Source organism: Nonomuraea sp. NPDC050451 (genome assembly GCF_044458585.1).
The window spans coordinates 111,777-167,670 of record NZ_JBITHZ010000024.1 but is presented as its reverse complement, the minus strand read 5'-3'; the positions used below and the strand labels follow the sequence as shown (position 1 = coordinate 167,670).

51 protein-coding genes and 1 pseudogene (2 of these 52 only partly in view) are annotated in these 55,894 nt (G+C 70.1%); 30 read left to right on the top strand and 22 right to left on the bottom strand.

The features are described 5' to 3' along the window. Both ACIBI9_RS45950 and ACIBI9_RS45945 read right to left on the bottom strand, forming a co-directional pair. Window positions 1-1,164, bottom strand: partial view of a TIGR04013 family B12-binding domain/radical SAM domain-containing protein gene (locus tag ACIBI9_RS45950; RefSeq protein WP_397232504.1) — the 5' portion only. Its footprint begins 117 nt before the window's first position; 1,164 of the gene's 1,281 nt are visible here — the first part of the coding sequence; its start codon is at window positions 1,162-1,164; the stop codon falls past the left edge of the window. A 15-nt stretch (window positions 1,165-1,179) separates the two neighbouring features. Then, on the bottom strand, window positions 1,180-1,752 hold the full coding sequence (locus tag ACIBI9_RS45945) for an NADPH-dependent FMN reductase (RefSeq protein ID WP_397232502.1): 573 nt from the start codon (window positions 1,750-1,752) through the stop codon (window positions 1,180-1,182). 87 nt (window positions 1,753-1,839) lie between these two features. Here ACIBI9_RS45945 and ACIBI9_RS45940 point away from each other — a divergent pair, with 87 nt between their 5' ends. Continuing rightward, window positions 1,840-2,172: a winged helix-turn-helix transcriptional regulator gene (locus tag ACIBI9_RS45940; protein ID WP_394494884.1), complete on the top strand. Its 333-nt coding sequence runs from the start codon at window positions 1,840-1,842 to the stop codon at window positions 2,170-2,172. Between the two features lie 12 nt (window positions 2,173-2,184). On the opposite strand, the gene ACIBI9_RS45935 is transcribed toward ACIBI9_RS45940, so the two are convergent. Continuing rightward, window positions 2,185-2,673, bottom strand: a complete 489-nt coding sequence (locus tag ACIBI9_RS45935) for a hypothetical protein (RefSeq protein WP_397232500.1) — start codon at window positions 2,671-2,673, stop codon at window positions 2,185-2,187. 181 nt (window positions 2,674-2,854) lie between these two features. Between ACIBI9_RS45935 and ACIBI9_RS45930 the strand changes: the two genes are divergently transcribed. From ACIBI9_RS45930 to ACIBI9_RS45905, 6 genes are all read left to right on the top strand, one after another. Further along, window positions 2,855-3,979, top strand: coding sequence for a S1 family peptidase (locus ACIBI9_RS45930; protein WP_397232498.1), 1,125 nt, complete (start codon window positions 2,855-2,857; stop codon window positions 3,977-3,979). 138 nt (window positions 3,980-4,117) lie between these two features. Then, on the top strand, window positions 4,118-4,495 hold the full coding sequence (locus tag ACIBI9_RS45925; protein WP_397232496.1) for a VOC family protein: 378 nt from the start codon (window positions 4,118-4,120) through the stop codon (window positions 4,493-4,495). 16 nt (window positions 4,496-4,511) lie between these two features. Continuing rightward, entirely contained in the window at window positions 4,512-4,883 is a 372-nt protein-coding gene (locus ACIBI9_RS45920; protein ID WP_397232494.1) for a VOC family protein, read from the top strand. A gap of 82 nt (window positions 4,884-4,965) precedes the next feature. Beyond that, window positions 4,966-5,652 (top strand): DUF998 domain-containing protein, encoded by a 687-nt coding sequence (locus tag ACIBI9_RS45915; protein ID WP_397232492.1) that lies wholly within the window; start codon window positions 4,966-4,968, stop codon window positions 5,650-5,652. A gap of 56 nt (window positions 5,653-5,708) precedes the next feature. Further along, window positions 5,709-8,057: a nitrate- and nitrite sensing domain-containing protein gene (locus ACIBI9_RS45910; protein WP_397232490.1), complete on the top strand. Its 2,349-nt coding sequence runs from the start codon at window positions 5,709-5,711 to the stop codon at window positions 8,055-8,057. Beyond that, window positions 8,054-8,431, top strand: a complete 378-nt coding sequence (locus tag ACIBI9_RS45905; RefSeq protein ID WP_363977211.1) for a DUF742 domain-containing protein — start codon at window positions 8,054-8,056, stop codon at window positions 8,429-8,431. The genes ACIBI9_RS45910 and ACIBI9_RS45905 overlap by 4 nt, the downstream gene beginning before the upstream one ends. Here the strand turns inward: ACIBI9_RS45905 and ACIBI9_RS45900 are convergent. From ACIBI9_RS45900 to ACIBI9_RS45880, 5 genes are all read right to left on the bottom strand, one after another. Next, window positions 8,428-9,000: an ATP/GTP-binding protein gene (locus ACIBI9_RS45900; protein WP_185069805.1), complete on the bottom strand. Its 573-nt coding sequence runs from the start codon at window positions 8,998-9,000 to the stop codon at window positions 8,428-8,430. The genes ACIBI9_RS45905 and ACIBI9_RS45900 overlap by 4 nt on opposite strands. Next, window positions 8,981-9,343, bottom strand: a complete 363-nt coding sequence (locus ACIBI9_RS45895) for a DUF742 domain-containing protein (protein ID WP_394494897.1) — start codon at window positions 9,341-9,343, stop codon at window positions 8,981-8,983. The genes ACIBI9_RS45900 and ACIBI9_RS45895 overlap by 20 nt, the downstream gene beginning before the upstream one ends. After that, complete coding sequence (locus tag ACIBI9_RS45890; RefSeq protein WP_397232487.1) at window positions 9,340-9,747, bottom strand: roadblock/LC7 domain-containing protein; 408 nt, start codon at window positions 9,745-9,747, stop codon at window positions 9,340-9,342. Before ACIBI9_RS45890 ends, ACIBI9_RS45895 begins: the two co-directional genes overlap by 4 nt. A 13-nt stretch (window positions 9,748-9,760) precedes the next feature. Beyond that, a complete protein-coding gene (locus ACIBI9_RS45885; RefSeq protein WP_397232485.1) occupies window positions 9,761-11,887 on the bottom strand; it encodes a nitrate- and nitrite sensing domain-containing protein in 2,127 nt (708 codons plus the stop codon). Window positions 11,888-12,054: 167 nt separating this feature from the next. Next, a complete protein-coding gene (locus ACIBI9_RS45880) occupies window positions 12,055-12,912 on the bottom strand; it encodes a PrsW family intramembrane metalloprotease (protein WP_397232483.1) in 858 nt (285 codons plus the stop codon). A gap of 238 nt (window positions 12,913-13,150) precedes the next feature. Here ACIBI9_RS45880 and ACIBI9_RS45875 point away from each other — a divergent pair, with 238 nt between their 5' ends. From ACIBI9_RS45875 to ACIBI9_RS45860, 4 genes are all read left to right on the top strand, one after another. Continuing rightward, the gene (locus tag ACIBI9_RS45875; protein WP_397232481.1) at window positions 13,151-13,351 is read left to right on the top strand and encodes a hypothetical protein; all 201 of its coding nucleotides are present in this window, start codon (window positions 13,151-13,153) and stop codon (window positions 13,349-13,351) included. A 14-nt stretch (window positions 13,352-13,365) separates the two neighbouring features. Beyond that, complete coding sequence (locus ACIBI9_RS45870; RefSeq protein ID WP_397232479.1) at window positions 13,366-14,838, top strand: SPFH domain-containing protein; 1,473 nt, start codon at window positions 13,366-13,368, stop codon at window positions 14,836-14,838. 79 nt (window positions 14,839-14,917) lie between these two features. Continuing rightward, a complete protein-coding gene (locus tag ACIBI9_RS45865; RefSeq protein WP_397232477.1) occupies window positions 14,918-16,249 on the top strand; it encodes a flotillin family protein in 1,332 nt (443 codons plus the stop codon). Between the two features lie 107 nt (window positions 16,250-16,356). Next, window positions 16,357-17,004, top strand: a complete 648-nt coding sequence (locus ACIBI9_RS45860) for a hypothetical protein (RefSeq protein ID WP_397232475.1) — start codon at window positions 16,357-16,359, stop codon at window positions 17,002-17,004. Between the two features lie 185 nt (window positions 17,005-17,189). Here the strand turns inward: ACIBI9_RS45860 and ACIBI9_RS45855 are convergent, their stop codons facing one another. Together ACIBI9_RS45855 and wecB are read right to left on the bottom strand one after the other, a co-directional pair. Next, the gene (locus ACIBI9_RS45855; protein ID WP_397232473.1) at window positions 17,190-19,226 is read right to left on the bottom strand and encodes a glycosyltransferase; all 2,037 of its coding nucleotides are present in this window, start codon (window positions 19,224-19,226) and stop codon (window positions 17,190-17,192) included. 54 nt (window positions 19,227-19,280) lie between these two features. Then, complete coding sequence (wecB, locus tag ACIBI9_RS45850) at window positions 19,281-20,411, bottom strand: non-hydrolyzing UDP-N-acetylglucosamine 2-epimerase (protein ID WP_397232471.1); 1,131 nt, start codon at window positions 20,409-20,411, stop codon at window positions 19,281-19,283. Between the two features lie 176 nt (window positions 20,412-20,587). Here wecB and ACIBI9_RS45845 point away from each other — a divergent pair, with 176 nt between their 5' ends. The 5 genes from ACIBI9_RS45845 (at window position 20,588) to ACIBI9_RS45825 (ending at window position 27,137) form a co-directional block, all read left to right on the top strand. Beyond that, window positions 20,588-22,135: a glycosyltransferase family 4 protein gene (locus ACIBI9_RS45845; RefSeq protein ID WP_397232469.1), complete on the top strand. Its 1,548-nt coding sequence runs from the start codon at window positions 20,588-20,590 to the stop codon at window positions 22,133-22,135. A gap of 121 nt (window positions 22,136-22,256) precedes the next feature. Then, window positions 22,257-23,519: a nucleotide sugar dehydrogenase gene (locus ACIBI9_RS45840; protein ID WP_397232467.1), complete on the top strand. Its 1,263-nt coding sequence runs from the start codon at window positions 22,257-22,259 to the stop codon at window positions 23,517-23,519. A gap of 19 nt (window positions 23,520-23,538) precedes the next feature. Further along, the gene (locus tag ACIBI9_RS45835) at window positions 23,539-24,630 is read left to right on the top strand and encodes a glycosyltransferase (RefSeq protein ID WP_397232465.1); all 1,092 of its coding nucleotides are present in this window, start codon (window positions 23,539-23,541) and stop codon (window positions 24,628-24,630) included. 10 nt (window positions 24,631-24,640) lie between these two features. Beyond that, a complete protein-coding gene (locus ACIBI9_RS45830) occupies window positions 24,641-26,428 on the top strand; it encodes a DUF4434 domain-containing protein (protein WP_397232464.1) in 1,788 nt (595 codons plus the stop codon). A 43-nt stretch (window positions 26,429-26,471) separates the two neighbouring features. Then, window positions 26,472-27,137, top strand: a complete 666-nt coding sequence (locus ACIBI9_RS45825; RefSeq protein WP_397232462.1) for an NUDIX hydrolase — start codon at window positions 26,472-26,474, stop codon at window positions 27,135-27,137. On the opposite strand, the gene ACIBI9_RS45820 is transcribed toward ACIBI9_RS45825, so the two are convergent. Beyond that, entirely contained in the window at window positions 27,127-27,783 is a 657-nt protein-coding gene (locus tag ACIBI9_RS45820) for a GNAT family N-acetyltransferase (RefSeq protein ID WP_397232460.1), read from the bottom strand. The genes ACIBI9_RS45825 and ACIBI9_RS45820 overlap by 11 nt on opposite strands. Before the next feature lie 109 nt (window positions 27,784-27,892). Here ACIBI9_RS45820 and ACIBI9_RS45815 point away from each other — a divergent pair, with 109 nt between their 5' ends. After that, complete coding sequence (locus ACIBI9_RS45815; RefSeq protein ID WP_397232459.1) at window positions 27,893-28,798, top strand: glycerophosphodiester phosphodiesterase family protein; 906 nt, start codon at window positions 27,893-27,895, stop codon at window positions 28,796-28,798. Here ACIBI9_RS45815 and corA read toward each other — a convergent pair. Beyond that, window positions 28,795-29,817, bottom strand: a complete 1,023-nt coding sequence (corA, locus tag ACIBI9_RS45810; RefSeq protein WP_397232457.1) for a magnesium/cobalt transporter CorA — start codon at window positions 29,815-29,817, stop codon at window positions 28,795-28,797. The two genes, ACIBI9_RS45815 and corA, sit on opposite strands and share 4 nt — an antisense overlap. 440 nt (window positions 29,818-30,257) lie before the next feature. Between corA and purD the strand changes: the two genes are divergently transcribed. From purD to ACIBI9_RS45790, 4 genes are all read left to right on the top strand, one after another. Beyond that, window positions 30,258-31,472: a phosphoribosylamine--glycine ligase gene (purD, locus tag ACIBI9_RS45805; RefSeq protein WP_397232455.1), complete on the top strand. Its 1,215-nt coding sequence runs from the start codon at window positions 30,258-30,260 to the stop codon at window positions 31,470-31,472. After that, window positions 31,469-32,305, top strand: a complete 837-nt coding sequence (locus ACIBI9_RS45800) for a phosphoribosylaminoimidazolesuccinocarboxamide synthase (protein WP_397232453.1) — start codon at window positions 31,469-31,471, stop codon at window positions 32,303-32,305. Before purD ends, ACIBI9_RS45800 begins: the two co-directional genes overlap by 4 nt. A gap of 77 nt (window positions 32,306-32,382) precedes the next feature. Then, window positions 32,383-33,648 carry a UDP-N-acetylglucosamine 1-carboxyvinyltransferase gene (gene murA / locus ACIBI9_RS45795; RefSeq protein ID WP_397232451.1) on the top strand — a complete coding sequence of 422 codons (1,266 nt, stop codon included), beginning with the start codon at window positions 32,383-32,385 and terminating at the stop codon, window positions 33,646-33,648. Window positions 33,649-33,849: 201 nt separating this feature from the next. Beyond that, on the top strand, window positions 33,850-35,139 hold the full coding sequence (locus ACIBI9_RS45790) for a GTP cyclohydrolase IIa (protein WP_397232449.1): 1,290 nt from the start codon (window positions 33,850-33,852) through the stop codon (window positions 35,137-35,139). A 549-nt stretch (window positions 35,140-35,688) separates the two neighbouring features. On the opposite strand, the gene ACIBI9_RS45785 is transcribed toward ACIBI9_RS45790, so the two are convergent. Further along, window positions 35,689-36,144 carry a rhodanese-like domain-containing protein gene (locus ACIBI9_RS45785; RefSeq protein WP_397232447.1) on the bottom strand — a complete coding sequence of 152 codons (456 nt, stop codon included), beginning with the start codon at window positions 36,142-36,144 and terminating at the stop codon, window positions 35,689-35,691. Between the two features lie 167 nt (window positions 36,145-36,311). Here ACIBI9_RS45785 and ACIBI9_RS45780 point away from each other — a divergent pair, with 167 nt between their 5' ends. Continuing rightward, window positions 36,312-37,331, top strand: a complete 1,020-nt coding sequence (locus ACIBI9_RS45780) for an EamA family transporter (RefSeq protein WP_397232445.1) — start codon at window positions 36,312-36,314, stop codon at window positions 37,329-37,331. Here ACIBI9_RS45780 and ACIBI9_RS45775 read toward each other — a convergent pair. Then, window positions 37,266-38,495, bottom strand: a pseudogene (locus tag ACIBI9_RS45775) (aspartate aminotransferase family protein); the annotation flags it as partial. The gene ACIBI9_RS45780 and the pseudogene ACIBI9_RS45775 overlap by 66 nt on opposite strands. Window positions 38,496-38,609: 114 nt before the next feature. Between ACIBI9_RS45775 and ACIBI9_RS45770 the strand changes: the two are divergent. Genes ACIBI9_RS45770 through ACIBI9_RS45750 form a run of 5 tightly spaced genes read left to right on the top strand, consistent with a single transcriptional unit; the run spans window position 38,610 to window position 43,427 of the window. After that, window positions 38,610-39,455, top strand: coding sequence for a fumarylacetoacetate hydrolase family protein (locus ACIBI9_RS45770; protein ID WP_397232443.1), 846 nt, complete (start codon window positions 38,610-38,612; stop codon window positions 39,453-39,455). Between the two features lie 9 nt (window positions 39,456-39,464). After that, window positions 39,465-40,541, top strand: coding sequence for a helix-turn-helix domain-containing protein (locus ACIBI9_RS45765; RefSeq protein WP_397232441.1), 1,077 nt, complete (start codon window positions 39,465-39,467; stop codon window positions 40,539-40,541). A 14-nt stretch (window positions 40,542-40,555) separates the two neighbouring features. Next, window positions 40,556-41,488 (top strand): BadF/BadG/BcrA/BcrD ATPase family protein, encoded by a 933-nt coding sequence (locus ACIBI9_RS45760; protein ID WP_397232439.1) that lies wholly within the window; start codon window positions 40,556-40,558, stop codon window positions 41,486-41,488. Then, window positions 41,485-42,690, top strand: a complete 1,206-nt coding sequence (locus ACIBI9_RS45755; protein ID WP_397232437.1) for a hypothetical protein — start codon at window positions 41,485-41,487, stop codon at window positions 42,688-42,690. The genes ACIBI9_RS45760 and ACIBI9_RS45755 overlap by 4 nt, the downstream gene beginning before the upstream one ends. Beyond that, the gene (locus ACIBI9_RS45750) at window positions 42,687-43,427 is read left to right on the top strand and encodes a sugar isomerase domain-containing protein (RefSeq protein ID WP_397232435.1); all 741 of its coding nucleotides are present in this window, start codon (window positions 42,687-42,689) and stop codon (window positions 43,425-43,427) included. Before ACIBI9_RS45755 ends, ACIBI9_RS45750 begins: the two co-directional genes overlap by 4 nt. Here ACIBI9_RS45750 and ACIBI9_RS45745 read toward each other — a convergent pair. From ACIBI9_RS45745 to ACIBI9_RS45720, 6 genes are read right to left on the bottom strand one after another with little or no spacing between them, the layout of a single operon-like run. Continuing rightward, window positions 43,424-44,767 carry a GTP cyclohydrolase IIa gene (locus ACIBI9_RS45745; protein WP_397232433.1) on the bottom strand — a complete coding sequence of 448 codons (1,344 nt, stop codon included), beginning with the start codon at window positions 44,765-44,767 and terminating at the stop codon, window positions 43,424-43,426. The two genes, ACIBI9_RS45750 and ACIBI9_RS45745, sit on opposite strands and share 4 nt — an antisense overlap. Beyond that, window positions 44,746-45,552: an amidohydrolase family protein gene (locus ACIBI9_RS45740; protein ID WP_397232431.1), complete on the bottom strand. Its 807-nt coding sequence runs from the start codon at window positions 45,550-45,552 to the stop codon at window positions 44,746-44,748. Before ACIBI9_RS45740 ends, ACIBI9_RS45745 begins: the two co-directional genes overlap by 22 nt. Continuing rightward, window positions 45,549-46,286, bottom strand: coding sequence for an amidohydrolase family protein (locus ACIBI9_RS45735; RefSeq protein WP_397232429.1), 738 nt, complete (start codon window positions 46,284-46,286; stop codon window positions 45,549-45,551). The genes ACIBI9_RS45740 and ACIBI9_RS45735 overlap by 4 nt, the downstream gene beginning before the upstream one ends. Continuing rightward, the gene (locus tag ACIBI9_RS45730) at window positions 46,270-47,835 is read right to left on the bottom strand and encodes a heparinase II/III family protein (protein WP_397232427.1); all 1,566 of its coding nucleotides are present in this window, start codon (window positions 47,833-47,835) and stop codon (window positions 46,270-46,272) included. The genes ACIBI9_RS45735 and ACIBI9_RS45730 overlap by 17 nt, the downstream gene beginning before the upstream one ends. 29 nt (window positions 47,836-47,864) lie before the next feature. Beyond that, entirely contained in the window at window positions 47,865-48,866 is a 1,002-nt protein-coding gene (locus tag ACIBI9_RS45725) for a Gfo/Idh/MocA family protein (protein WP_397232425.1), read from the bottom strand. Next, window positions 48,850-50,145: an ABC transporter substrate-binding protein gene (locus ACIBI9_RS45720; protein WP_397232423.1), complete on the bottom strand. Its 1,296-nt coding sequence runs from the start codon at window positions 50,143-50,145 to the stop codon at window positions 48,850-48,852. Before ACIBI9_RS45720 ends, ACIBI9_RS45725 begins: the two co-directional genes overlap by 17 nt. A gap of 200 nt (window positions 50,146-50,345) precedes the next feature. On the opposite strand from ACIBI9_RS45720, the gene ACIBI9_RS45715 reads away from it, so the two are divergent. From ACIBI9_RS45715 to ACIBI9_RS45705, 3 genes are read left to right on the top strand one after another with little or no spacing between them, the layout of a single operon-like run. Further along, on the top strand, window positions 50,346-51,233 hold the full coding sequence (locus ACIBI9_RS45715) for a carbohydrate ABC transporter permease (protein WP_397232421.1): 888 nt from the start codon (window positions 50,346-50,348) through the stop codon (window positions 51,231-51,233). Further along, on the top strand, window positions 51,230-52,051 hold the full coding sequence (locus ACIBI9_RS45710) for a carbohydrate ABC transporter permease (RefSeq protein WP_397232419.1): 822 nt from the start codon (window positions 51,230-51,232) through the stop codon (window positions 52,049-52,051). The genes ACIBI9_RS45715 and ACIBI9_RS45710 overlap by 4 nt, the downstream gene beginning before the upstream one ends. 28 nt (window positions 52,052-52,079) lie before the next feature. Beyond that, complete coding sequence (locus ACIBI9_RS45705; protein ID WP_397232417.1) at window positions 52,080-53,603, top strand: hypothetical protein; 1,524 nt, start codon at window positions 52,080-52,082, stop codon at window positions 53,601-53,603. Here ACIBI9_RS45705 and hisC read toward each other — a convergent pair whose 3' ends face one another. Next, the gene (gene hisC / locus ACIBI9_RS45700; RefSeq protein WP_397232415.1) at window positions 53,604-54,662 is read right to left on the bottom strand and encodes a histidinol-phosphate transaminase; all 1,059 of its coding nucleotides are present in this window, start codon (window positions 54,660-54,662) and stop codon (window positions 53,604-53,606) included. It lies immediately after the preceding gene. 80 nt (window positions 54,663-54,742) lie between these two features. Further along, window positions 54,743-55,894, bottom strand: the 3' portion of a protein-coding gene (locus tag ACIBI9_RS45695; RefSeq protein ID WP_397232413.1) for an adenylosuccinate synthase. 132 nt of this gene lie beyond the right edge of the window; 1,152 of the gene's 1,284 nt are visible here — the last part of the coding sequence; its start codon lies off the right edge, out of view — the gene reads right to left on this strand; it ends in the stop codon at window positions 54,743-54,745.

Sequence of the window (55,894 nt, the reverse complement as noted above, 5' to 3'; positions counted from 1 at the left end):
CCGGTCCAGCTCGCTCATGGTCGCCAGCGGGATGAACGCGGGCTCGGCGTCCCGCCACGGCGTGCCCGGCAGCGGCATGAACGTGTGGGTGTGGATGCGCGCCCCCAGCTCGGCCAGGTCGGAGGCGAGCTTCAGCGACTGCTCCTGGTCCTCCTCGGTCTCGCCCGGCATGCCGAAGATGAAGTCGACGTTGGGCCGGAAGCCGTGCTCGACCGCGATCCTGACGGCGTCGCGCACAGGTGAGGTGTCGTGGCCGCGCCCCGAGGCGGCCAGCACCTTGTCAGAGCCGGACTGGGCGCCGATGATCAGGTTGTCGTTGGCCACGTAGCGCTTGAGCATGCGCATGGCCTCGGGGGTGACGTGCTCGGGCCGTACCTCCGAAGGGAAGCTCCCGAAGAACACCCTGCCGCGCGGTGGCAGCTCCTCCTTGACCCCGGCCAGCAGCTCCTCCACCTTGTCCAGGTCGGGATCGGGCCCGGGGGAGCCGTACGAGAGCGAGGTCGGCGTGATGAAGCGGATGTCGCGCAGGCCCCTGTCGACCATCCCGCGCACGTGCTCGCGCACGCTGGCGACCGAGCGGTGGCGGAACTGCCCGCCGAACATGAACGGCGTCTGGCAGAAGCGGCAGGTGTAGCGGCAGCCGCGGGTGATCTCGATCGGCCCGTTCCTGCCCACGAAGGAGGGGTACGCGTCGAGCGGCAGCTGCGGCGCCGGCCTGGTGCGCAGGGCGACGCCGTCGGCGTCCTTGATCGCCAGCCCCGGCACCGAGCTGAGCGGCTCGTCCTGCTGGAGCGCCCGGACGAGGGAGATGATCGTGGACTCGCCCTCGCCGATGCCCGCCAGGTCCCAGCCCGCGTCGATGACCTGCTGCGGCTCGGCCGTGGCGTGCACGCCGCCCGCGATGTGCAGCCCCCGGCCGCCGCTCAGCGATCTGACCGTGGCCAGCTCGGCCGCCATGGCCTCGGCGTCGGGCGAGTAGAACGACCAGAGCACGAGCACGCGGTCGGCCCGGCTGGCCGTGATGTGCTCGGCGGTCTCCTCAGGGGTGGTGCCGAGTCTCAGCTCGTGCTCCACCCCGGCGGTCTCCAGCGCGGCGAGCAGCGCGTGCACGCCGTACGTCACCGCCTTGCGGTAACGGACCACCACACATACAGCCAGTGCCACGTCCGGCAGCGTAGCTCAGGCGGCGCGCATCGAGCGCAGCGCGCCGGTCAGCCTGGCCAGCTCGGCGAGCATGGCGTCGGCGGCGGAGTCCATGACGTCGTTGGCGTGCACCTTGCCGTCCTCGCCGAGGAACTGCGTGTGGAACGGGATGTTCACCGCCTCGAGCACCGGGATCATCCTCAGCGTGCTGGTGACCTGGCGCAGGCTGTTGGCGGCGCGGGTGCCGCCGGAGACGCCGCCGTAGCTGACGAACCCGGCCGCCTTGTGCTGCCACTCGTGGTGCAGGTAGTCGAGGGCGTTCTTCAGCACGGCGTTGAAGCTGTGGTTGTACTCGGGGGTCACGAACACGTACGCGTCGCCCCGCTCGACGGTGGCGCTCCACTCCTTGGTGTGCGCGTTCACGTACTGCTTGAGCCGGGGGTGGTTGGGCTCGTCCAGGAACGGCAGCGCGACCTCCGCCAGGTCGATCAGCTCGACCTCGAACAGTCCCGACTCCACGGCCTTGCCGTGGAACCACTCGGCGATGGGACGCCCTGCGCGGCCGGGACGGGTGCTGGCGACGACGATCTGCAGGACCGGCTTGCCCATGACGTGCTCCTTCACTCAGACGGTGTAGCTACTCAACATTATTGAGCTACTACATGTTTCTGAGCAAACGCTGGTAGGATTTGTGGCATGAGTCTCAATTCGGTCTGCGTGCGCTTCCACATCGCCTTAGAGCTGATCGGCGCCCGATGGTCGGGCGCGGTGATCCACATGATCTTCAAGGGCGCCCACCGGTACGCCGACCTCAAGGCGGCCATCCCCGGCATCAACGACACGATGCTGGCCCGGCGGCTGCGCGAGCTGGAGGGCGCCGGGCTCATCGAGCGCCGCGTGCTGCCCACGTCGCCGGTGCGCGTCGAATACCACCTGACCGAGATGGGGCAGGAGTTGCGGCCGGTGCTGGACGAGCTGGTGACGTGGGCGCACAAGTGGATCCCGCTGCCGGAGGCCAAGTCCGCTTAGCGGCCCAGCGCCTCAGTAGCGGGAGGACGGGATCCGCTTGGGCAGCGGCGGCGGCTCCGGGGCCTCCTGCGCAGGCGGCGGGGGCGGGTCGGTCCTGGCCGCCCGCCAGCGCGAGGGGAAGAGCGAGGCGGTCAGCAGGATGCACCCCGTGGGGAGCGACCAGGTGTAGAGCAGGGCCGTGTAGCCCTCGAGAAACTGGCTCGGCACGTCGTCGAACCCCATCCGGTGGTCACCGCCCAGGGCGATGCGCACCAGCGCCGCTCCGATGAAACCGAGGAAGGCCAGGCCGGGCAGCAACGACGCGAGTGGTGAGATCCTCGACCCGGCCAGGACCCCGATGAGGACCACCGTGCCGACGTACACGGCCAGCGTGACCCAGTCGACGGTCATGGCCGCCGTGTGGCGATAACGCTCGATCCCCACGATGAAACCGGTTGCAATGAGCGGGGTGGCCAGCAGTCCTGCGCCGGCGCCGAGCAGATGACGAACACCATTTCGCACAGAGAACACCTCCAGCCACGGGACCATACCGACCTACCAGGCCGCTCACCTTTTAGGCGATAAATCGGCCCATGGCCCGTGTCCAAAAAGCCCCCATAACACCGAAATAGAGACTCTTTGGCATGCTGGCAGGCGCCTAAGCAACCGTTAGCTTGACAGCACCCCCACCCGAGGAGTGCACATGTTGAGTAAACGCTGTGCGTTGGTGGGCGGCGTCATCCTCGCCGCCTGCCTGGCCGCCCCCCTCAGCCCCGCAGCAGCTGACCCGGCGCCTCAATCCGCCTCCCCGTCCCTTCCCCCGTCCGTCGTCGACGCGCTCGAACGGGACCTGGGACTCTCCGAGCAGCAGGTCAACGCCCGGCTGGCCAACGAGGAACGCGCCGCGGCCACACAGGCCACGCTCACCTCCCAGCTCGGCGCGTCGTTCGGCGGCGCCTGGCTGAACGACGACGCCTCCAAGCTCCTGGTCGCCACCACCGACCCGAACGCCACCGCCACCATCCAGGCGCAGGGCGCCGAGCCGGTCGTGGTCGGGCGCTCGCTCGCCCAGCTCGACGGGATCGTGCAGCAGATCGACCGGGCGTCGAGGCGTGCCCAGGCCGGGGCGGCGCTCTGGTTCGTGGACGTGAAGACCAACAGCGTCGCCATCCAGGCGCCCACGGTGGAGGCCGCTGAGGCCCTGGCCAAGGCCGCGGGCGTGGACAGGAGCGCGGTCAGCGTGTCGGCGACCGCCGAGCGGCCCGTGCCGCTCATCAACATCATCGGCGGTGCGCCGTTCTACATCGGCTCCAGCCGCTGCAGCGTCGGCTTCTCCGTCACCAGGGGCAGCACCCCCGGTTTCGTCACCGCCGGGCACTGCCGGGTGGCCAACACGACCACCAACCCGACAGGCACCTTCCAGGGCGCCTCCTTCCCGGGTAACGACTACGCGTGGGTCGCCGCTCCCGGCAACACCCCGCAGCCCTGGGTACGCGGCTCCGGCGGCGCGAACGTGATCGTCCGCGGCTCCACCCAGGCCGCGGTGGGCGCGTCCATCTGCCGCTCCGGTTCGACCACCGGCTGGCGCTGCGGCACCATCCAGCAGCACAACGCCACCGTCAGGTACCCGCAGGGCACCGTCACCGGCCTGACCCGCACGAGCGCCTGCGCCGAGCCCGGCGACTCGGGCGGCTCGTTCATCTCGGGCAGCCAGGCCCAGGGTGTCACCTCGGGCGGCTCGGGCAACTGCTCCGTCGGCGGGACCACGTACCACCAGCCCGTCAACGAGATCCTGAGCGTCTACGGGCTCACTCTCCGCACAGGCTGACCTGCGGCACCGAAACTCCGCGCGGCACGCCCGGCTGGGCATGCCGCGCGGAACTTTTTTGCCCCGCGGCGATGAGTTCTCGCGCCCCGTCCGGTCTGTCTGATGGAAAGCACGTCAACACCATCGGAGGAGCTCGCGATGAGGCGACCCGTTCTCGGCAGCCTGCTGCTCGCCAGCACGAACCCCGAGCGTCTGCGCACCTGGTACGTCAACGCCCTCGACCCGGAGGACAACTCCGACGTCGGCGGGTACGGGGTGCTCAAGTTCGGCGAGATCTACCTGTTCATCGACACGCGGACGGACGTGTCGGACAAGAATCCCGAGCCCGGCAGGGTGATCCTGAACTTCGACGTGGCCGACGCCCGTGCGGTCGCCGCTCGCATGGACAGTGCGGGCGTGACGTGGCTGGCGGAGCTCGAGGACCGCGACGGCAGCCTGTTCGCCACCGCGATCGACCCGGACGGCAACTACGTCCAGATCATCCAGCTCAGCGAGGCCCATCGGGCAGGCATGTGACGTCGGGGAGGCGATCATGTTCGGGACGACGAAGGCGTTCAGCGGTTTCTCGGTGAACGACATAGCGGCGGCCGGGCAGTTCTACGGGGAGACCCTGGGACTGCGCGTATCGGAGGAGCACGGGATGTTGACGCTCCACATCGCGGGGGGCACCGACATCCTGGTCTACCCGAAGGAGAACCACACCCCGGCCACGTTCACGATCCTCAACTTCCCGGTCGAGGACATCGACAAGGCGGTGGACGAGCTGACGGGGCGGGGGGTGCGTTTCGAGCGCTACGAGGGTTTCCCCCAGGACGCGAAGGGCATTGTCCGCGCCGAGGGCGGCCCGCCCATCGCCTGGTTCACGGACCCCGCGGGCAACGTCCTGTCGGTCATCCAGCCATAACCCTCTCCTCAGGGTCGCGTCAGGGTCGGGTCGGGGATGGGGCCGGATGTGAGGGGGCTGGTCCCAGAGGGAGAGTTGCCTCATGACCGCAGTGAAGAGGCTCTCCCCGCTGATCGCCTGCGCCGCGATCCTGTTCTCGGCGGTCGCCGTGCTGGTCGGGCAGTTCGGGCCCGACCCTCAGCTCGACCCCATGAACGTGACCGTCAGCGAATACGCCGTGTCCGACCGCGGGGGCGTCACGGAGGTCGCCATGGCGGTGCTCGGGTTGGGGTCCCTGGCGCTGCTCCTGGGGTTGCGGGCGGCCGGGGCGCCGGTGCGGGGGATGCCTCAGTGGTTGCTGGGGGTGTGGTCCGGGGCTCTGGTGGTGGCTTCCCTGGTCCCGACCACGCCCCTCGGGGCGGATCTCGACCTCGCGGCACAGATCCACCGGTACGTGTCCGTCGCGGCGTTCGTGAGCCTGCCCGCCGCCGGCGCGCTGATGGTGCCCCGGCTGGGCTCAGACGCCCGCTGGAAGCCCGTGGCGCGGGTGGTGGAGTGGGTGACCCTGGCCGGCGGGTTCGGGCTGCTGGCGATCACGTACGTGGCCCTGCCCGGCGAGCGGGTGATGATCGGCCTCGTCGAGCGGTTGCTGCTGGGCGCTGAGGTGACGTTGCTGGGCGTGCTGGCCGCGTGGCTGGCGTGGCTGACCTGGCGTCCGGTCAGTGGGCGGGCCGGTGCGCAACGTGCGAATTTCCTGACATATCACAGATTTATCGCAAGTCGATCTTAAAACCACCTGTTTCGATGCTATTCTCTCCCGCGATCTTCTATCCGGGAGCAGGTGTCATGGCATCGGGCAGATCCATCAGATTCAAGATCTCGACGCTGCTCGTCATCCCCTTGGTCTCCCTGGTCGCACTCTGGGGCTTCGCCGCGAGCACCACGTCGGGAGACGCGCTCAACCTGCTCAAGGTCGAGACGATCTGGACGGGCGTCATCAACAACGCCGACGGCCTGATCTCCAACCTCCAGACCGAGCGTCTGGCCTCCGCCGAGCGGATCGCGGGCTCGGTCACGGACCCCGACGCGCTGAACAAGGCGCGGGCCAAGGTCGACAACAACCGCAAGACGCTGCGCGAGCGCGCCATGTCGGAGGACGTGCAGTCGGCGCTCTCGCAGGACATGAAGACCCAGCTCCAGAACGTCTTCGAGGCGATCAACCGGATCCCGGACATCCGCCGCAAGGTGGACGACCGCAAGCTCACCCCCGGCACCCTCGTCACCGAGTACGCGAAGGTCTCCGACGAGATCCACCTGCTGTACTCCAGGATGATGGTCAGCACCGACCTCCAGATGGCACTCCAGGCGCAGGGCCTGATCGCCGCTGACGAGGTACGCGAGCTGCTGAGCCGGGAGCACGCGCTGATCGTCGCCGGGAACGGCCGGATGACCATGCACTCCGACCTCCACCTGCTGGCCGGCCTGGACAACACCAGGACGTACCTGTTCCCCAAGGCCCTGGCCAACCTCGACACCGAGCTGCGGGCCCCGTTCGAGAAGCTGTACTACTCCCCGCGCTACGGCACCATGGAGAACCTGCTGGAGAGCTACGTCTCCGGCCAGCCGGTGGACGTCGAGCTGTGGCGGGGCGTGTCCGAGCAGGTGCAGAAGGAATTCCGCGACGCCGTCTGGCGCACCGGCGACAAGCTGCTGGCCAGGATGGAGCCCGCAGGCGTGGGCATCGTGGTGCGGGCCGCCATCGCGGGCGCGCTCGGCCTCATCGCCGTCATCTTCTCCATCGTCATCTCGATCAGGGTCGGCCGCAGGCTCACCCGCGAGATGCGGACGCTGCGCCGTACCGCGCTGGACCTGGCCGAGATCAGGCTGCCGGACGTCGTGACGAAGCTGCGCAAGGGCGAGAGCGTGGACATCGCCACCGAGGCGCCGCCCATCACGGTGGGCCGCGGCTCGACCAGCGAGGTCACCGACCTGGCCACGGCGTTCGACAGCGTGCAGAGCACGGCCGTGGACGCGGCCGTCGAGCAGGCCAGGCTGCGCGAGGGCGTGTCGCAGGCGCTGCGCAACCTCGCCAGGCGCAGCCAGTCGCTGCTGCAGCGCCAGCTCAAGATGCTCGACGAGATGCAGCGCCAGACGGAGGACCCGGAGGCGCTGGAGCGCCTGTTCAGGCTCGACCACCTGACCACCCGCATGCGCCGCCACGCCGAGGGCCTGGTGCTGCTCTCGGGCGGCGCGGCGGGCCGCAGGTGGCGCGGCGTCATCCCGATCGAGGACGTGCTGAGCGGCGCGGCGGCCCAGGTCGAGGAGTACACCCGGGTACGCGTCTACCCGATGACCGAGTGCGGCGTCTCGGGCGCGGCGGTGGCCGACCTCATGCACCTGTTCGCCGAGCTGATCGAGAACGCGGCCTCCTTCTCCTCGCCCAGCAACGAGGTCTCCGTACGCGGCGAGATGGTCGGCAGGGGCTTCGCCGTCGAGATCGAGGACCGCGGCCTGGGCATGGACGAGGCCGCCCGCAGGGGCATCAACGCGCGCCTGGCCAGCCCGCAGGAGTTCGACCCCTCCCAGACCGAACGGCTGGGCTTCGCGGTGGTCGGCATGCTCGCGGCCAGGCACGGCATCAAGGTGACGCTCAAGCCCTCGCCGTACGGCGGCACCACCGCCATCGTGCTCGTGCCCGGCTCCCTGGTGGAGCCCATGGCGACCCCGGTGCAGCCGCTGGCGTTCGAGTCCGTGTCGGTCTCGGTGGTCCGGCAGGAGCCCACGGGGCCGGGTGAGCTGCCGCGCCGGGTCCGTACCAGCAAGCGGAGCCAGCAGACGGGCGGCAGCGGCCCCGTGGCCGTGCCCCAGCAACAGACAGGCAGCGGCCCGGTGGCCCTGCCGCAGCAGCCACAGGAGCCCGACCTGCCGCGCCGTCAGCGGCAGAGGGAGACCGGGTTGCCACAGCGCCAGCGGGAGACGGGGCTGCCGCAGCGCGAGCGACAGAGGGAGACCGGCTTGCCGCAGCGCGAGCGGCAGACGGGCCTGCCGCAGCGGCTCAAGCAGACGCCGCCACCGGCGCCACCGGCCGAGGAGCGCTCACCAGAGGAGACCAGGGCGCTGCTCTCCTCGCTCCAGTCGGGCTGGCAACGCGGGCGGCAGGACGCCAGTGACCAGGATGGGGGATCTCAATCGTGAGCGGCGAGCACGAGTGGGTCGATGAGGAGGCGGGTCCCGTCGTGCGGCCGTACGCGGTCGCGCGTGGGCGTACCAGGCCCACTTCCTCCAACGCGCTCGACCTGCTGGCGACCGTCGCCGGGACGGGGCTGCCCGTCCCGGCCAAGGCGGAGCTCAGCGCTCAGCACCGGCGGTTGCTGGGCGTCGTGGCAGGTCAGACCAGGCCCGTCGCCGAGGTCGCCTCGGATCTGGGCCTGCCCGTCGGCGTCGTGAGAGTGCTGCTGGGCGACCTGCTCGACCACGGACTGGTCACGGTGCGCCCGCCGCGCGACAAGGCCGCGACGCCCACGGAGAGCCTGCTCCGCGAGGTGATCAACGGCCTCAGGGCGCTCTAGTTCGCTGAGGTCAGCGTCCGCAGGGAGTGCTCCACGAGGGCGATCATGACTTCCTTGGCGGAGGTGCGCCGCCGCACGTCGCACAGCATGACCGGCACGTCGTCGTCCAGGTCGAGCGCGATGCGCACGTCCTCGACGCTGTGCCGCGCCGCCCCGTCGAAGCAGTTGACGGCCACCACGAACGGCGTGCCGCGCTGCTCGAAGTAGTCGACGGACGGGAAGCAGTCGGTCAGCCGCCGCGTGTCCGCGATCACGACGGCGCCGAGCGCGCCGTAGGACAGCTCGTCCCACATGAACCAGAACCGCTCCTGCCCGGGCGTCCCGAACAGGTAGACGACCAGCCCGTCGCGGATCGTGATGCGGCCGAAGTCCATCGCCACGGTCGTGGTGTTCTTGGCCTCCACGCCGTCGAGGTCGTCGATTCCGATCCCACGGTCGGAGAGCACCTCTTCCGTGCGCAGCGGCTTGATCTCGCTGACCGCCCCGACCAGTGTGGTCTTGCCGACGCCGAACCCCCCTGCGATGAGAATCTTCAGCGCGACGGGGTCCTCAGAGAGCACGGAGTCCATTGATCACTTCCTTGAGAATGCGCTCATTCGACCGCGACCCTCCGGATGAGGGCGACGACACCGAGATGAGGCCGTGGTCACGCATGTCGCCCAGCAGGACCCGGACGACGCCGACGGGCAGGTCGAGCTCGACGGCCAGGTCGGCCACCGAGATCGGATTACGTGCTGCCCGCAGGATGAGTTGCTGTTCGGGGCCGAGCTCGCCAGGCGGGTCGCCGATGGCGCGCACGGTTGCCACGAGGTCGAACGTGTCCCCTGAGGAACGCGTACGGCCGCGGATGAGAGCATAGGGCCGGACGACGGGCCCCGCGTCCTCATCGAACCACTGCGGGCTATCGCTCATGACGCTCCAGCGCGCGGATTGGTGGTGATGTGCTGGCCCACCCGCTTGACCAGCATCGCCATCTCGTAGGCGATGTGGCCGACGTCCACGTTCGCATCGGCGATCACGGCCAGGCACGTTCCCTGTCCCGCCGCCGTCACGAACAGGAAGGCGGACTCCATCTCCACAATGGTCTGACGCACGTCGCCGCCGCCGAAATGGCGTCCGGTGCCACGGGCCAGGCTCTGGAACCCGGCCGCCACCGCCGACAGATGCTCGGCGTCCTCCCGGGTCAAACCTTTCGAGTAACCCACCGCGAGGCCGTCGGTCGACAAGATGACGGCCTGGCGCACCGCGGCGACCCTGGTGGCAAGATCGTCCAGCAGCCAGTTGAGCTCACCGGTGTTGGTGGTCGGCGAAGTCATGCATCCCCCTTACTCATGGCCCCTCCTCAGAGGCGTCTTCTCGGGCGCGTTGGGTCCCCCGCTGGAAAGCGGAGAACAAGTCCCTTACCTCGTCCGGAGAGCGTTCGGGCGGCGGCTCCTGCCCACGCGGCTCCTGCTCGGGAGCCCGCTCCTGCCCGAGCGGCGGGCTCTCCTTGAGCTGCGGCGCCAGATTGGCCTGGCGCACCCGCCTGGGCAGACCCGCGTGCGTGCCCGAGGTCACCACTGCGAGTGCCTTCTTGCGCGTACGGCTCGGCAGATCGGCCTTGCCGTCGACGTCGCCCGCCTCCAGCGCCGCCTGCTCGGTCACCATCGAACGCGGCACGAGCACGATGGCCGTCGTCCCGCCGAAGGGCGACCGCCGCAGCAGCACCTTGATCCCGTACTGTTGCGCCAGCTTGGCCACCACGAACAGGCCCAGCCTGTCGCTGTCGGCCAGGTCGAACTCCGGCGGCGCGGCCATCCGCGTGTTGAACGCCGAGTACTCGGCGACCGACAGCCCGAGCCCCCGGTCCTCCACCTCGATGACGTATCCGTTGCTCACCAGGTCGCCGCGCACCTGGACCGTGGTGTCCGGCGGCGAGTAGATGGTGGCGTTCTCGACCAGCTCGGCCACCAGGTGGGTGAGGTCGGCGGCGGCGGTGCCGTCGACCGCGGCGACCGGCATGCCCTCGACGGTGACCCTGGTGTAGTCCTCGATCTCGGCGATGGCCGCGCGGACGATGTCGATCACGGGCACCGGCTTGCGCCAGGCCCGTCCCGGCGCGGCCCCGGAGAGGATCATCAGGCTCTCCGCGTGCCGGCGCATGCGGGTGGTCAGGTGGTCGAGGCGGAAGAGCTCCTCGAGCCGGTCGGGGTCGTGCGTACGGCGCTGCATGGCGTCCAGCAGCGAGAGCTGCCGGTGCAGCAGGCCCTGCTTGCGCCGGGCGAGGTTGAGGAAGACCTGGCCGACCCCGCGCCGCATCGCGGCCTGGCCGACCGCCGCCGTCACGGCGGTGCGCTGCACGGAGCCGAAGGCCCTGGCGACGTCGGTGATCTCAGCGGAACCGTGCACCTTGATCGCCTTGGCCTCCTTCCGCACGTCGACGTCCTCGCCCTTGCGCAGCCGCTCGACGATGTCGGGCAGCCGGCTCTGCGACAGCTCGATGGCGGCGGTACGCAGCCCGGCCAGCTCGCCGGCCAGGCGGCGACCGAAGCGTACAGAGATGATGATCGAGGCGAGCACGGCGATCAAGCCGAGGCCGCCCGCGATGGAGATCTTGACGATGGTGGAGGTCGCGGCCTCGGACGTGCGCGCGGCCAGCACGCCGGCAGAGGAGGAGCCGAGCTGGTCAAGCCGTGCGGTGAGCTTGTCGACGGCCGCGGTCCACCCTTCGGCGGTGGGGGGCGGGCTGCCGGTCTTGATGATCCGCGCCTCCATGGTGGCGAAGGTCTGGAACGGCTCGCTGGCGAAGACCTGCTCGTACGGCCGGCGCAGCGTCACGTCGAGCCCGGCCAGGCCGCGTGCGTGCAGGAACTTCCTGGAGGCCGCGTACTCGGTGAAGGCGGAGACCTCGGGGGCGGTGAGCCGGCGGTCGGCCAGCGCGCCGATGATGAGCGCGTGCTCCCTGGCGATGTACTCCCTGGCCATGCCCATGGCCTGCAGCGAGGACGCCTGCTGGAAGATCGTCAGGTCGGAGACGGAGACCAGGTGGTCATAGAGGGTGAAGATCGCGTCGAGGATGCGGTTGTACTCGTTCAGCCCGGCCAGCCGGGAGCTGAGGCCGCCGTCGATGTCGGCCCTGATCGCCCCGAGGCGGCCGAGGGCGGATTCGAGGGTGCCGAGCGGCAGCCGCAGGTCGTCGCCGACCGAGCCGCCGGCCTCCATGACGGCCAGCTTGAAGTCGGTGACCGACCGGTCGGTGCGGGCGCGCTGGGCGCTGAGCACCGAGGTGAGCTTACGCGTAGTGAGCGTCTCCGCGGAGCGTACGCGCTCGGCCTGCAGCTGTAATCCCAGGTCGGTGGAGGTGACACCGAGGGTCCGATAGAGCGTGTTCGCACGGAGCAGTGACTGGGCGTCGCCCATGGTGAGGTTGAGGACGAAACCCCAGAGCGCGCTCAGAGACAAGAGGGGTAGCAGCAACAATAAGAAGATCTTGAACCGAATTGACCGGTTTCGCGAGCCCATGTCCCAACCTCGAGTCGGGGGCATTTCCACACCTTGTGTAAATACACCTCCGGAAGATCGCATAGGAGACTAGCATCGTTTATGGTTCCGGCGCAGTGGGAGGAACACGTTCATTACCGTGATTATTGGGACAAGATCTCCCGTTCGTGACGCGCCTTGGCGGCGATCGTCCGCAGCCACAGCAGCGCTACCAGCGAGATCGTGATGAGCCCGGCCCAGTTGACCATGGTGTACACGTGCACCTGCCACGCGGACACGTTCGGGACCCGGCCGATGCGCAGGAGCTCCCACTGCCACGGCTGGCCGGTCAGCACGAGCGTGATCGCGATCGCGATGGCGGTCATGGAGTCCCAGAGGGCGTGCAGCAACGAGACGCCGAGGTAGGCCAGGACGACGGAGCCGGTGATCCGGCCACGCGCCGCGAACAGCACGCCGCCCAGGACGGCCGTCCACAGGCCGTGCCCGACGGGCGACAGGATGCCGCGCAGCACCTCGGTCTCGACGAGCTGGGACAGCGACAGGCCGTCGGCGGTGAAGAGGGCGTTGAAGGCGTACCCGGCGCTCTCGAACGAGGCGAAGCCGAAGCCGACGGTGGCGCCGAGCACGATGCCGTCCCGGGCGGAGCGCCGGTCCATCCTCCTGGTGACGAACATCAGCGCGCCGAGCTTCACGCCCTCCTCGATGAGGCCGACGAGGACGTACATGATGATCGACGGCCGGATCAGCAGGCTCTCCAGGAGGGACGCGCCGAGCACGCCCAGCACGCCGCCCACCACGAACGCCACGAACAGCAGCTCGACCGTGACCCGCGGCGAGCGGTCGCGCCCGTAGGCCCAGACCACGAACGTCACGGGCACCAGGAAACTGCCGAACAGCACCACGGTCGGCACGAGGTTGGAATTGCCCGTCCAGGCGGTCACCGCGACGCTGGCCAGCCACAAGACGAACCCGATCAGGAAGACCCGCAGCCACAGCTTCACAGCGCCTTCACCTCCACAGCTCGGAGGGCTGCCGTGACGGCGCCGCCAGGCCGAGCCCAAACCGTCGAACCGCGAATACCCCCGTTCCTCATGTGTCAATCGTCGTCTCAGGCGTCAATCGTCCCGAATGTCCGAGTATCCGGGCCTGCCGGCGTGCCGCCGGAATCTTTCGTGCGGCCTATTACCGCGAATCCTTGTTTGGAGTAGCGTCCGGAATATCGCGAGCGGGGGGAGTCCGGTGGTCGGCAAGCAGGGCAGGGTCACGGGAAAGATCGGCCCAGGGCTCGTCGGCGAGGTCATGATCCCGGTCCGGGGCGGCGTGGAGGCGTTCTACGCACATCCCAGCGTGCCCGACGAGGAGTTCCAGACCGGATCCATCGTGATCGTGGTCGAGTACTTCCCCCCGCGGACCGTCTACGTGGCCAGGGCACTCATCTAAGGGAGGCCGCTCCGATGTCCCCCGAGTTCTACATCGCCGCCGGCGGCATCGCCGCTGCCGCAGTCATCATCATCCTGCTGTTCAAGGCCGTGTGGCGGGTCGCCGAACCCAACGAGGCCCTGATCATCTCCGGGCTGGGCGCCCGCCGCCGCGGCGAGGGCGTGGACAGTCTGGGCTTCAAGATCATCACAGGCAAGGGTACGGCGGTGCTGCCCGGATTCCAGGCGGCCAGGCGGCTGCGGCTGGACACCAGGGCCGCCAACCTCCAGGTCTCCTGCGTCACCCAGCAGGGCATCCCCGTGCACATCCGCGGCGTGGTCATCTACAAGGTCGGCGACGACCTGTCCTCCATCGCCAACGCCGCCCGCCGCTTCCTCGACCAGCAGGACTTCATGACGAGCGCCATCCACGAGCTGTTCACCGGCCATCTGCGCTCGATCATCGGCAACCTCACCATCGAGGACCTCATCCTCAACCGCGAGCGCCTGACCAGCGAGACCAGGGCCTCGGCCGCCGACGAGATGAGCAAGCTGGGCCTGATCGTCGACTCCCTGCAGATCCAGGAGATCGACGACGAGACCGGCTACATCGTCAACCTCGGCAAGCCGCACGCCGCCAAGGTCGCCTCCACCGCCCGCATCGCCCAGGCCCAGCGCGACCAGGAGGCCACCGAGGCCGAGCAGATCGCCGCCGCCAACATGGCCGCCGCCCGCCGCGACTCCCGCATCAAGGAGGCCTCCTACCAGGCCGAGATCGACCGGGCCCAGGCCACCACCCGCCAGGCGGGCCCGCTGTCGGAGGCGACCGCCCGCCAGGAGGTGGTGGTCCAGGAGACGAAGGCCGCCGAGCTGGAGGCCAAGCTCGCCGAGCAGCGGCTGCAGTCGCAGGTGCGCAAGCCCGCCGACGCCAAGGCGTACGAGACCGTCACGCTCTCCCAGGCCGAGCGCGACGCCCGCATCGCGCAGGCGGAGGCCGAGGCCAGGGAGACCGAGCTGCGCGCCGCCGCGCAGGCCTCCCAGGTCAAGCTGGCCGCCGCGGCGGACGCCGAGTCGGTACGGCTGCGCGGTGAGGCCTCCGGCGCCGCCACGAAGATCGCCGGTGAGGCCGAGGCCCAGGCCGCCCGCGCCCGCGGTCTGGCCCAGGCCGAGGCCGCCAAGGCGCTGGGCCTGGCCGAGGCCGAGGCGTCGGAGGCCAAGGGCCTGGCGGAGGCGCAGGCGATCAGGGCGCGCGCCGAGGCGCTGAAGGAGAACCAGGAGGCGGTCATCGCCCAGCAGCTCGCCGAGCGCTGGCCGGAGGTCGTGGAGGCGGGCGCGAAGGCGTTCGGGAACGTGGACCACATGGTGGTGTTGAACGGCGCCCAGGGCGTCGAGGAACTGCTGGCCAAGGCCCTCACGCTCGGCGGCGCCGGGATCGGCCTGGCCAGGGCCCTGCTCAACGGTGCCACCCCCAATGGGACAGAGCCGGAGATATCTAGTAAAGCGCCTTGATCGGGCGTACCTTTTCATTGGGGCGAGCCGGGAAGTCTGGTCGGCAATTTATACGACGACGTCCTCCCGGGAGTGGGTTATGGACTTAATGCTCGCAGGCATCATCGCCCTCATCGCGTTCATCGGCGTCGTTGCGTTCAAGCTGATCTGGCGGGTCGCGGAGCCGAACGAGGCGATCCTCATCTCGGGCCTGGGCGCCCGCGGCCGGGAGACGCTCGGCTTCAAGATCGTCACGGGGAAGGGCGCGCTGGTCGTCCCGGGGTTCCAGACCGCGCGCCGCATGTCGCTCGACAGCCGCGTCTCCCAGCTCGAGGTCAAATGCGTCACCAAGCAGGGCATCCCGGTGCACGTGCGCGGCGTGGTGATCTACAAGGTGGGCGACGACTTCGTCTCCATCGCCAACGCCGCCCGCCGCTTCCTCGACCAGCAGAAGACCGTGGACGAGAAGACGCACCAGCTCTTCTCGGGCCACCTGCGCTCGATCATCGGCAACCTCACGGTCGAGGACCTGATCGTCAACCGGGACGCGCTCACCAACGAGATCCGCACCTCGTCGGCCGACGAGATGAGCAAGCTCGGCCTGAACGTGGACTCCCTGCAGATCCAGGAGATCGAGGACGCCACCGGCTACATCTCCAACCTCGGCCGCCCGCACGCGGCCGCCGTGGCCTCGCTGGCCAGGATCGCCGAGGCCCATCGCGACCAGGAGGCCAACGCCGCCGAGCAGGAGGCCGCCATCAAGAAGGCCGCCGCGGTCCGCGAGGCGCGCATCCAGCAGGCGGGGTACCAGGCCGAGATCGACCGGGCGGCGGCCTCGGCCAAGCAGGCGGGCCCGCTGGCCGAGGCCACCGCCCGCCAGGAGGTCGTGGTCCAGCAGACGACCGCCGCCGAACGTGAGGCCCTGCTCGCCGAGAAGCGGCTGGAGGGCGAGGTGCGCAGGCCCGCGGACGCCAGGGCGTACGAGCAGGTCACGCTCGCGGAGGCGGCGCGGCGCGCGGCGGTCGCCCAGGCACAGGCCGAGGCCGAGGGCATCAGGCTGCGCGGCGAGGCGGAGTCGGAGGCGACCAGGCTGCGCGGCATCGCCGAGGCCGAGGCGGCGCGGGCCAAGGGGCTGGCGCAGGCGGAGGCCATCAAGGCCCGCGCGGAGGCGCTGGCGAGCAACCAGGAGGCGGTCGTCGCGCAGCAACTCGCCGAGCGCTGGCCGGAAATCGTCGAGGCCGGCTCGAAGGCGTTCGGAAACGTCGAGCACATGGTGGTGCTGAACGGCGCCCAGGGCGTCGAGGAAATGCTCGCCAAGGCGCTCACGCTCGGGGGCGCCGGATTGGGCCTGGCCAGAGCCCTGCTCAACGGCGGATCGCCAAACGGCGCCGAACCGGAAATCGTTCGTAAAACCACTGAATCCCGCGAATAGCGACGTTACTCGGCTGTCCGGTCTTCCATTCCTCTAGCGTTTTGACAATGCCGCTGGAGCGAATTGGAGGACGAATGCTGAAGCCCATTTCCGGCATATTCCTAAGTATGCTGGCAATTGCCGGATGTTCTGCCGACGACGCCCCGTCGGCCGCGCCCGCGCCTGCGGCGCCGTCCGCGCCGCAGGCGTCCGCCGAGACGGCCAGGCTGCGCGCCGCGCTGCTGCCGGTGCCCAAGGGCATGCACGTCGCGTACGGGCCCGAGCTGGGCGCGTTCGGCTCGCTCAAGTCCACCCAGCAGGGCCTCGCGGCCGTCCGCGCGGCCAAGCTGCAGCGGCCGGAGTGCGCGGGCGCGGCCCAGCTCGACGCCGAGAAGCCCGACGTCGCCCAGGCGCCGGCCGCCGTGATCGCCTTCGCCGCCGACCGCGGCTCGATCACGCAGGCCGTGGTGTCGCTGCCCAGGGAGGCCTTCCCCGCGCCGCTGCCCAAGGAGTGCGCCTCGTACACCGCGAACGTGAGCGGCACGCAGGTGACCTACAAGACGCGCACCCTCGCGATGCCGGCCAAGGGCGACGAGTCGCGGGCCTACCTCACTACGGCGGCGGGGGACCAGAAGAACGCGCAGATCGGGGCGGTCATGATTCGGCGGGGGACGCTGATCATGAGCATGCTGGTGGTGGGGCAGCGGGTGAAGCCGCAGGGGCTCTACGAGCTCGCCCGCCTCGCCGACCAGAACCTCGCCCAGGTCACCCACTGACCCCCGCACTTCGGCTGAGGTCCCTTGGACGACGCGGGCCGCCGACCTCCCGCTGCTCCCTTCAAGGGGACGCGCGTCGGATGGGCGGGCGGGTGAAGGGGGCGCCGTCGGCCGCTGCCTGCGCGCGCTGACCTGGCCTCCTGCGCGGCGCGCTCCTCAAAGGGACGCCAGCCGGAGGGGGCCCGTTAGATGAGGACGTGGTCGTCCGGGCGGCCGACGAAGGAGAACTGGGCGTTGCGGGTCAGCTTGATGTGGTCCGCCTGCCAGGTGTGCATCGACGCGTCCGCGCTGCGCCAGTAGACGAAGTTGAAGCGGTCCGCCGAGTAGATCTTGACGGAGTCCTCCTTCAGCCGCCGCACCAGGTGGGTGTCCTCACCACGGGTGATGTCCGCGAAGCCGTACGAGCGGAACATGTCCGCCTTCCCGAGGAACGTGCCGCCCTGGACCAGGAAGGAGTAGCGGTGCTCCAGCCCCGGCAGGCGGAGCATGGTGGTGTTGCTGCCCTCGAAGTACGCGTAGTGCGCCCCCTTGCCGACCAGCTCGGCGTCGGAGTAGTCGAACGCGCGCACCAGGTCCGACAGGTAGTGCTCCCCGTACAGGTTGTCGTCGTCCATCTTGGCGATCAGGTCGCCCTCGGCGGCCGCGATGCCCAGGTTCATGCAGGCGCCGAGCGACAGGGAGGAGTCGGCGGGCAGGACGACGACGTCGGAGATGCCCGCCATGCGGGCCTTGTCGGCGACCACGACCGGGTCGATGTCCAGGCCGTGCAGCACCATGACGAGCTGGAGCGGCCGGTGGATCTGGCGGGCCACGGAGGAGATGGCGTGCTCGATCTGGGAAGCGCGGTTGGTGGGCAGCACGACCGAGATCGAGCGCGACCTGGACTCGACCTGGTGCCCGAGGTCCTGCAGGATCTGGTCCACGCGGTGCGAGAACAGGTGCTTGTCGAAGACCTCGCGCATCGCCAGGTGCCCCATCCTGGCCCGCAGCTCGGGGCTGTTGATCAGGTGCAGGACCTGGTTGTACGACTCGACCGGCTCGCGCGCGATGGGGACGAGGTCGCCGAAGGTCTCCTCGACGGCCCGTGACCACCCCGACACGACGGGCGTGGCGCAGGCGGACAGCTCGAAGACCCGGCGGGCGCACATGGTCGGCGAGTCGAGCACCGAGTTGACGTTGAGGAAGACCTTGTACATCCGGTACGCGGCCAGCATCTGGTCGTAGGGGAGCTCGCCCACGATGTGCGGCCGGTACTTCTCCGGCCAGGCGTACTTCTCGTCCACCTCGCCGTTGCGCGCGAAGATGTGCAGACCCAGCTCCCTGACCGGGTCGATGACGGTCTCCATCTGCTCGCGGCGCTCGGGGTGCTTGTCGCGGAAGTACATCCCGGCGAAGACCACGTCGTGCAGGCGTCCCTGCCGCTGCTGGATCGGGTTGTGGACGCGGGGCTGGGCGGCGAACTGCAGCACGTCAACCCGATCGTGTCCCAAAATTTCCCGATATTTCGGCACCATGTCACCGTCGCAGGTGAACACGTAGTCGAACAGCTTGGCCGTGTCGATGAAGAAGTCGAAGTTCGGCGGGTCCTCCTTGTTCCAGAAGACCGTCGGGATGCCCTCCCGCTTGCACCAGGCCACCAGGTCGCGCAGCGGCTCCTTGGGCGCGTTGGTGCCGGTCATCTGGTAGCGCCAGCGGCCCTGGTTCCCGTGCCAGGCCGACTCGCAGAACAGCAGGTCGGGCCGCTTCTCGGCGAAGATCTCCGGCCAGTCCTTGAGCCCGAACTCGATCTGGTCCCACTCGTACTTGAAGGCCATCCGGGAGAAGTCGTCCAGGATCACCGCGACCTTCAGGTCCGGCCGGTTGACCGGCCCCTTCGGCCACTTCACCGCCGGTACCTCGACCAGCGGCGGCCGGTGGTTGGCGAGCTCGGTCGCCTCGGAGACCGGGACGGGGGGTTTCGGCGCCTTCTCCTTCGACCGGACCGCCTCGACGATCTTCCCCGGGCTCTTCGAGCCCAGGGCCTCGCCCAGCTTGTACGTCCGCTTCGCCTGCGTGGCCTCCAGCTTCCAGCTCGCGTACGCGGCCTTGGCCTCGGCGATCTCCAGCCGCCGCCGCAGCTCCCTGACCTCGGCCTCGAATCGCTCGACGAGCTTGCGCTCCTCGGGCAGCCAGTTGACGGGCCCGAGCCGCTGGTACGTGGGCTCTTCAGGGGTTTCGGCCATGGTGATACGCCTATCGCTTAGCGGAGGTAGGTCATGTTACGGGGGATAGGGCCGCTATTCAGGGCGTTTGGCCTGAGAGGCAGGGGCAAGGTTGTCGCCCTTCAGCCAGGCGGAGATCACCCGCGCGATCCGCGGCCCGGCCTGGCCGTCCCAGAGCATCGGCAGCTCGCCCGCCGGCGTGGCGGCCCCGTCGGCCAGCGCCTTCTCCGCGGCGGCCGGCAGGAGGGCGGGCGTGACCAGGCGGTTCGTGCCGTGCGTGATCGTGATCGGCCGCTCGGTGTTGGGCCGCACGGTCAGGCAGGGGACGCCCAGCACGGTCGTCTCCTCCTGGACGCCGCCGGAGTCCGTGACCACCAGCGCGGCGCCGCGTACGAGTGAGAGAAAGTCCACATAGCCCAGCGGGTCGACGACCTTGATCGACTCCCCGTCGACCAGGCCCGCCTCGGCCAGCCGCGCCTTGCCGCGCGGGTGGATCGGCACCACGATCGGGATCTGCCGCGAGACCTGCAGCACCGCGTCCACGAGCTCCCTGGCGGCCTCGGGGGTGTCCACGTTCGCGGGGCGGTGCAGGGTCGCGACGGCATAACGAGCCGGTATGGCCAGCCGCTCCGCGACCGGCGCCGGGTCCAGCGACGGCAGCGCCGAGTACAGGCTGTCGATCATGGGGTTGCCCACCAGGTGCACCTTGGACGCGGGCACGCCCTCGTTCGCCAGGTAGGCCAGGGCCTCGGGGGAGGTGGCGAAGAGCACGTCGGCCAGCGCGTCGGTGACGACCCGGTTGACCTCCTCCGGCATGCCCCGGTCGAACGAGCGAAGCCCCGCCTCCACGTGCGCGGTCCTGACGCCCAGCTTGGCGCAGACGAGGATCGCGGCCAGCGTCGAGTTGACGTCGCCGTAGACGACGACCAGGTCGGGGTCCTGCTCCTGGACGACCTCCTCCAGGCCGACGAGGAGGGCCGCGGTCTGCTTGGCGTGGCTGCCGGAGCCGACCCCAAGGTTCGCGACGGGCTCGGGGAGGCCGAGGTCGGCGAAGAAGACGTCAGACATCAGCGCGTCATAGTGCTGACCAGTGTGGATGATGCCCTGCCGCACGCCGAGTTCACCGAGTGCCCGCACCACCGGGGCCGCTTTCACGAAATTGGGACGGGCGCCCAATACGTGCAGGACGAGGGGGTTCTCCCTCATTGACCTCGCCTTTCATAGCGGAAGGGGAAAAACGTTGCCTATGGTACGGTCACCGCGTGGCATCCGACGCCAGTCGTCAAGACTCCTCCAAGGTTTCCGCGAAGTCCGCCCGAGCCGGCGTCGGTGGACTTCTCAAAGGTTTCGTCCAGCACCCGATCATCGTTTCCCGCGTCGTCGTGACGAAGGTCAAATCCGACCCCGTCCGGGTGGCCCAGGCCGCCGCCGACGCGCTCCCGCCCCGGCTGCGCCCTGTCGTGGGCAGCGTCGCGTGGCCCGCCGCGCGCCGCGCCCGGCGCATAGTGCGCAAGTTCGGCATGCGCGTGGTCAAGGGGCCGTGGAACGAGGCCAAGGAACTGTGGAACGCCGGCAGGGTGACCGAGGCCGCCGAGGTGCTCGAAGCCCACACCAAGTACCCGTTCGTCAAGCGCAGGGCCGCCTACTACCGGGGCGAGCTGGCCGCGATCAGCCCTGACCCGATCCCGCCCGCGCCGAAGGTGGCCGTCACCGACCGCGTGGAGGGCCGGGTGCTGCACCTGGTCACTAACGCGCTGCCGTACACGCAGGCCGGGTACACCGTCCGCACCCACCGCATCGTCACCTCGCAGCAGGCCGCTGGGCTCGACCCGCACGTGGTCACGAGCTGGGGCTGGCCGATGCTGCAGGGGCACGCGGACGCGGCGCCGTTCGAGGAGATCGACGGCATCCCCTACTACCGGCTGCTGCCCGACGGGCACGGCGAGATGCCGTTCGAGACGCGCGGGCGCATCATCAAGGGCGCCGCCGCGGTCACCAAGCTCGTCACCGAGCTCAAGCCGCAGATCCTGCACGCCGCCACCGACCACCGCAACGGCTCCATCGCGCACGCCGTGCGCGACAGGACGGGCACGCCGTTCGTCTACGAGGTGCGCGGCTTCCTCGAGGAGACCTGGGCCTCGCGCGACCCGATCCGCGTGGGCAGCGAGCGGCAGGTGCTCCAGCGCGAGCGCGAGGCGTTCCTCATGCGCGAGGCCGACGCCGTGGTCACGCTGGCCGAGACCATGGCCACGGAGATCGTCGAGCGCGGCGTGCCGCGGGAGAGGATCCACCTGGCGCCCAACGCGGTGGACGACTCGCTGCTGACCGCCCACTACGACGGCGCCTCGTTCAGGAACGCGTACGGCATCGCCCCCGGCGAGATCGTCGTCGGCTCGGTGTCCAGCATCGTGGCCTACGAGGGCTTCGCCACCCTGCTGCGGGCCGCCGCGCTGCTGCGTGACGGCGGCACGCCCGTACGGGTGCTCATCGTGGGCGACGGCACCGAGCGCGAGAACCTCCTGGCGCTGGTCGACGAGCTGGCCCTCACCGACGCCATCCTCCCGGGCCGGGTCGGCCCCGACGAGGCGTTGCAGGCGCAGGACGCCATCGACATCTTCGCCTGCCCGCGAGAGGACCTGCGGGTATGCCGACTTGTTACGCCATTGAAACCCGTCGAGGCGATGGCGCTCGGAAAGCCCGTCGTACTCAGCGATCTGCCTGCTCTGTCCGAGCTCGTGGGCTCCGACGGCGCCGGGTTGCTCGTCCCTCCGGGCGACCCGGACGCGCTCGCCAAGGCCATCGCGGGGCTCCGGGAGGACCCGGCCCGGCGCGCCGAGATGGGTGAGGCAGGACGGGCGGAAGTGGCGGCGAAGCGGACTTGGAGCCGCGTTGCCGAGACTTATCAAGCCCTATACCGGTCGCTTGCCTAATGTTGACCTTCGCGTTGCCTGCCACTTCTGACGTGTTCGGTCGCATTAGGCGTGAGCTAGGTGGACTTGAGATAACCTTTGCGACCATGAAGTGTTGTTTCCGGCTCTCTAAGGCGCTGCTGTGACAGAAATCGACTTGGCTGTCATCGGCCTGGGCTATGTCGGCATGCCGCTGGCCAAGGAGGCGGTCGCCGCCGGCCTGCGGGTCGTCGGCCTCGACGTCGACCCCGCCAAGGTCGACGCGCTCAACGCCGGGCAGTCGTACATCGATGACCTGGCCGACGCCGATCTCGAGCACATGCTGGCCAACGGGTTCAGCGCCACGCTCGACGAGACCGTGCTGGCCAGAAGCAACACGATCGTGATCTGCGTACCCACCCCGCTGGACGAGGACCACCGACCGGACCTGTCCGCCGTGGAGGGCGCCACCAAGGCCGTCGGCCGCAACCTGAGCGAGGGCACGCTCGTCGTGCTCGAGTCCACCACCTGGCCCGGCACCACCGACGAGGTGGCCAGGCCGCTGCTGGAGAGCTCGGGGCTCGTCGCGGGCAAGGACTTCTACCTCGCCTTCTCGCCCGAGCGCATCGACCCCGGCAACCCCAAGTTCGGCCTGCGGAACACCCCCAAGGTCGTGGGCGGCTACACGCCGACCTGCCGCGACCGCGCCACGGCGTTCTACGGGCAGTTCATCGAGCAGGTGGTGCCGGTCAGCGGCACTCGCGAGGCCGAGATGGCCAAGCTGCTGGAGAACACCTACCGGCACGTCAACATCGCCCTCGTCAACGAGATGGCGATCTTCTGCGACGAGCTCGGCATCAACCTGTGGGAGTCGATCGAGGCCGCGGCGACCAAGCCGTTCGGCTTCCAGAAGTTCCTGCCGGGTCCGGGCGTCGGTGGGCACTGCATCCCCGTCGACCCGTCGTACCTGTCGTACACCGTGCGCAAGCTCGGCTACCCGTTCAGGTTCGTGGAGCTGGCGCAGGAGATCAACGAGCGGATGCCGTCCTACGTGGTGGCCCGCGTCCAGCGACTGCTGAACCGGCATAAGAAGGCCGTGAACGGCGCCCGGGTCGTTATGCTCGGCGTCACCTACAAACCGGACATCGCCGACGAGCGCGAGACTCCGGCGCTCCCGGTGGCGCGTGCGCTGCTGGAGCTGGGCGCCGAGCTCTCGTTCGCGGACCCCTACGTCAAGGAGTGGGCGGTAGACGGCACCCCGGTGCCGCGTGAGGAGGATCTGGCCAAGGCCGTGATCGACGCGGACGTGACGCTGCTGCTGCAGCAGCACGCCGCGTTCGACCTCGACATGGTCGAGGACAAGGCCAGGCTCGTGCTCGACACCCGCGGTGTGCTCACCGAGGGTGAACGCGTCGAGCGGCTGTAGCGACGGAGGGCTGCGCGCAGTGCACGTGCTCGTCATGACGGTGGTGCATAACCCCGAGGATGCTCGAATTCTGCACAGGCAGATTCGTGCCCTTGTGGATGCCGGTCATGAGGTCACGTACGCCGCCTCGTTCACCGCTCACGGAGTCGTCCCGCGACCCTGGGTGACCGGCGTCGACCTCCCCCGTGCCGCGCAGCGCAAGCGGATGGCTGCCGTGTGGGCCGCCCGGCGGCTGTTCAAGCGGATGCGTGACAAGGTCGATCTCGTCCTCATCCACGACCCCGAGCTGCTGTTCGCCATCTGGGGTGTGCGCAACCGGCCGCCCGTGGTGTGGGACGTGCACGAGGACACTCCGGCCACGCTCTCGCTCAAGCCGTGGCTGCCGGCGCCGCTGCGGCCTCCCGTGCGGTTCTTCGCCCGCATGCTGGAGGGCACCGCCGAGCGCCACATGCACCTGCTGCTGGCCGAGACGGCGTACGCGGGCAGGTTCAAGCACGCCCACCTGATCGTCCCCAACGAGACCTGGGTGCCCGACTCCGTGACGCCTCCCGGCGACGACCGGGTGGTCTACCTCGGCTGGCTGTCCAGGGCCAGGGGCGTGTTCGAGGCCGTCGAGGTGGCGAAGCTGCTGCAGCCGTACCGGGTGGCCGTGGAGCTGATCGGGTACGCCGACCCGCAGAGCCGTCCGATGCTCAACCAGGCCGTCACCGAGGGCCTGCTGGAGTGGCGCGACTTCATGCCCAACGACGAGGCGCTCAAGCGGCTCGACGGGGCGCTGGCCGGGCTGTCGCTGCTGCACGACGAGCCCAACTACCGCCACTCGATGCCCACGAAGATCGTGGAGTACATGGCGCACGGCATCCCCGTCATCACGACCCCGTCGCCGCGCGCCGTCGAGCTGGTGGAGCGCTACGACAGCGGCGTCGTGGTGCCCTGGGAGGACCCCAAGGCCGTGGCGCAGGCCGTCCTGACCCTGCGGGACGACGTGCGGGAGCGGCGGGCGCAGGGCGCGCGCGGCTACGCGGCGGCCCGGGCCAACCACCACTGGCCCAACTCGGCCAAGCGCTTCGTGACCCAGCTGGAGTCCTGGGCCGGGGTCAAGCGAGGGTAGGTTCCTGAGCGTGCGCTGGCTCTTACTCGCTGTGGGCGCAGCGATCCTGGCAGTGATCGCCGCCGTGGTCATCGTCATGCCGCCGTCCGACGAGCCGGCGCCCACGGCCGCGTCCTCGACGCCCAAGCCGTCGCAGACCGATCCCACGCCGAAGGTGTCGAAGTTCACCGACCCCTGTGGAACGTTCGAGACCAGAGAGCGGGCCCCGTACGCCGTCACCGGCTACTGGATCACCCCCAAGTCCAACCCCTGCACCTGGCGCAGCCAGCTGGAGGAGATCCACAGCGTGGGCGGCGACACGATCATCAGGATCGGGTACGGCCTGCAGTTCCGCACCGTCTCCGACTCGGGCGAGATCCTGACGAGAGACGGGGAGCTCGACTCGCTCTACAAGGCGTGCGAGGAGGACGGGCTCACCTGCCACGACGCGGCCGAGCGGGACCTGCGCGAGGCCAACCCCGGCAACCGGGTCGGCCGCACGTACGTCTACCGCACGGACGAGTCGTTCGGCCCCAACCTGTTCCGCTGCCCCCAGATGGAGCACCCCATCAAGGCGGGCAAGCGCGTCTACTACCGGCTCATCACCCAGCCGGACGGTTCGGACGACGCCACGTGCGACTTCTCCAGCAAGGCCACCTCGTACGACATGATCCTGGTGGCCGGGTCGGAAGAGGACAGCCTGGCCAAGCTTCTCGACCTGGGCGACCAGTTCGGCATGCGGATCTTCCCAGCGCTGCCGCTGGCGCCGCGCGACCCCAAGACGCCGACCAGGGCGTACAAGAAGCATCTCGGCACGCTGACCACGCTGACGCGGCGCATCCTGCAGGACTACGGCACGCGCTTCACCGGCCGGGCGTCGCTGGGTGGCGTCTACCAGCCGTTCGAGGTCCAGATGGCGGACACCCTGGCCACGAACCCGACACTGGAGGTGTACGCCGACCAGCACACGATCGTGGAGCAGGAGCTCAACAAGCCGATCCTGATCAGCCCCTACATGGACGCGCGCAAGAGGGTGCCCTTCGGGCAGTCGCCCAAGCAGGTGGCCGAGGCGTTCAAGGCGCTGGCGAAGACCGGGGTCGGCATCATCGCGCCCCAGGACAGCCGGGGGACCGGCAAGGTGGGGCTGTTCTGGCCGGACCAGCGCGACGACGAGGTGGACGAGCGGCTGCGTCCGGTGGTGGGGGAGTCGACGTACGGGACCGCCTATTACGGCTCCACGCGGGACTACTACCGGGAGATGGCGGCGGCCCGCGCGGAGATGGTCGCGGCCGGCTTCCAGGTGGACCTGTGGGCGAACGTCGAGGCGTTCGAGCCCTCGGGCAAGGAGCCGTGCGCCCCGCAGGGCACTCGCGGCAAGACGGACAAGAAGCGCCTGGACCAGGCCGTGACCATGGCGGGGCGTTACGTGCAGAAGGTCGTCTCCTACATGTGGAGCGACTTCATGACGTGCGGCACGCCGTCGCTCGAGAAGGAGATCATCACCGACTGGCGGCGGCCGATCGCGGTGGACGCGATCAGGAAGGCCCGCGACGTCCAGGACGGGGTTGAGGTACGCGGCTACAACTTCAGGGACAGCACCGTCACGATCACGTGGTCCGGGGGGACGAAGGACCTGTCGGTGCCGGCCGTCGGCTGGCTGGACGAGGCCCGGCAGGAAGGGCTGGCCGAAGGCATGGTCACGGCGTGGGTGCCGTTCGACTGGACGCAGGTGCCGGCCGGCGACTGGGTGCGGATCACCGTCAAGGGCCCGTCGGGTCAGGTCACGACGGAGCCCTTACACGTTCGGATTGTCACGTAGGCACGGTTACCTGCCGACTACTGACAGCGTGTAGCGTGCCTCCATGGTCCCGAGCATCCCGGTCAGCGTCGACCTGGTCGTGCTCACCGTGCGAAACCACGCCCTGAGCGCCCTGGTGTGGCGCCGCGACAACCCCCCGTTCCTCCGCCGCTGGTCCCTGTCCGGCGGCTTCATCCAGCTCGACGAGGACCTCCCGGCCGCCGCCCACCGCATCCTCGCCGAGCGGGCCGGCCTCCCGGGCGCGCCGGTCCACCTGGAGCAGCTCCAGACGTACGGCTACCCCGACCGCGACCCCCGCCAGCGCGTCCTGAGCGTCGCCTACCTGGGCCTGGCCCCCGACCTGCCGGCCTCGGAGAAGGCCCACATGAGCTGGCAGCCGGTCGACTCGCTCACGGTCATGGCCTTCGACCACCGGCGCATCATGCAGGACGGGATCGAGCGGGCGCGGGCCAAGCTGGAGTACACGTCGCTGGGGGCGGCCTTCTGCCCGCCGGAGTTCACGGTGGCCGACCTGCGCCGCGTGTACGAGATCGTCTGGGGCCGGTCCCTCGACCCACGTAACTTCCACCGGAAGGTCACCAAGGCCGAGGGCTTCCTGGTGGAGACGGGCGCCACGACGACCAGGGACGGGGGCCGCCCGGCCAAGCTCTTCCGCCGCGGCCCCGCCGAGCTCCTTCACCCGCCGATGCTCCGCAGCCTCAAGGAGTAGGGCTCCTCAGCACGGCCGCGGTCATGGGGGTGTGCAGGCTCCAGCCGAGGGTTTCGTAGAGGGCCTGGCCCTCCGCGGTGGCCACCAGGACGCCTGTGCGCGCCCCCAGCGACGCCGCCGTGCTCGCCAGCGTACGCATGATCACGGTGCCGAGCCCGCGGCGGCGGTGGTTGCCCGCCGTCTCCACCTGGTCCACCACGGCCGTGCGGCCCGCGAGGGCGAACTGGCCCCTGGCGGCGACCTCGCCCGCGGCCGTCAGCAGGCGGGCCGCCGTGACCCCGGCGCGGGTCGTGACCGCCAGCGTGTAGCCGGGGGGAGCCTGGAAGGCCCCGCGGTCAAGGGACGCCGTCATCATGAACTCCGGGTCCTGTACGACCCACCGCTCCGGCAGGAAGGGGCTGACGTCCGAGGCGGAGGCGCACAGCTTCAGCCAGGTCCCGGGCGTCGTGAGGGTGGCGGTCAGGCGGTGGAGGGTCTCCGGCGTCGGTGCGGCGACGATGTGGCGGGACACGTGGCCGGGCAGGCCCACGTCCACCCGCAGGCCCCACGGCACCGGTACGGGTCGGGGGGCGTTGCGGGAGATCACCCAGCCGTCCACCCAGGCCCGAACTGTTGCGGTATGGGCAGTTTTGAGAACCTCCGTCATGATGTCCAGCTTATGGTCTGGCCTCTACCGCTGACCGGGGCGTAGCAGGATAAAAAGGACACGGCGTGGCACCGCCGAGTCGTGACCCGGGCCAGGTAGGGTCCCCGGTGTGCGCGTTGAGATACATGGTCACAGGGGAGCTCGGGGCCTCTGGCCGGAGAACACCCTGCCGGGGATGAGCCGCACGATGGAGCTCGGCGTCCACGCGCTCGAGCTCGACGTCGCCCTCACCGCCGATCGGCGGCTCGTGCTCACGCACGACCTCACGGTCTCCGCCGTGACCAGTGCCGACCGGCGGCCGCTCAGGGTCGACGATCCGCTCTACCCGTATGTCGGCAAGCCGATCAACGCCCTCACGCTGGCGCAGCTGCGCATGCTCGACGTGGGCGTGCGGCTGCCGCGTCACCCCGACGACCCGTTCGCGCTGACGCAGGTCGCCATGCCCGAGACCCGGATGCCGACGCTCGGCGCGGTGCTGGGGCTGGTGAACGCCTACGAGGCGGAGAGCGTACGGCTGCACATCGAGCTGAAGTCCGACCCCACCAGGCCCCACCTGACCGCTGACCCCGAGCTGTTCACCGAGCTGGTCGTCGAGGAGCTCGACCGGCACGGCAGGCTGGACAACGTGGCCGTCCTCAGCTTCGACTGGCGGATCATCACCCATGCAGCCAGGCTCGCCCCTGGCGCCCGGCGGTTCGCGCTGATCGAGCTGGACACCCTCCACTGGCACGACGACCTGGGCGGCGACATACCCGCCGCCGCCCGCGACGCCGGGGCGACCACGCTCTCGCCCGAGCACGCCATGGTGGACGAGGCGCTGATGGCCCAGGCCAGGGCCGCCGGCCTCGACGTGGCGGTGTGGACCGTCAACGAGACCGGCCTGGCGGCGAGAATGCTGGATCTGGGGGTGGCCGGGATCGTCACCGACTATCCCGATCGGATGCGGGAGCTCTGGCGGGAGCGGGGGATGGAGCTGCCCGAGCCCGTGGGCCCGCTGAAGCCTGTGGGGGTCTAGAGCCAGCCGTTCCTGCGGAAGCCCCGATGCAGGAGCACGCAGGCGGTGACCATGACGGACAGCACCGCGGGGTAGCCCCAGACCGAGTGGATCTCCGGCATGAAGTCGAAGTTCATGCCGTAGATCCCGGCGATCATGGTGGGCACGGCCATGATGGCGACCCAGGACGAGATCTTGCGCATGTCCTCGTTGGCCAGGGCGTTCGAGCGCGCCAGGGCGGCCTGCAAGATCGAGCTGCACAGCTCGTTGGAGGACTCCACCTGCTCGCAGACCCGGGAGAGGTGGTCGCCGACGTCGCGGAAGTATTCGCGCATGTCCGAGGGGATGACGCGACGCTGCGGCAGCGCGGCCATGGGGGACTGCAGCGGGGTGATGGCCCGCTTCATCTCCAGCATCTCCCGCTTGAGCTGGTAGATCCGGTTGATGTCGCGGGAGCTGACGTCGGCGAACACCGTCGCCTCGACCTCTTCCAGCTCCAGCTGCATGAGGTCGGCGACCTGGAGGTACTGGTCGACGACGTGGTCGGAGATGGCGTGCAGGACGCCGGCCGGGCCGCGGTTCATCAGCTTGGGCTTGTCCTCGAGACGCTCGCGGACCACGGTGAGCGGGCAGTGGTCGCCGTGCCGCACCGTCACCACGAAGTCGGGGCCGAGGAACACCATGATCTCGCCGGTGGCGATGATCTCGCTGTTGGCGGTCAGCTCGTCGTGGTCGAGGTAGGCGATGGTCTTGAGCACCATGAACAGCGACTCGCCGTACCGCTCGACCTTGGGGCGCTGATGGGCCTTGACGGCGTCCTCGACGGCCAGCGGGTGGAGGTCGAACACCTCCGACAGCCACTCGACCTCGGGGGCCTCGGGCTCGTGGAGCCCCACCCAGACGAACGCGTTGGCGCCGTCGGAATCCTTGTTGCGCTCGCGGACGAGATTGAGCGCCTCGACGATGCCGGTGGCGGCGACCTTCTTGCCCTGGACGTAGGCGCCGTACTCGACGATGGAGTCGACGGGGGGCACGCACATGTCACGCACCGGCTCTGCGAGCTGGAGCGCGGTGCGCGTCTGAAGAGGGTGACGGTTGATGCGACGGAAAAGCGTGGACGAGCGCATGGCAGTCCCTTTCCGCCCGACCTGGCACGCTCCACGCGCGATGAAACTTCACCTCACAGAATGCGTGGAGGCACGATCAGGCTGCCGGATTGGAGTGGTCGGGGGTATACGGGGTGTACGTGGGCGAGCACGTACTGCTGGGATCACCAGGATTCATCCCGGACCACCTCCAATCACATTGGGACGCCGCGAAGCCGCCCTAACTTACCACAGCCGGGTGAACTTCTTTGACGATACTCGCCAGGACAGTCTCGACTCAGGTAGAACTCCACAAAGATCTGGCCCTATTCCGGCGATTGGTGTGGCCGAGGCCCTAGCCCGTGTCAGGCTGCGGGCCTGCGACAATGGACCACGTGCGCGTTCTAGTCATTGGTTCCGGAGGGCGTGAGCACGCCCTGTGCCGTTCCCTCAGCCTCGATCCCCAGGTCAGCGAGCTCCACTGCGCCCCGGGCAACCCGGGCATCGAGGAGGTGGCGACCCTTCATCCCGTCGATCCGCTCGACCCCGGGCAGGTGGCCGAGCTGGCCGTGCGGCTGCGGGTCGATCTCGTGGTCGTGGGGCCGGAGGCGCCGCTCGTGGCGGGGGTGTCCGACGCCGTGCGCGACTCGGGCATCGCGTGCTTCGGGCCGTCGAGGGACGCCGCCATGATCGAGGGCTCCAAGACGTTCGCCAAGGAGGTCATGAAGGCGGCCGACGTGCCGACCGCGCGGGCCAGGACGTGCGTCACCGAGGAGGAGGCGGCCGCCGCGCTCGACGAGTTCGGGGCCCCGTACGTGGTCAAGGACGACGGGCTCGCGGCCGGCAAGGGCGTGGTCGTCACCGACGACAGGGACAAGGCCCTCGCTCACGCGCGCGCGTGTGAGCGCGTGGTGATCGAGGAGTTCCTCGACGGGCCGGAGGTGTCGCTGTTCGCGCTGTGCGACGGCAGCACGGCGGTGCCGCTGCAGCTCGCCCAGGACTTCAAGCGGGCCTACGACGGCGACGAGGGCCCCAACACCGGCGGCATGGGCGCCTACACCCCGCTGCCGTGGGCGCCCGAAGGGCTGACCGAGCAGGTCATGCGGGAGATCGTGCACCCGACGATCGGCGAGCTGACCCGGCGGGGGCTGCCCTTCCAGGGCGTGCTCTTCGTGGGGCTGGCGCTGACCTCGAAGGGGCCGAAGGTCGTGGAGTTCAACGCGCGCTTCGGCGACCCGGAGACGGAGGTGCTGCTCGACCGGCTGGAGACGCCGCTGGGCGGGCTGCTGATGGCGTGCGCCACGGGCGAGCTGGGGCTCGACCCGGTGTTCAAGGACGGCTCGGCCGTGACCGTGGTGATCGCTTCCGAGGACTACCCCGAGGCTCCGGTCAAGGGCGACGTGATCAAGGGGCTGCAGGAGACCGGTGACGCGTACGTCCTGCACGCCGGGACCGCGCGGCAGGGCGACGACGTGGTCTCCGCCGGCGGTCGGGTGCTCGCCGTGGTCGGCCACGGGCCCGACCAGGAGAGCGCGCGCCAGGCGGCCTATGACCTCGTCGACCGGATCGAGCTGCGGGGCTCCCACCACAGGACGGACATCGCCCGATGAAGCACGTGCACTCCGGCAAGGTACGCGACCTGTACCAGACCGACGACGGCAACCTGCTGATGGTCGCCTCCGACCGCTTGTCGGCCTTCGACTACGTGCTGGAGCCCGAGATCCCCGACAAGGGGGCCATTCTCACGCAGATGTCGTTGTGGTGGTTCGACCAGCTCGAGGACGTCGTGCCCAACCACGTCCTGGGCAAGGGCGACGACGCCCGCAGCGTGCTGTGCAGGCCGCTGACGATGGTGCAGGTCGAGTGCATCGCGCGGGGCTACCTCACCGGCGGCGGGCTCAACGAATACCGCGCCGACGGCACGGTCTCCGGGGTCCGGCTGCCGGAAGGGCTCGAGGACGGCTCTCGGCTGCCCGAGCCGATCTTCACGCCGACCACCAAGGCGCCCATGGGGCAGCACGACGAGCCGATCTCGTACGAGCAGGTCGTCCAGGAGGTGGGCAAGGAGACCGCCGAGGAGCTGCGGCGGATCACCCTGGCCGTCTACACCCGCGGCGCGGAGATCGCCAGGGAGCGCGGCATCATCGTGGCCGACACCAAGATCGAGCTGGGCTGGGACGCCGACGGGGTGCTGACCCTGGGCGACGAGGTGCTGACACCTGACTCCTCGAGGTTCTGGCCGGCCGACGAGTGGCAGCCGGGCCGCACGCAGCCCTCTTTCGACAAGCAATTTGTACGTGATTGGCTGCTATCGCCCGAATCCGGATGGGACAAATCCTCCGGAAACCCCCCACCTGCGCTTCCTGACCACATCGTGGAGCGCACGAGGCAGCGATACCTAGAAGCATATGAGCGCATCACGGGGGCTTCCTTTAGCGGATGATTCGGCTGGGCCAGTTGGTGTTACCGACTACTGTTGGCCCGATCGAGCCTCACCGTTGATTTCAAGGAGCCGCACGAATGGTCCGTTACCGCGTGCGCGGTGGCAACGCACTGCGTGGAACCGCGTTCATCCAGGGCGCGAAGAACGCCGTGCTCCCCATGATCGGTGCGGCTCTGCTCGCCGCCAAGGGCCGCACCGTTCTCCGTAATGTGCCGATCATCGAGGACGTCCGCCGCGCGGTCGAGCTGGCCGAGGCGGTCGGCGCGTACGTCGAGCTGCACGAGTCCGAGCGCACGCTGGTCATCGACGCCTCCAGGCTGACCAGCGCCGTTCTGCCGGCAGAGATCGCCAGGCGCTTCCGCGGTTCCGTCCTGTTCACCCCCGCCCTGCTCCACCGGCTGGGCGAGGCGATCATCGAGGGCATCGGCGGCTGCAACCTCGGCAGCCGCAACCTCGACTTCCACTACCTCGGCTACAAGCGGCTGGGCGCGCTCGTGGACGAGGGCGAGACCGTCATCCACGTCAAGGCGTCCGGCCTGACCGGCGCGACCCTCTACCTCGACACCCCGTCCCACACCGGCACCGAGAACCTCATCATGGCCGCCGCCCTGGCCAAGGGCACCACCGTGATCGAGAACGCGGCCCTGGAGCCCGAGGTGCTCGACGTCATCGACATGCTGACCAAGATGGGCGCGCGGATCAGCGGCGGCGGCACGGGGTTCATCACCGTGGAGGGCGTGGAGGAGCTGCACGCCGTCGAGCACACGGTGATGCCCGACCGGCTCGACGCGGGCGTGTTCGCGATGGCCGCGGCGATCACCGGGGGCGAGCTGAGCCTGGTGGGCACGGGCCTCGACCTCGGCGTCGTCCGCTACAAGCTGGAGCAGATGGGCGTCGAGTTCGCCCGGCAGGGCGCCGTCCTGCACGTGCGGTGCGAGGGCCCGCTGCGCCCGATCAACATCATCACCGACACCTACCCCGGCTTCGCCACCGACCTGCAGTCGCCGATGATGACCGTCGCGGCGCTCGCCGACGGCACCAGCTACATCCACGAGCGCATCTTCGACGGCAGGTTCGCCCTGGCCGGCGAGCTGAACAAGATGGGCGCCAACGTCGAGGTCGAGGGCAGCCGGGCCATCGTGCGCGGCCGCACGCCGCTGATCGGCACCCAGGTGACGGCCCACGATCTTCGCTCCGGCATCGCCCTCGTGCTCGCCGGCCTCGCCGCCGAAGGTGAGACCCAGATCGACTCGGGATACCTCATCGATCGCGGCCACGCGCATCTCGCCGCCCGAATGCGCGCTCTCGGTGCGGACATTACACGAGAGATTTCAGAGCGCTAAAAAACGCCAGAAAAACCTCGTTGAGCTGCTAGGACATCTTGTCGGGCGGTCAACCTGAACGACTTTCCGGAAAAGTCGGGCGTGACATTACGGCCCCCGCGAGCGATCGTTCCAAAAGAGAGCACTGCAACGGACGGCAGGATGGGACGAACATTGGTCGAGAGGGCCGAAGAAACTCCCCGAGTGTCACGCCCGGGCGCTATGACACCGGACCTCACCATCGGCGTGGTCGGACCCCACGACCTGGTCGAGCGAGTCATGCTGATGGGTCATGCCGCGGCTCCGCTGCCGTGTCGCCTGGTCGCGGCCGCATACCGCGACGAACAGGAGGCGCCCGACAAGGTGACGCGGCTCGGACCCGGAGTCGACGCATGCTTGTTCGCCAGCCCGGTCCCTTATGACCTGGCCAGGCGTTCCGGTGTGCTGACGATGCCGGCGACGTACGTCCAACTCGGCGGAGCAGCACTGGTGGCGGCGTTGGCCAAGGCCGCGCTCGACACTCGCATCGACCCCCAGCGGGTCAGCATCGACGTGGTGAGCAGGGCCGATGTCGAGGAGGCGTACACCGACCTCGGCATCGCCGCGACGGACGTGCACAGCCGCGACGAGCCGGGTGCCACCGGCACGATCGCGGCCTACCACGAACGTCTGGCCAGGCAGGGGGCTACCACGGGGGCGCTGACGTGCCTGCCCGCGGTGGCCGAACGCCTGCACGCCGCGGGCGTACCGGTCATCAGGATCAGGCCGACCTCGGCGGCGGTCCGCACGGCGCTGCACACCGCGGCGCTGCTGGGGGCACACCACCGGCTGGAGGAGTCACAGCTCACCGTGGTGCTGGTGGAGGTGCCGACGCTGCGCGAACCCGTGCGGCGCGCGGCCCCCCGCTACTGGCGCGACGAGCTGCGGCTGTCGCTGCACCGGCTCCTGGTCCAGGAGGCGAACCGGATCAACGCCACCGTCTGGCCGATCGACGATCACAGCTATCTGGTTACCGCTACCAGAGGCTCGATCGCGGCGGCCACGGACGGGTTCAGGGTGTTGCCGTTCGCCGCCAGGATCAGGGACGAGCTGGGGCTGGCGGTCGAGGTCGGCGTGGGCATGGGGCGAACGACGCACGACGCGGAGTCGCACGCCCGGGCGGCACTGGCCCGCACGCAGGCGGGCAAACAGGCACAGGGATTCGCGGTGGACCGCGAGGGGCGGGCACTCATCCCGGCCCCGCGGATGCCACCTACCGGGTCCAACGCACTCAAACCGAAGGGGGTGGAAGTACTGGCCCGGCTGGCGGCCAAGCTCGAAGGCGGAGACACCGTGGTGGACGCCGAGGGCGCGGGCAAGATGCTGGGAGTGACGCCGCGTACGGCACGACGGTTGCTGCGCACGTTGGTTGACGAGGGACTCGCGTGGCCGCTACCGCCGAACCGCACACCGCAGCCTGGCCGTCCGCGCCAGCTGTACCGGCTGATCGTGGAGAAGCTCGGGCCCCGATGAGGGTCTCCCGGGACTGAGCGTTTCGGTGCCGGGCCGCCTCTCGGCACCGAGCGTCATGGGCGAGGTCCGCGCCCGCGGGGCACTTCGTGCTGCCCGCCGTACGGGCCTGAGGCGTCTCTTGAGGCTGGAAAAGCTCCCGGGGCTACCCTGATGCCCGGCCGGGAGCCGCCGCCCCTCTGTGTGCATTACGGAGTCGTGTGTGACTGCTGAGGGCTTTCGTATGACCTGGGGAACAGGATGGCATTGACAATCGATGTCATCTTTGCGAACTCTCGCATTGACTCTTGTGAACTCATTGGTTGACCCGTGTAGATCCGGGTATGTTCTCGGGTGCCCCCGATCGACGGGATTCGGACGGGGGCGCCAATTCTTTCAGGCGTCGATCTTCCGCCCTCGCCCGCGTTCTGGCTGAGCGTTTCTGGCCGAGGCGTCGCGGTTTCGCCCAACACCACGTGACTTGGCGCGTTTCCGCAGGTCGGAGGCCAGGGGCCGTGGTAGGGAAGCGGCCGGTTTCGGGCTGGTCCGTCCGGTGTTGCGGGCCGTGCGTGGTCAGCAGGCGCAGGCGATGCCGGACACCGGCGCCGTGAGGGCGTCAATGGGGCGCCGGGTGACGCCCGAGGCGGTCTCCACGGGGAAGCCCTCCCTCGCCCAGTACTCGAAGCCGCCGATCATCTCCTTGACCCGGTAGCCCAGCTTCGCGAACTCCAGGGCCGCCCTGGTGGCGCCGTTGCAGCCCGGGCCCCAGCAGTACGTCACGACCGTGGCCTCCCTCGGGACCAGGCCGGGCGCCCTCGTGGCGATCTCGGCGGTTGGGAGGTGCACGGCGCCCTCGATGTGGCCCTGGTCCCAGCTCTCCTGGCTGCGCGAGTCGACGACCACGACGCCGGGGACTCCCGCGGCCAGGTCGGCGGCCACGTCCGAGACGTCGGTCTCGAAGGCGAGGCGGGCGGCGAAGTGGGCGAGCGCGGCGGCGTTGTCGGCGGCCGGGACGGCGGTGACGGACATCGGAGGATCTTTCCCTTCGTCGCAGGTGGGTGACGCGAAGGATCCTGTCATTCGCCGCAGGCGGCAGGACAGTGGCGTGAAAGCCGCTGACCGCTAATATCCCGCCAGAGTGCGAGGTCTGATACCTGCGAGAGTTCTGTCGGGGCCGCCCGGTACAGTCATGAGCCATGCGTACGGACACCACTGACAGCCGCCCCACTGTCCTCGTCTGGGGCGCCCTGGCGGTCGTCTACGTGGTCTGGGGTTCGACGTATCTCGGCATCGGCATCGCGATCGAGTCGATCCCGCCCATGCTCAGCGGGGCCCTGCGGTTCATCACCGCCGCCGCCCTGCTCGCCGGCTTCCTGCTGATCCGGTCGGGGCCGTCGGCCTTCAGGATGACGCGCCGGCAGTTCCTGGGCGCGGCCGTCGTGGGCGTGCTGCTGCTGACCACCGGTAACGGGCTGCTGGCGGTGGCCGAGCAGTACATCTCCACGGGCCTGGCGGCGCTCCTGGTGGCCTCGGTGCCGCTGTGGCTGGTCGTGTTCAGGTTCGCCGTACGCGACCGCCCCAAGACGCTCACGCTCGCGGGCGTGCTGGTCGGGCTCGGCGGGGTCGCGGCGCTGTCGCTGACCGGCGCCGACGGCGGCAGCGGCGTCGGGATCGTGGTGGTCCTGCTCGGCTCGGTCTCCTGGGCCGTGGGCTCGTTCCTGTCGAGCAGGATCCAGATGCCCGCCAACGCGCTGGCCACCAGCGCGGTCGAGATGGTCGTGGGCGGCGCCGGGCTGCTGGTGGTCGGCACCGGGGTCGGCGAGCGGCTCGACGTGTCGGCCGTCACCACCAGGTCGTGGGTGGCGCTGGCCTACCTGATCCTGGTGGGGTCGCTGATCGGGTTCACGGCGTTCTCGTGGCTGCTCGGCAACGCCCCCATCTCGCTGGTGTCCACCTACGCCTACGTCAACCCGGCGGTGGCCGTCGCGCTCGGCGCGCTCCTGCTGGACGAGCCGATCACGACCCAGGTGATCGCCGGCGGCCTGGTCATCCTGGCCGGCGTGGCGCTGGTGATCTCAACCGAGCGGAAGAGACCGAAGAGCGTCCTCGAAGACGTCGACGGTGGCGGCGACGTCGGCCTCGGTGTGAGCGGTGGACAGGAACCACAGCCCGCGCGGCACCATGTTGACCCCGCGGTCGAGCAGCGCGGCGTGTAGGCGGGCCATCATGGCGCGGTCGGTCCTGGCGAAGTCGCGGTAGTCGCGTACCGCGGGCGCGTCGGTGAAGTACGTCTGGAAGACCGGCCCCGGCCCGTCCACCAGCATCGGGACCCCCACCCGGGCGGCGGCCTCGCGCAGGCCGGTCATGAGCTGCCGCCCCCGCGCGTGGAGGGTGCCATAGACCTCCTCGCGCTGCTCGTCCAGGATGCGCAGGGTGGCCTCGGCGGCGGCGATGCCGACGGGCTGGGAGTTGAACGTCCCGGCGTGGGCGACCTTGCCCGAGGAGATGGCGTCCATCACGGCCGCCCGCCCCGCCAGCGCGGACACCTGCATGCCGCCCGCCATCGCCTTGCCGAAGACCGACAGGTCGGGGCTGACGCCGAGGTACTCCTGGGCGCCGCCGGGGGCGAGCCGGAAACCGGTGATGATCTCGTCGAAGATCAGCAGGCTGCCGTGGCGGTCGCACAGCGCGCGCACGCCCTGCAGGTAGCCGGAATCCGGCTCGATGGCGCCGGTGTTGCAGAGCACCGGCTCCGTGACGACGGCGGCGATCTGTCCCGCGTGCTCGTCCATGAGGCGGCTGAGCGCGTCCAGGTCGTTCCAGGGGCAGATCACCAGGTCGGCGGCGGGCGGCTGACCCGCGGTGCCGGGGACGGCGCGCGGGTGGTCCTGCGGCCCCGCGTCGTCCAGGGACGGGTGCACGCTGTAGAGGACCGGGTCGAGCCAGCCGTGGTAGTGGCCCTCGAACTTGAGGATCTTGGGACGTCCCGTGAAGCCGCGCGCCAGTCGCCAGGCGGCGTGCGCGGCCTCGGAGCCGACGGTGTTGAAACGGACGCGCTCCGCCGAGGGCACCATCGCGCACAGCCGCTCGGCGACGCGGGTCTCCGCCGCGTGCTGGGCGGAGTAGACGATGCCGCGGGCCACCTGCGCGGCGACGGCCTCCACCACGGCGGGCGGGCAGTGGCCGAGCAGCGCGGGGCCCTGGCCGAGCACGTAGTCGGTGTAGACGTTGCCGTCGACGTCCCAGAGCCTGGCTCCCGATGCCCTGTCCACGTAGAGCGGCACGCCCGCGGTGCGGCGGGCGTCGCTGGAGACGCCGCCCGCGATGTAGCGCCGGGCAGTGGTGTAGAGGTCGCGGCTGACGTCCAGAGTGCGGGTCATGCCGACCATCAAACGGCGGCACCTCGCCCGGCCACAAGAAAGAGAGCAAGAAGCGGATCTAAGCGCAAATATCGGTGCTTGTGGAGGTCACAGGGCCTTGATGGGCTTACGGACATGTTTCTTGGACGCATTCGGCGCACTCCTTCCGGCCCCGTCGAAATGGTGGCCCGGCGCGCCCCCGGCGAGCTCGTGAGCCTGGCCGACGTGGGGTCTGACCCGGTGGCGGCCCTGGACTCGTACGGGCTCGACCGCCTGACCGAGCTGGTGGCCGGCCACGACGGCCCCACGCTGGACGAGAGCGCGGTGATCTTCGAGCCGCCCGTCGCCACCTGCACGAAGATCTGCTGCCTGGCGCTGAACTACCAGGAGCACGCGGACGAGAGCGGCCTGGAGGTGCCGCCGGAGCCGGTGCTGTTCTTCAAGCCGCCGTCCGCGCTCGTGGGCCACGGCCGGCCGGTCATCGCCCCCGCCCGCACCCGCCACCTGGAGCACGAGGTGGAGCTGGCCGTGGTCATCGGCAAGGTGACCAGGGACCTGCCGGCCGAGCGCTGGCGCGAGGCCGTCGCCGGATACACCGTGATCAACGACATGACGGCCCGCGACCTCCAGCTGGCCAACATCGCCCGCAACGTGCCGTGGGACCAGTCGAAGGGGTTCGACACCTTCGCGCCCGCGGGGCCGTACCTGGCGACGGTGGACGAGGTGCCCGACCCGCAGGCGCTGGAGCTCACCTTGGAGGTGGACGGCGAGGTCAGGCAGCGGGCCAACACCCGGCAGATGGTCTTCGGGCTGCCCCGGCTCATCGCCGACCTGTCCGACGGGATGACGCTGATGCCGGGAGACCTCGTTGCGACCGGCACCATCGCCGGGATCGCCCCCCTCAAGGACGGCGACACCATGCGGGCCACGGTGGAGGGCATCGGGACGCTGGTGAATACGGTCAAATTTCGGTCCGCCTAAAGTAGACGCATGACCTACGCCGTGGCTGCCCTGGTGGACATCGACGACTTCATGGTTTCCGAGAAGACCCGTGGCCGGCCATGGGCGCTGCGCCAGCTCCAGCGCGCCGACCACGCGGTGCGCGCCGCCGCGAGCGCCCGCCGCGACGCGACCTGCCACTCCCTGCCCCCGGAGGAGTGGCTGATCGTGTTGTCGGGCGCCGACCCGGGCGCGCTGATGTCCGACGCGGAGGAGCTGGCCGAGGAGCTGCGGACCAGGATCGTCCGCGAGACGGCGTGGACGGCCACGGTCAGCCTGGGCGCGCCCAGCCTCGAACACGTCGCGGCGGAGCGGGACGCGCGGCGGGTCAACGACTACAAGCTCGTGCTCGGCGGCGACCGGGTGATCGCGCCGCCCGCGTACGAGAGCGCCGCGCCGGCGCCTCCGGTGCGCATCGAGCAGGAGCTGACCAGGAGGGTCCGCGCCGGTGACCGCAACGGCGCGGCGGGGCTCCTGGCGGGGTGGGTCGACAGGTGCGCCCGGGAGCCCGGGGTCGACCCGCGCACGCTGCGCAACTGGCTCATCGGGCAGCTGCTCTTCGTGGTGGACGTGGCCAACCGGACCAGGCTCGCCGACGGGTCGACGGACTGGGTGGAGGCCTGCGCCCGGCTGCCGATCGAGGACATCATCATGGTCGGAGACATCCACGAGCGCTCCTACCTGCACATCTGGCTGCGGGAGACGCTGGGCCGGCTCATGCCGGCCGCGCCCCGCCGTGACGTGCTCGCGCTGGCCGAGGCGTACCTGGCGGAGCACTACACCGATCCCGGGCTGCGCCTGGCGACCGTGGCGGAGGCCGTGAGCGCGAGTCCGTACTACATCTCGCACCTGTTCGCGGAGGAGCGGCGGACGACGTTCCTGCGGCACCTGACCGGGCTGCGGCTGAGGCACGCCCGCCGGTTGCTGTCCACCTCGGCGCTGCCGGTGGACGTGATCGCCGCGCACACCGGCTACCCGACCGCCAAGGCCCTGCGCAGCGCGTTCAGGCGGTACGTCGGCTGCTCCCCCACGGAATACCGCAGGGCCGGGCTCCGGCCCGGATCGTGATCAGGAGGACGTGCATGGACCTGGCGATCGACGGCGGGCAGACGGGCCTGCGGATCGGTCTGGCCGAGTCGGGGCGGATCCAGGAGGTCCGCGAGCTGCCCGGCCTGTCGTACGCGGAGGGCTCCCCGGTCGAGGCCGTGCTGGAGCGGATCGGGACGGACTGGGGACAACTCGGCACCGTCTGCCTCGGGCTGACCACGATCCTGGACGACCCGGACAGGCTGGCCGGCCGGCTGCTCTCCATGGCCCGCCGCGTGCTGATCACGACCGATGTGGTCACCTCACACGCGGGGGCGTTCGCGGGCGGCCAGGGTGTGGTGCTGGCCGCGGGCACCGGAGCGATCGCCCTGGGCGTGGGTGACGGCATCCGGCAGGTGGACGGCTGGGGCTACCTCTACGGCGACGCGGGCAGCGGCTTCTGGATCGGCCGCCGCGGCCTCGACGCCGCCTTCCGGGGCTTCGACGGGCGCGCGGAGCCCGGCCCCCTCACCGAGCGCGCCCAGGCCGTGTTCGGCGACCTGGCCGGCCTGCCCGAGCGCCTCTACCTCGCCCCCGACGCGGTGGCGCGGATCGCGCGCTTCGCCGTCCACGTCCTGGAGCTGGCGCGAGATCCGACGGCCCGCGCCATCGCCCAGGACGCGGTCCGCGAGCCGGCAGGAGACCCCGCGGCCCGCGCCATCGCCGAGGAGGCGGCCCGCGAGCTGGCGGGCACGGTGGCGGCGGCGGCCCGCTGCTTCGCGAAGGACGCGGCGGTGCCCGTCGCCTGGACCGGCCGCCTGCTGCGCGACCCCGGACTCCGCGCCGGCTTCGAGGCGGAGCTGGCCCGGCTGCTCCCCCGAGCGGCACTCCGGCCCCCTGCGGGCGACAGCCTCGCGGGCGCCGCCCTGCTGGCCGCCTCCACGGGACCGAGCCGCTACGAGACGATGATCAGAACGGCGGAACGATGAGAGTGGGACACGGCACCGCCGAGCTGCCCGTGCCGGACGGCACGCCGATGGGCGGTTACATCGACCGGCCGGGGCCGTCCACGGGCCTGGCAGACCCGCTGTCGGTCAGCGCGGTGACCTGGTCGGACGGCGGGAGGCGGTTCGCGCTGGCGATCGCCGACGTCATCTGCGTCAACGAGGACCTCGCCGCGCGGGCCAGGCAGGCGGCCGGATGCGAGCTGTGGCTGGCGGCGAGCCACACCCACGCGGGCCCCGAGACCGGCTGCGTGCCGGGCGGCGGGCCGACGCCGGAGCCGTGGCTCGGCCTGATCACCGAGGCGGTCCGCACGGCCGTCCGGCGGGCGATCGAGGCCGAGCGGCCGTGCGAGGGCGTGGTGCACCGCGGCGAGCTGCACGGGGTCGGCGCCGATCGGAGCAGACCGGGGGCGCCGGCCGTGGTGCCGCTCGACCTGATCGCCGTGCGCGACGGCGGGCTCGCCGGGGTGCTGGCGGTGCTTCCCGTGCACCCCACCGTGCTGCCCGCGGCCAACCGCCTGGTCAGCGCCGACCTGGTCGGAGCCGTACGCCGGAGCTTGGGGCGGCGGCTCGGCGAGGACGTCTGGGTGGCGGTCGCCACCGGGGCGGCCGGCGACATCAGCACCCGCCACACCCGGCGCGGCCAGGACGTGGCGGAGCTGCGGCGCCTGGGCGAGCTCGTCGCGGACCGCTGCGCCGAGCTGCTGGCGGGTCCGGGGACCCCGCTCTGGCAGGACGGACCCACCGACCTCTTTTGGGCCACGCGACGGCTGACGCTCGAAGCCGCCGCCACGACGGCCGACGAGGCGGCGCTCCTCGCCGGGTACGAGCGGGCCGCGGCGTCGGGTGACCCGGTCGCCGCCCGCCTGGCCCGCAGCAGGCTCGAAGGGCTGCGGGCGCGCACCGCACCGCCCGTCCGCACGAGCGTGGACGTGAACGTCGCCCGCCTCGGCGGGCTCGCCCTCGCCGGGCTCCCCGGCGAGCCCTTCCTCGCCGTCGCCGAGCGCGTCGCCGACCGGCCCGGCGAGCCGACCGTGGTCCTGGGCTACGTCAACGGCTATCCCGGATACCTCCCGACGGCCGCCGCCTACCGGCGCGCCGAGTACGAGGTCCTGGCCAGCCAGGTGGCCCAGGGCAGCGCCGAACTCATCGCCGAGACCGCACGAAACCTGCTGGAGGACCTGTGATCGACCAGAGCTCGTACGCGCTGATCGCCGGATCGGCCGTGGACCGGCTGCTCACCGCCGAACGCGACGCGATCGAGCGGGCCGGCGCGCTGATCCACGCCTCGTTGCGGGCGGGCGGGGTGCTCCAGGCGTTCGGCACCGGCCATTCGAGGTCCGTCGCGCTGGAGCTCACCGGCCGGGCGGGCGGCCTGGTGCCGGTCAACCAGCTCGGCATCCGCGACCTCGCCTACTACGGCGACGCCTCGCCGCGCGACATCCTCGACCCGAAGATCGAGCGCGAGCCCGGCCTCGCGGCACGCGTCTGGCAGCTGGCCGACATCCGGCCCGAGGACGTCTTCGTGATCATCTCGAACTCCGGCGGCAACGCGGCGATCGTCGAGATGGCCCGCCTCGCCGTGCGGCACGGGCACCCGTCGATCGCCATCACCTCCCGCGCGCACACCGCCGAGGTGGCCGTCGAGGAGCGGCTGGCCGACCTCGCCCAGGTGGTCATCGACAACGGGGCGCCGTACGGTGACGCCACGCTGCCGCTGCCGGGCGGCGACGCCGCCTGCGGCGTCTCGACGCTCACCGGCGTGCTGGCCGCGCAACTCCTGGTCGCCGAGGTCGTCGGCCGCTTCCTCGCGGCCGGCGAGCCGCCGCCCGTCTTCAAGTCGGCCAACACCCCGGGCGGCGACGCGCACAACGCCCGGCTGCTGGAGAGGTACGGCCCGCGCGTGCGCCTCGGCGACGCCTAACTCCGCACGAGCCGGTACGGCTGGCGGGGCCGGCCCGCCTGGGTGCCCTTGACCGGGGGCATCGGCCAGGCCAGCCCCTCCTCCGCGAGGCTCTGCAGGACCCGGCGGGCGCTGCGCGGGGAGATCGACAGCACGTCCGCGACGATCTCGGCGTCGACCACCATCGAGTCGCCGTCGTGGAGGCCCTCCACCAGGCGTTCGAGCAGCTTGGCCGCCTTGGTGGCGACGATCGGCTCGCTGTCCTGCCGCTTGCGCCGGCGTACCGGTAGCGACAGCACGGTGCCGTCGCCCCCGACCAGATAAGCGGCGGTCGCCCCCGCGTTGCGGGCCTTCTCCACGGCCGCCATCGCGTTGGCGTCGGCGTCGCGGGCCGTGCTGCCGAGCCCGATGCCGACCTCGACGTCGACCCCCACGTCGGAGCGGATCCGGTCCATGAACGGCGCCATCCTGAGCCCCTCGGTGGCCTGGCCGAGAGCGCCGACGGTGGCCGTGACGACGTAGCCGTTCTCGTCGCGGGGCGCCACGGTGGCGCCCATCAGCCGCGCGTCGGCGAGCAGCGAGCGGTGCAGCGACAGCTTCAGCTCCTGCTGCCAGTAGTTGCCCGGCCCGGAGTAGCTGGGCTTGGCGGAGGCGGCGAGCTCGACGACCACGATGGCGATCTGCGCGTCCTCCAGCCTGCTGCCGGTGCCGAGCAGGGCGGCGGTGTTGAGCGCGAGGCGCAACGTGTGGGAGGTCGGCAGCAGGCGCAGCACGGGCACGCCGGCGGCGGCCAGCTTGTTGGCGACGCTCCTTATCGTGGTCAGCGCCGCGGTGGTCTCGCCCTGGCGGTAGAGCTCCTCGTGGAAGGCGCTGAAGCCGCGCGCCGACTCGGGCCGGTCGTACTCGGAAAGGTGCACGCCGGCCGTGCTCACGCCGATCTCGCCGTACGCCTCGTCCACGTCGGCGGCGGGCAGCGAGTCGATGCTCACCCTGGCCGGGTCGACCTCGTGGCCGATCACCCCGCGCAGCAGGCTGGCGTACAGGCTGGCCCCGCTCATGGGCACGAACGTGGCGGGGACGGTCAGCTCGCCCGCCTGCCTGGCCAGGTCGTGCTGGAGGGGCCCGGTGAACAGCACCACGTCGATGCTGTCGGCGATCCTCGAGAACTTGTCGTAGGTCTCGTGCTCCTCGGCATGAGGCGCGCCGACCAGCCGCCAGTCGGCCGCGGCCGGCAGGCCGGCGCCGATCATCATGATCTGTTCGACGAGATCGTGCGGTCCCACGACACCGATCGTCACCCTGGGCCGCGACTCCGAACGCAGCCGATCCATGATCTTGATCACCCCAGTCCGGATCTCCACTGAAGCAAGCGGGTCATCGTCGCACCGAGCACCGCGGCCTGGTCCCCTTCTGCGAGGCCACTGAAGATTACCCTCCCCAGCGAGATCCGAAGATCGATGAAGGGGAAGTCGGACCCGTAGACGACCCGGCCGGCACCGAGTTCCCGCACCATCCTGGCGATGTCGGGCCCGGTGTTGAAGGACCCGCACACCTCCAGGATGACCCCTGAGCGCCGCTGCGCCACCTCGATGGCCCGCTCGATGCCCAGCGGGGTCGCGCCCGCGTGCCCCGCGATGATCACCACGTCGGGGTGCTCCGACGCGACCGCGTCCACCGCGGCCAGGTCGTTGTAGGGGGAGCCGTCGTAGGTGTGGGTGAGCACCGGGCAGCCGGTGCGCTGCGCGAACTCCCACACGCCGGCGTAGCGCCTGCCGGTGAGCGGATAGTCGTGCAGGTCGGGATGGATTTTGATGCCGCCGAAGCGTGGATCGGCGCTCCACTTGGCCAGTTCGCCGTCGGGGTCCTGCCAGGGGTTGATCGTCAGGTATCCGGTGAAGCGGTCCGGCGCGCGCTCCACAGCCTCGGCGGTCGCGGCGTTCCCCGCCGCCGCGTCGAGCTGGATCGCCAGGTGGCTGGAGATGACGGCGTGCGCCACGCCGCACCTGTCCATCACCCTGACCATCGCGTCAGGGGACGCCTCGGGGATGAAGAACAGGCTGTAGGGGCCGGCGTGCGCGTGCGCGTCGACGATCCGGACGCTGGTCTGCGGGCGGCGCTGCCACAGCGCCGAGGCGATCGCGTTCACACCGCCCCCACGGGCAGCAGCTCCAGCAGGGTGCCGGCGCCGATGGCGGCCACGGCCGCGTCGTCGAGCTCGGCCCACAGCAGCCGGGTGACCGCCTCCGCGGGGTCCCTGAGCGGCGCTCCCGTGCCGAAGACGAGACGGCGCTCGCCGTACCGCTCGACGAGCCATTCAAGCCCGCAGTGCGAGGACAGGTTGGCCAGCCCCAGGTAGACGTTGCCGGTGCGGGAGAGCACCCCGGCCGCCTGCCTGAGCTGGCGGTAGCCGATCGCGCCGACCACGACCCGCAGCTTCGGGTGCGCGCCGGCGACGGACTCGACGGCGGACCAACCGGTCTGGGCCGCGTCCACGAGCAGCGGCAGCCCGGCCTCCGCGACGGCGGCGAGCATGGCCGCGCAGTCGCGGCCGGCGAGGTCGTAGCCGTGGTCGGCGGGGTAGGCGCGGACGGCGCACACGCTGCCCTCCAGTGCCCCGGTCACGAACTCGTCCGGCGTGCCGGTCTCGCCGCAGGTGCCGGGCAGCATCACCCAGCACGGGCGCAGCCTGGGCCGGCCGGCGACCAGGTCGAGCAGCTCCCTGTTGCCCGTCGCGGGGTCGTGCAGCCACGACAGGGTGTGGCTGACCACGGCCTCCGCGATGCCGAAGCGGTCCATCCTGTCCAGCGCCTCCGTGATCGAGCCCGTGCCCACGTCCCTGCGGGGATAGCGGCCGAGCATCGCGTCAGCGTCGATCAGCATGACCCTCCAATTCTCTGGGCCAATCTTCGGGGACAGAGGGGGGTTCGTCGCGGTAGGGGAAGATGCCGACGGTGAACCTGCCGTCGGCGCGCCGCAGGCCGAGCGAGTGGATCTCGCCGTACTCGGCGGTCCTGGTGGCGGGGTCGGGGATCCTGGCGGGGCCCGTCCCGTACAGCACCTCGTCGGGTGGTTCAAGCGGCACCACCAGGATTCCCGGGCCACGGGTGCCCGCGAACCCGCCGTCGCGTTCGACCCACGGCGACAGGCCGTGGATCTGCCAGATCGCCTCCGCGTCGATCCGGTCGGTGACGATCCAGTACGGGTCGTCGCCCTTGACGAAGACGATCTCGCGGTCGTGGCGCGCGCTGTAGCCGTGGTGGTGCCCCGCGAAGACGTCGGCCTGCGCGGAGACGGAGAACAGGTCACAGGCGGCGCGGCGGTCCTCGGTGTAGCCCTCGCCCGGGACGAGCAGCGTGTTGTGCGCCCTGGTCGCCTGGTACCAGTCGTAGTAGCCGGGGTCGTCGTAGGACGGCGGGCCGCCCCCTTCCCAGGCCAGCGGCACGCCCCAGCCCGACAGCACGAAGTCGAGCGCCGCGTGGTGGCTGTGCGGTTCGAGCTCGTGCCCGACGTAGGGGCCGTAGTTGACGACGGTGTGGAAGTCGCCGTGGCGGAAGGTGGCGTAGCCGCTGGCCTCCAGGTTGTGCGAGCCCTTGGCCGGCTCGACGCCCTCCGGCCAGATCAGGCCGCTGTCCTGCAGGTGCGGCACCCAGCCGCCGGAGGTCATCAGGACGCTCAGCCAGCGGTACATGGCCTGGCGGCGCGGATGCCGCGCCAGCGCGGGCTCGACGGCCACGGCCCGTTCGAGGTTGTCCAGGCACATGAGGTGGTAGCTGGGCGAGCGCTCGTGGTGGCCGCCGTCGGCGCGCACGTCCTGTTCGAGGTGCTCCAGGACGCGGGCCAGGGCGACCTCGGCCCACTGCCCCGCCTCGGGGAGGTCCGCGAACACCCTGGCCGTGTGCAGCAGCTCGCACGCGTTGACGAACTGCCAGTTGCCGTGGCGGAACTCGTCGTGCTCCTCGGCCGACCACCTGGCGCCGCCGACGACCGTCTTCATCATCCGCAGCCAGCACTCGTCGCTCAGCGCGGGCTCGTCCGCGAAGACGGCCAGCGCCTCGGTGACGTACATGGCGCGGGCGCGGACGCCGAGCGAGTACCAGACCACGTCGAGCCCCGGCCAGTCGCCCTCGACCCGGTCGCGGTCGTCGTACCACTGGCGGAACAGGCGGTCCCACTCGGCGGCGTAGCGGGGGTCCGCGGTCCCGGCGTAGGCCGTGATCAGCGGGGACATCCAGCGCAGGTAGTGGAAGCCGTACAGCAGCGAGCGGCCGTGGCCCTTGTCCAGGAAGTCGACCTCGATGCCGAGCAGGGCGTCCGCGCCCTCCGCGCCGAGGGCCGCCGGGACCGGCCGCCGCCGGCGCCAGACCCTGGCCTCGGCGACGCCGCCCGCTCCGAGCGCTTCCAGCAGCGCCTCGTCGGTGATGTGCCGCATGCGCGTGGGATGCACATGCGGCGGTTTCTCTACGAACATGCCACCGGCCGTCCCGTACGTGCGGACTCGTGCGCGGCGGCGAGCACGGCGGTCACGTGCCGCGAGCTCTCCACGCTGACCAGCGGCTCGGCGCCGGTGCGGGCGCAGTCCACGAAGTGGTGGATCGCGTCGCGGTAGGCGCCCGCCGGGATGCCGTGGACGACCCGCTGGAGCATGTTGCGCGGGTAGGAGTAGGACTTCTCGGTGGCGAGCTGGATGTTCTCCTTCTGCCGGTCGAGCTGGATGACGCCCGACTCGCCGGCCACGGTGATGTAGCTGTCCACCATGGTCGGGAAGGTGTTCGGGTAGATCCAGGCCGACTCGAAGGTGGCCACGGCGCCCCGGCTGAAGCGAGCCTGGATCTGCATCGCGTCGGGAGTGTCGATGCCCATCCCGCGCAGCTTGCCGTGGCGGGCGGTGGCGAACACCTCCACCACGTGGTCGTCGTAGAGCCAGGTGACCAGGTCGATGTCGTGGCTCGACAGGAACCAGGCGCACGTCGTCTGATCGGCCCAGCCGATCATCTCGGTGGGCACGTGGATCGTGTCGTCCTTGCGGGCGTAGCCCACGACCGGTTCGCCGATCAGCTCCATCTGCTGCTTGGCCTGCGCGTACGCGGGCACCCAGCGGTGGTTGAACAGGCACATCGCGGTGACGCCCGCCTGCCGGATCGCGGCCACGGAGCGGTCGGCGTCCTCGACCGTGGTCGTGAACGGCTTCTCGACCAGGATGTGCAGCCCGGCCTCCGCGGCCGCCACCATCACGTCAGCGTGCAGGTGGTCGGGGGTGGTGATCGACACGGCGTCCACCGTGCCGGAGGCGATCAGCTCCCGGTAGCCGGGGTAGACCGCCGCCTGCGGGGCGGCGTCGAGAGGACGGCGCGCGACGGCGGTGACCTCGGCGTCCGGGTGGGCGGACAGGACCTCGGCGTGGCCGCGACCCATGATCCCGGCGCCGACGATCCCGACTCTGAGCTTAGGCAAGTGCGTCATTCCATTGCTTCTCTGCGGCGTCGAGCGCCTCCTTGGCGCTCTTGGATCCCTGGAGGAAGGCCCTGATCTCCTCGGACAGCGACTCTCCGAGCTCGGCGTCCTTGGCCGTGCCCAGCGGGACGTACTCCAGCTTCGGCAGACCCTTGACGATCACGCGGCGGGCGACGTCCATCGGGGAGTCGCCGGTGATGTCCGCGAAGAAGGCGTCCTTGGTGGAGGAGATCGTCGACGGGTAGATCGGCACCAGCTTGCAGAACGCGAGCTGGTTGGCGCCGTTGGTGAAGAACTTGACGAACTCGGCCGCCGCCCGCTGGTGCTTCGACGCCTTGGGGATGGCCACGGTCTGCTGGGCGAGCAGCAGGTATCCGCCGGTCTTGGTCTGGACGGGCTCGGTGACGAGCAGGTCCTTGTAGATGTCGGGGGCGTTCTTCTCGACGTTGACCAGCGTCGCCGCCGACGCGCTCGCCGCCATCGCGATCTGGCCGTTCTCCAGGGTCTGCGGGTAGTTGCGGACGTCCTTGGAGACCGATCCCGGCGCGATGCCGTGCTTGTCGTAGCTCGCCTTGAACGTGTCCAGCAGCTCGGCGACCTCGGGCGTGTTGAACGTCGCCTTCTTCTTGTCGGCGCTCAGCAGTTCGACGCCGTAGTAGCGCAGCACCGAGGCGGCGTTGACGCCGGGGATGTCGTTGCTGCCGTAGACCTTGGTCTCGGCGTAGACCTTGTCGGCCAGGGCGAGGGCCTCGGTGTAGGACTTCGGCGGGGCCTTCTCGTCGAAGCCCGCCTTGCTGACGACGGACTTGCGGTAGATGCCCACGGGGGTGCCGCCGTTGTACCAGGGCACGGCGTACAGCTTGCCCGACACGCGCAGCGAATCGACCAGGTTCGGCTGGAAGTCGGCGAGGTCGGCGGGCTTGAGCAGCTCGTCGAGCGGGGCCAGCGACGGGGTGAAGCGGCCGAGGTCGGAGGAGGCGATGTTGACCGCGTCGGGGACGTCGCCGCTGGCGACCGCCGCGAGCAGCTTGGTCGCGATGTCCTGCCCGGGCACGTCGACCCACTTGACGGTGACCTTGGGATGGTCCTTCTGGTATTGGGCGATCAGCCCGTCGATGTAGGCGCCGAAGTTCTTCTTCAGGTTGATCGTCCAGAACTCGACCTCCCCCTCGAACGGCTGGTCGTCCGCCTGTCCCCCCGACGTGCTGCCCGACGTTCCGGCGACGCAGCCGGACGACATGAGAGCCAGCGCGAGCGCGCCTGCCCCCAACGCTCTTCTTCTCAACATCGGGGGACCTCCTGAGAATTATGGCCGTCCTTAATAATTCTTTCGGCACAATGACACTTCGGCGGCCGAGCCGTCAAGGGTCCCTGCTCAGATCCGCTCTTGACGGTCGAGATCGGCCATCTATAGTCTGCGTCCAAATTCTGGCCAACTCTTATCGAGGCTTTGGGCGTCACTATTAAACACTGAAGGATGTGAGGCCGGTGGCCGCCAGCCGGATCCCAGGGCAGCGCTGGTACACGCCGTACCTCTTTCCCCTACCGGCCCTCGTGCTGTTCGGGGTGTTCTTCGCCTGGCCGGCCGTGACCGCGGTCCAGCTCTCCTTCACCGACTACGACGGCGTCAGCCCGCCCGTCTTCACCGGGCTGGACAACTTCGTCAAGATCCTCGGCGACGCCCAGTTCTGGACCGCCCTGCGCAACTCGCTGGTGTTCCTCGTGGGCCTGTTCCCGCTGCTCGTCGTGCTCCCGCTGCCGCTGGCCGTACTGGTGAACCAGAAGCTGCCCGGCATCAGGACGTTCCGGATGCTCTACTACCTGCCGGTCGTGACCTCGATGGTCGCGGTGGCGGTGGCCTGGAACTACGTCTTCCACCAGCAGGGCGTCGTCAACTGGCTGCTGACCGGCATGGGCATTCTGGACGAGCCCATCCAGTACCTCCTCGACCCCGTCTGGGCGCTGCCCGCGCTGATCCTGGTCGAGGGCTGGAAGAACATGGGCGTCTACATGATGGTCTACCTCGCCGGCCTCCAGACGATCCCGTCGGACCTCTACGAGGCCGCCAAGATAGACGGCGCCAACGGCTGGCACCGCATGCGGCGCATCACCGTCCCGCTGATGGTCCCCTACATCGCGGTCACCATCACCATGGCCATGCTCGACGCGATGCAGGCGTTCACGACCGTCTTCGTGATGACCAAGGGCGGCCCGCAGGACGCCACCCTGATGCTCGGCTACTACATCTGGGCCGAGGCGTTCGAGAAGTACGACATGGGCTACGCCAGCGCCGTCGGCCTCGTCCTGTGGGTCCTGCTGATCGTGATGGCCCTGCTCAACTATCGGCTCACCAGCGGAAGGAGGGAAACCCGTTGAGTTGGTGGATACGCCGCGCGGGCATGTACGTGCTGCTCACCGCGATCGCCCTGGTGTTCGTCGGCCCCTTTCTCATCCTGCTGTCGGCGGCGTTGAAACCGGCCGGCCAGGCCGTCTTCTCCTTCCCGCCGGACATCATCCCCAGGCCCCCGGTGCTCACCTGGGCCAAGGAGGCGTGGACGGCCATCCCGTTCCCGCGCTACCTGCTCAACTCGGCGTTCCTCGTGGTCGTGATGGTGCCGCTCTACATCCTGGTGTCGGCACTGTGCGCGTACCCGCTGGCGCAGATGGTCTTCCGCGGCCGAAGCCTGATCTTCTTCGCGATCCTCGCCACCATGTTCCTGCCTGGCGAGGTGATGCTGCTGCCGAGGTTCCTGGTGGTCTCTCAGATCGGGATGGCCGACAGCTACCTGGGCGTGATCCTGCCCGGCCTGCTCTCGGCGTTCGGGATCTTCCTGCTCCGGCAGACCTTCGCCGGGGTGCCGCGCGAGGTGGTGGACGCCGCCAGGACCGACGGCTGCCACGAACTGCGCATCTTCTGGCACGTCATGCTGCCGGCCGCCCGCCCCACCCTGGCGATCCTCGGCGTCTTCGGCTTCATCTCGGTCTGGAACAGCTTCATCTGGCCGATGGTCGTGCTGAAGGACTCCTCCCTGTATCCCATCTCGCTGGGGATCGCCTACCTGGCCGGAATCACCGGCACCGACATCCGCAGCCTGGCGGCGGGCACGATCATCTCGATCCTGCCCGTGGTCGTCTTCTTCATGATCATGCAACGACACGTCCTCGAAGGCATGCGCGGCGCTGTGAAGAGCTGACGCCGCCCCCGTTGTGAAAGGGTCACCCATGCTCACTCGCCGTCAATTCGGCCTGGGCGCGCTCTCCCTCGGCGCCCTGGCCGCACTGCCCGGCACGGCCCGCGCCGCGGCGGGCTACGACTACACCAAGCGCGAGACGTTCGACCTGTTCGACAAGGTGTTCCACGAGAGCGGCAACGTCGGCCAGCCCACCGACACCAACGAGGCGGGCGGTCTCGGCTGGGGCGCCTCCTACGTGATGGCCGCCTACATCAGGATGTACGAGGCCTACCACGCCACCACCTACCTGGACCGGCTCATCCACAACGCCGACCTCGTGCTGGGCAATCGCGACTCCGAGCGCGGCGTCACCGACTACCGCGGCCTGTCGCTGCCCGCCTGGCGCAGCATCGTCTACAGCGCGGGCGGCGTGAGTCTGCTCGACGCGTCGGGGCAGCCGCTCCTGGAGGTACGCAGCGCCCTCGTCAACGTCAACGACGCGGTGGCGACCGTCCGGGCGGGCACCTCGGAGGGGCGGTTCACGCTGGAGGTGAGCAACCCCGTCAAGAACAAGGTGTCCACCTTCACCGACCTGACGATGGACCCCGCCAGCCCCGACTACGCCGTGAAGCGGATCCTCGACGCCTACCCGTCGCCGACCATGGTGACGTCCAAGGACCTGCGCACCTCGCCGGCGGGGGCGACGACGCCGGCGCTGGGGACGTTCAAGCTGGCCGCCGCGCCGGTGATCTTCTCGGTGCACACCGGCATGATCACCTACCCGCTCGCGTCGTTCGTCCGGATCGTCCGCCGGGACCCGCGCCTCTGGCGCAACGCCCGCTACCGGGCCAAGGCCGCCGAATACCTCCAGGCCTGCCGGGACGCCGCGGCCGTGCACGACCCCGAATGGGTGGCGGACGGCTACTACATCTGGCCCAAGGGCATGCCCGTCCCCTACGACGGCGTCGAACAGCCGATCAACCAGAGCGTCGCCCTCGGCCAGACGTACGCGGAGCTGGCGGCGGCGACCCGCGACCCGTTCTACCGCGACCGCACCAGCCGGCTCGCCGCCACGTTCGCCCGCGACCTCAAGGCCAACGACAAGGACGCCTACTACTGGCCGTACTGGCCCAGCTTCGGCAAGCTCTACAGCGGCTACACCAAGGCCGACGGCGTCTCCGAGTGGACCCCGTCCTACGGCACGCCGCCCAAGGGCGGGCAGCAGATCGAGGACCTCAGCCACGGCGGCATCGACGTCGAGTTCGCCGCCGCCGCGCACCGATTCGGCCTCGCCTTCACCGACGCCGACATGGGCCGCTTCGCCCGCAGCTACACCAAGAACATGGCCACCACCGACAACGGCGTGGCGACGACCTTCCTGAGGGTGGACGGCACCGGCGGCCTGGCCGCCGCCGGGCAGTACCTCCAGGCGCCGCGCTACATGCCGGTGGCCAAGTGGGACCAGGCCCTGTTCACGCACGCGCTGGCGGTTTACGTCGACCACGCCGTCGAGTCGCAGTACGGCTCCACGCTGCTGTCGGTGGCCTACCTCAACTGGCAGGCCAACCGCTGATCAGCCGCGGAAGGCCGCGGCGGCGGTGAGGAACGCGTCGTTCGCCTCGGGGGAGCCGATGGACACCCGCGCGCCCTCCCCGGCGAACGGCCGCACCGCCACGCCCTCCACGGCGCAGGCGGCCGCGAAGTCGAGGGTGCGCTCACCGAGCCGGAGCCAGACGAAGTTGGCCTCGGTGGGCGGCACCGTCCAGCCCTGGGCGATGAGGGCCTCGCGGACCCTCGTACGCTCCTTGACCACGTGCTCGACCCGCTCCAGCAGCTCGTCCTCGGCCTTGAGGGAGGCGACGGCCGCCACCTGGGCGAGGTGGTTGACCGCGAACGGGATGATCGTCTTGCGGATCGCCGTCGCCACGGGCTCGTGCGCGATCAGGTAGCCGACCCGCAGGCCCGCCAGCCCGTACGCCTTGGAGAACGTGCGCAGCACGCACACGTTCGGCCGGTCGCGGTAGAGCGTGAGGCCGTCGGGGACGTCCTCGTCACGCACGTACTCCCGGTAGGCCTCGTCCAGCACCACCAGCACGTGCTCGGGTACCCGCTCAAGGAACGCCTCCAGCGCGCCCCGGCGGATCGAGGTGCCGGTCGGGTTGTTCGGGTTGCACACGAACACCATGCGCGTGCGCTCGTTGATCGCCTCCGCCATGGCGTCCAGGTCGTGGTCCTCCCCGGCCAGCGGCACCATGACCGACTTCACGCCGGCGAGGTCTGCCAGCAGCGGGTACGCCTCGAACGACCGCCACGCGTAGACGACCTCGACCCCGGGCTCCCCGATCGACTCGAACAGCTGCTGCGCCACCGTGACGGACCCCGCGCCGAGCGCGATGTTGTCGGCCGGCACGCCGAACCGCTCCGCGATGGCCTCCGTCAGCCCGACCGCGCCGGGGTCGGGGTAGCGGTTGATCTGCCGCGCCCCCTCGGCGATCGCCTCGACCACGGACGGCAGCGGGTCGTACGGGGATTCGTTGGAGGACAGCTTGTACGACCGGCCGTCGGGGGTCGCTACGACCTTGCCCGGCTTGTAGGCGGCCATGGTGTCCAGGATGTGGCGGAAACGAGGCATACCCCAACCATATGAGGCCAGGCAGGCCGAGGCATCACCTGCCCGGTGCCGCCGCGGCACCGGGCAGGGAGCACAAGCGGTCAGACGAGCGAGCGCACCACCACGGTCTGGTCGCGGCCCGGGCCCACGCCGATGGCCGAGACCGGGGCGCCGCTCATCTCCTCCAGCGCCCGCACGTACGCCTGCGCGTTCGGCGGCAGGTCGTCGAACGACTTCGCGCTCGTGATGTCCTCCTGCCACCCCGGCAGCTCTTCGTAGATCGGCACGGCGTGGTGGAAGTCCGTCTGCGTCATCGGGATCTCGTCGTGCCGCACCCCGTCCACGTCGTACGCCACGCACACCGGGATCCGCTCCAGCCCGGACAGCACGTCCAGCTTGGTGAGGAAGTAGTCGGTGATGCCGTTGATCCGGGTCGCGTAGCGGGCGATCACCGCGTCGAACCAGCCGCAACGCCGGTTGCGGCCCGTGGTGACGCCGTACTCGCCACCCGTCTGGCGCAGCCATTCGCCGACCTCGTCGGTGAGCTCGGTGGGGAAGGGGCCGGAGCCGACCCGGGTCGTGTACGCCTTGAGGATGCCGATGATCTTGGTGAGGCGGTTCGGCGGGATCCCGGCCCCGGCGCAGGCGCCCCCGGAGGTCGGCGAGGAGGACGTGACGAAGGGATAGGTGCCGTGGTCGATGTCCAGCAGCGTGCCCTGGCCGCCCTCCAGCAGCACGAACTTGCCCTCGTCCAGCGCCTTGGACAGCACCAGCGAGGTGTCGGCGATGTGCGGCTTGAGGCGCTCGGCGTAGGCGAGGTACTCGTCCAGGACCGCCGTGGGGTCGATGCCGCGCCGGTTGTAGACCTTGGTCAGCACCTGGTTCTTCTCGCCCAGGGCGACCTCGATCTTCTTGGCCAGGATGCCGGGGTCGAGCAGGTCCTGGACGCGCACGCCCATACGGGCGATCTTGTCGCCGTACGCCGGCCCGATGCCGCGGCCCGTGGTGCCGATCCTGGCCTTGCCGAGGTAGCGCTCGGTGACCTTGTCCAGGGCCTTGTGGTGGGGCATGATCAGGTGGGCGTTCGAGGAGATCAGCAGGCGCTCGGCGGAGATGCCGCGCGCGGCCAGCCCGTCGATCTCACTCAGCAGCACGCCGGGGTCGATGACCACGCCGTTGCCGATCACGGGGACCACGTCAGGCGACAGGATTCCCGTCGGTAGAAGGTGCAGCGCGTATTTCTGGTCCCCGAT

Excerpts from the sequence above, each read along its gene's own strand:
- ACIBI9_RS45730 (WP_397232427.1), bottom strand. The coding sequence starts at position 47,835 with ATGCGGCACATCACCGACGAGGCGCTGCTGGAAGCGCTCGGAGCGGGC.
- murA (WP_397232451.1), top strand. The coding sequence starts at position 32,383 with ATGGTCCGTTACCGCGTGCGCGGTGGCAACGCACTGCGTGGAACCGCG.
- ACIBI9_RS45785 (WP_397232447.1), bottom strand. The coding sequence starts at position 36,144 with ATGTCCGTCACCGCCGTCCCGGCCGCCGACAACGCCGCCGCGCTCGCC.
- ACIBI9_RS45720 (WP_397232423.1), bottom strand. The coding sequence starts at position 50,145 with ATGTTGAGAAGAAGAGCGTTGGGGGCAGGCGCGCTCGCGCTGGCTCTC.
- ACIBI9_RS45910 (WP_397232490.1), top strand. The coding sequence starts at position 5,709 with ATGGCATCGGGCAGATCCATCAGATTCAAGATCTCGACGCTGCTCGTC.
- ACIBI9_RS45920 (WP_397232494.1), top strand. The coding sequence starts at position 4,512 with ATGTTCGGGACGACGAAGGCGTTCAGCGGTTTCTCGGTGAACGACATA.
- wecB (WP_397232471.1), bottom strand. The coding sequence starts at position 20,411 with ATGAGGGAGAACCCCCTCGTCCTGCACGTATTGGGCGCCCGTCCCAAT.
- hisC (WP_397232415.1), bottom strand. The coding sequence starts at position 54,662 with ATGCCTCGTTTCCGCCACATCCTGGACACCATGGCCGCCTACAAGCCG.
- ACIBI9_RS45760 (WP_397232439.1), top strand. The coding sequence starts at position 40,556 with ATGGACCTGGCGATCGACGGCGGGCAGACGGGCCTGCGGATCGGTCTG.
- ACIBI9_RS45860 (WP_397232475.1), top strand. The coding sequence starts at position 16,357 with ATGCTGGCAATTGCCGGATGTTCTGCCGACGACGCCCCGTCGGCCGCG.
- ACIBI9_RS45770 (WP_397232443.1), top strand. The coding sequence starts at position 38,610 with ATGTTTCTTGGACGCATTCGGCGCACTCCTTCCGGCCCCGTCGAAATG.
- ACIBI9_RS45800 (WP_397232453.1), top strand. The coding sequence starts at position 31,469 with ATGAAGCACGTGCACTCCGGCAAGGTACGCGACCTGTACCAGACCGAC.
- ACIBI9_RS45755 (WP_397232437.1), top strand. The coding sequence starts at position 41,485 with ATGAGAGTGGGACACGGCACCGCCGAGCTGCCCGTGCCGGACGGCACG.
- ACIBI9_RS45870 (WP_397232479.1), top strand. The coding sequence starts at position 13,366 with ATGTCCCCCGAGTTCTACATCGCCGCCGGCGGCATCGCCGCTGCCGCA.
- ACIBI9_RS45725 (WP_397232425.1), bottom strand. The coding sequence starts at position 48,866 with ATGACGCACTTGCCTAAGCTCAGAGTCGGGATCGTCGGCGCCGGGATC.
- corA (WP_397232457.1), bottom strand. The coding sequence starts at position 29,817 with ATGTGCGTGCCCCCCGTCGACTCCATCGTCGAGTACGGCGCCTACGTC.
- ACIBI9_RS45930 (WP_397232498.1), top strand. The coding sequence starts at position 2,855 with ATGTTGAGTAAACGCTGTGCGTTGGTGGGCGGCGTCATCCTCGCCGCC.
- ACIBI9_RS45855 (WP_397232473.1), bottom strand. The coding sequence starts at position 19,226 with ATGGCCGAAACCCCTGAAGAGCCCACGTACCAGCGGCTCGGGCCCGTC.
- ACIBI9_RS45780 (WP_397232445.1), top strand. The coding sequence starts at position 36,312 with ATGCGTACGGACACCACTGACAGCCGCCCCACTGTCCTCGTCTGGGGC.
- ACIBI9_RS45925 (WP_397232496.1), top strand. The coding sequence starts at position 4,118 with ATGAGGCGACCCGTTCTCGGCAGCCTGCTGCTCGCCAGCACGAACCCC.
- ACIBI9_RS45890 (WP_397232487.1), bottom strand. The coding sequence starts at position 9,747 with ATGACTTCGCCGACCACCAACACCGGTGAGCTCAACTGGCTGCTGGAC.
- ACIBI9_RS45820 (WP_397232460.1), bottom strand. The coding sequence starts at position 27,783 with ATGACGGAGGTTCTCAAAACTGCCCATACCGCAACAGTTCGGGCCTGG.
- ACIBI9_RS45790 (WP_397232449.1), top strand. The coding sequence starts at position 33,850 with ATGACACCGGACCTCACCATCGGCGTGGTCGGACCCCACGACCTGGTC.
- ACIBI9_RS45865 (WP_397232477.1), top strand. The coding sequence starts at position 14,918 with ATGGACTTAATGCTCGCAGGCATCATCGCCCTCATCGCGTTCATCGGC.
- ACIBI9_RS45765 (WP_397232441.1), top strand. The coding sequence starts at position 39,465 with ATGACCTACGCCGTGGCTGCCCTGGTGGACATCGACGACTTCATGGTT.
- ACIBI9_RS45945 (WP_397232502.1), bottom strand. The coding sequence starts at position 1,752 with ATGGGCAAGCCGGTCCTGCAGATCGTCGTCGCCAGCACCCGTCCCGGC.
- ACIBI9_RS45940 (WP_394494884.1), top strand. The coding sequence starts at position 1,840 with ATGAGTCTCAATTCGGTCTGCGTGCGCTTCCACATCGCCTTAGAGCTG.
- ACIBI9_RS45895 (WP_394494897.1), bottom strand. The coding sequence starts at position 9,343 with ATGAGCGATAGCCCGCAGTGGTTCGATGAGGACGCGGGGCCCGTCGTC.
- ACIBI9_RS45735 (WP_397232429.1), bottom strand. The coding sequence starts at position 46,286 with ATGCTGATCGACGCTGACGCGATGCTCGGCCGCTATCCCCGCAGGGAC.
- ACIBI9_RS45705 (WP_397232417.1), top strand. The coding sequence starts at position 52,080 with ATGCTCACTCGCCGTCAATTCGGCCTGGGCGCGCTCTCCCTCGGCGCC.
- ACIBI9_RS45825 (WP_397232462.1), top strand. The coding sequence starts at position 26,472 with ATGGTCCCGAGCATCCCGGTCAGCGTCGACCTGGTCGTGCTCACCGTG.
- ACIBI9_RS45915 (WP_397232492.1), top strand. The coding sequence starts at position 4,966 with ATGACCGCAGTGAAGAGGCTCTCCCCGCTGATCGCCTGCGCCGCGATC.
- ACIBI9_RS45900 (WP_185069805.1), bottom strand. The coding sequence starts at position 9,000 with ATGGACTCCGTGCTCTCTGAGGACCCCGTCGCGCTGAAGATTCTCATC.